The organism is Marilutibacter aestuarii, from assembly GCF_006546775.1.
Taxonomy (GTDB): domain Bacteria; phylum Pseudomonadota; class Gammaproteobacteria; order Xanthomonadales; family Xanthomonadaceae; genus Marilutibacter; species Marilutibacter aestuarii.
This window is the reverse complement of record NZ_VICE01000038.1, coordinates 1-41,908: the sequence shown is the minus strand read 5'-3', so window position 1 is coordinate 41,908 and position 41,908 is coordinate 1. Positions and strand designations below refer to the sequence as shown.

Here is a 41,908-nt window from a genome sequence, read left to right as displayed (position 1 = left end):
GTCGATCGACTTCTGGTTCACCAGCTCCGTCAGCATCGCCTGGGTGAAGCGCAGCGAGGCATCGTCGCGCTTGAGCCAGTCCTCGACCTTGGCACGCGCGGGCTTCTTGCCGCCCGTCGACAGGATCTGCCCGACCAGGGCACGCTGCTGGATGCCCAGCTCGTCCCGCAGGGCGCCGCGGGCCAAGGCCTGCCAGCGACCGTCGACCTCCAGGGCGTCGATCTGCTCGTACAGCCAGGGCATGTGCAATGCCGCACCGAGGCTGAAGTAGGCACTGGCCACCTCGGCCGGGGGCATGCGCCGCGCGTGCGCGATCTCGACGATGTCGCAGGCGAACTCCAGCAGCGGCAGGGCGGCCAGCTGTTCGGCCAGCGGGCCCGGGAAACCCTTGCGTCGCCATTCGGCCTGGCGCTGCTCGAAGCCCTCGCGACGGACCTCCGACATCGACTCCGGGAGGGCCTTGCGCACGGCCTCCAGGCCATCGCCGTAGCGGGCCATCGCCTCGGTGATCTCGGGGATGGCGCCCGGTCGCGACAGCAGCCAGCGCGACATGCTGCGCATGAGGTGCCAGATCACCTGCAGGGCGTCGATCTGCACCGATTCGGCGACCTTGCCGTCGGCGGCATCGATCTGTGCCCAGAGGCCGCGCGCGTCGATCGCCTCGCGGGCGATGGTATAGGCCTTGGCGACCTCGGCGGCGCTGCGCCCGGTGTCCTCCTGCATGCGCAGGGTGAAAGTCGCGCCCATGCGGTTGACCATCGAGTTGGTCACCGCGGTGGCGATGATCTCGCGCTTCAGCCGGTGCTGCTGCATGCCCTTGGCGTACTTCTCCTGCAGCGGTTGCGGGAAGTAGCGCACGAGTTCCTTGGACAGGTATGGGTCCTCGGGGATGTCGGACTCGAGCAGCTGCTGGTAGATCACCAGCTTGGCGTAGGACAACAGCACCGACAGCTCGGGGCGTGTGAGCCCCTGGCCGCGCGACTTGCGCTCGGAGATCTCGGCATCGCTGGGCAGGTACTCGATCTGGCGGTCCAGCAGGCCCTGCGACTCCAGGGTGCGGATGAAGTGCTGCTTGGAACCCAGGCGCGGCACGCTCATCCGCTCCATCAGGCTGATGGCTTGGTTCTGGCGGTAGTTGTCGACCAGCACCAGGGCCTCGACCTCGTCGGTCATCGCCGCCAGCAGCTTGTTGCGCGCGGGCACGGTGAGCTTGCCAGCCTGGACCTGGCCGTTGAGCAGGATCTTGATGTTGACCTCGTGGTCGGAGGTATCCACGCCGGCCGAGTTGTCGATGAAGTCGGTGTTGAGCAGCACGCCATGCAGGGCCGCCTCGATGCGGCCCAGCTGGGTCAGGCCCAGGTTGCCGCCCTCGCCCACCACCTTGCAGCGCAACTCGCGGCCGTTGACCCGCAGCGCGTTGTTGGCGCGGTCGCCGACGTCGGCATGGGTCTCGCTGGCGGCCTTGACGTAGGTGCCGATGCCGCCGTTCCAAAGCAGGTCGACCGGCGCGCGCAGGATGGCGCTCATCAGGTCGTTGGGGCTCATCGCCTCGACCGACTCGTCGATGCCCAGGGCTTGGCGGGCCTCGCGGGAGACGGCGATCGACTTCGCCGTGCGCGGGAACACGCCGCCGCCCTTGCTGATCAGCGAGGCGTCGTAGTCGGCCCAGCTCGAGCGCGGCAGCTTGAACATCCGCTTGCGTTCCTTGAACGTCGCCGCGGCGTCCGGGTCGGGATCGATGAAGATGTGGCGGTGGTCGAACGCGGCGACCAGGCGGATGTGCCTGCTCAGCAGCATGCCGTTGCCGAAGACGTCGCCGGACATGTCGCCGATGCCGACGGCGGTGAAGTCTTCCTTCTGGCTGTCCCTGCCCAGGGCGCGGAAGTGGCGCTTGACCGACTCCCAGGCACCCTTGGCGGTGATCCCCATGCCCTTGTGGTCGTAGCCGACCGAGCCGCCCGAGGCGAAGGCGTCGTCGAGCCAGTAGCCGTGTTCGCGGGCGATGCCGTTGGCGATGTCGGAGAAAGTCGCCGTGCCCTTGTCGGCCGCGACCACCAGGTAGGGGTCGTCCTGGTCGTGCCTGACCACGTCGAGCGGCGGCACGACCTTCCCCTCGACTAGGTTGTCGGTGATGTCGAGCAGGCCGTTGATGAACATCCGGTAGCAGGCCACGCCCTCGGCCCAGACCGCGTCGCGGTCGCCGCCCTCGGGCGGGCGCTTGCTGATGAAGCCGCCCTTGGAGCCGACCGGCACGATCACGGTGTTCTTGACCATCTGCGCCTTCACCAGGCCCAGCACCTCGGTACGGAAGTCCTCGCGGCGATCCGACCAGCGCAGGCCGCCGCGTGCCACCGGGCCGAAGCGCAGGTGGATGCCCTCCACGCGCGGGCCGCAGACGAAGATCTCGCGGTAGGGCCGCGGCTTGGGCAGGTCCGGCACCTCGGCCGAATCGAACTTGTAGCTGACGTAGCCCTTTTCGGCGCCGCCGGCACCGGACTGGTAGTAGCTGGTGCGCAGGGTCGCGTCGATCACGCCCATGTAGCTGCGCAGGATGCGGTCCTCGTCGAGGCTGGACACGCGGTCCAGCAGCGCGAGCAGCGCCTTGCGGGTGGCCTCCACCTGGCGCTCGCGCTTGCCCTCGCGCGCCTCGACCACCGGCTCCAGCGCAGCCACCGTGGAGGCGTCGCCCTGGGCAAGGGCCTCGATCTGCGCCTTGAAGCGGGCCATGCCGGCCTTGATCTCGGCACGGCTCTCGTTGCCGGTGTTGGGATCGAAGCGAGCCTCGAACAGTTCCACCATCAGGCGCGCGAGCAGCGGATAGCGGGCGAACGTCTGCTCGACGTAGGCCTGCGAGAACGGCACGCCGACCTGCAGCAGGTACTTGCAGTAGGCCCGCAGCATCGCGACCTGCCGCCACGACAGCCCGGCGGCGAGGATGAGGCGGTTGAAGCCGTCGTTCTCGGCGTTGCCGCGCCAGATCTGCCCGAACGCTTCCTCGAAGGCTTCACCCAGCTGGCCAACGTCGATGTCACCGCCGGTGGTCTCGACCTCGAAGTCCTGGATGTACAGCGGGGTCTCGTCGGGGACGATGCGGAACGGGTGCTCGGCAATGACGCGCAGGCCCATGTTCTCCATCATCGGCAGCGCGTCGGAGAGCGGGATGTCGTCGAGCTGGCGATAGAACTTGAAGCGCAACCCGCCCTGCCCCGGATGCGCGCGGCACAGGCTGAGGCTCAGGTCGTCCGGGCCGCGCAGACCGGCCAGGTGCTCGACGTCGTTGACCGCCGCCTCGACGCCCGAGTGCTCGATATAGCCGGCCGGCAGGGCACGGCCGTAGCTGTTGCCCAGCTGCAGGCCCTTGTTTTCGCCATGCCGGCGGACGAGCGCGTCGCGCAGGTCGTCCTGCCAGTTGCGCACGATGCGCGCGAGCTCGGCCTCGATCGCGGCATGGTCGATCTGGATCGCCTCGCCGGACTTGGGGCGCACGATCATGTGCAACTGCGCCAGCGGCGATTCGCTGAGCATCACGTTGGTGTCGATGTGCTCGCCGTGCAGCATGCGCTTGAGCATGGCCTCGATGCGATGCCGGACCTCGGTGTTGAAGCGGTCGCGCGGGATGTAGGCCAGGCCGGAAAAATAGCGCCCGTAGCGGTCGCGGCGCAGGAACAGCTTGCTGCGCACCCGCTCCTGAAGGCCCAGGATGGCCATCGCGGTGTGCAGCAGCTCTGGGCCGCTGGACTGGAACAGCTCGTCGCGCGGCAGGGTCTCGAGGATGTGCCGCAGGGCCTTGCCGTTGTGGCTGTCCGGCGCAAGCCCGGAGTGCGCCATGACGTACTCGTGGCGCTCGCGCACCAGGGGAATGTCCCAGGGGCGGCTGGTGTAGGCGCTGGAGGTATACAGGCCAAGGAAACGCTGCTCCTTGACAGGCTTGCCGTCGCCGTCGAAACCCAGCACGCCGATGTAGTCCATGTAACCGGGCCGATGGACCGTGGCACGGGCATTGGTCTTGGTGAGGATCAGCGCATCGACCGCGCCCGACTGCGGCATGTAGTGCGCGGCGAGCGAGGTCAGCAGGCGCGGCTTGCCGACATCGGCCTCGCGCAGCAGGCCCAGGCCGCTCTCCTTGACCGCGCGCAGGACCTCGACGCCCTTCTGCTTGACCACTTCGTACTCGCGGTAACCCAGCAGGGTGAAGTGGTTGTTCGCCGCCCAGTGGAGGAAGGCCTGCGCCTCCTGGCGGCCGGCCTCGTCGATCGGCGCGACGCGATCGGTGAAGCTGTCGGCGATCTCCACCATCCTGTCGCGCATCTTTCGCCAGTCATCGACGATCGCACGCACGTCGGCGAGCACGGAGGCGATCGCCTGTTCGACCATCGGGATCGCATCGGCGGCCTGCCGGTCGATCTCCAGGTGCATCAGCGATTCGCCGGTGCCCTCGCCCACTGCCAGGAGCTTGCCGCTGCGGTCGCGCTTGAACTCCACCACCGGGTGGCCCAGCACATGCACGCCGATGCCGAGCTCGGCCAGGCGCATGGTCACCGAGTCGACCAGGAACGGCATGTCGTCGTTGGCGATCTGCAGCACCGTGTGCGGCGACTCCCAGCCCTGCTTGGCCAGGGTCGGGTTGAACAGGCGGATCGACGCGTGGCGCGGCTTGCGCGAGCGGGCGAACTCGAAGAAGTCGCAGGCCAGTGCGGCCCAGCCATCGGCCGAATGCATCGGCAATTCGTCGTCCTCCATGCGCTGGTAGAACGCGCGCGCGAAGGCTTCGGCCTCATCGTGGCGCGCCTTCGGCAGGCGCTTGCGCATCTGCGCGATGATCGGCGCCAGCGACACGCTGTCGACCAGCTCGCCGCCTGCGGCGACGCGCGTGCCGCCTTTCGCGGTGGAGGGCTTCGCACGCTTGCTGGCCGGGGCCTTGGGGGAGGATTTCTTCTTCGCTTTGTCGGCGGTGCTCATGGAAACAGTGTGTCCATTGCAGTGAGGCCCGCGCTTTCGCGCAGGCCGTCGGGTTTCAGGAGTGGGGGGCGCGGCTATTGCACGCCAACAGACGTGAACACGAACTGATGCCGGCGGCGCCGACATCAATACGCACGCGCACGGTCTCGCCGCGACGCCCGTTACCGGCGGTCGACGCGGCGATGCCCGTGCACGCGTTCATGGCGTCAGCGCAGGCCGGTCTCGTTGCGGGCGATGACCAGGCGCTGGATCTCGCTGGTGCCCTCGTAGATCTCGGTGATCTTGGCGTCGCGGAAGTACCGCTCCAGCGGCATCTCCTTGGAGTAGCCCATGCCGCCATGGATCTGCACGGCCTGGTGGGTGATCCACATCGCCGCCTCCGATGCGGTGAGCTTGGCGATCGCGGCTTCGTTGCTGAAGCGGCCGCCGTTCTTCTCGGTCTCGCCCTTGGTCCAGGCCGCGCGCAGGGTGAGCATCAGCGCCGCGTCCAGCTTGCATTTCATGTCGGCGATCTTGGCCTGGGTCATCTGGAAGGCGCCGATCGGCTGGCCGAAGGCCTTGCGCTCGCGGACGTACTCCAGGGTGGCCTCGTAGGCGGCACGGGCGATGCCGATGGCCTGGCTGGCGATGCCGATGCGGCCGGCGTCGAGCACGCCCATGGCGATCTTGAAGCCGTGGCCCTCGTCGCCCAGCACGTCCTCGGCGCGGGCGACGTAATCGGTGAACTCGATCTCGCAGGTCGCCGAGGCGCGGATGCCCAGCTTGGGCTCGGTCTTGCCGCGATGGAAGCCCTCGCGCTGGGTGTCGACCATGAACGCGGTGATGCCGCGGGCCCCCTTGTCGGGTTCGGTCATCGCGAACAGCACGATGTAGCGCGCCACCGGGCCGGAGGTGATCCAGCTCTTCTTGCCGTTGATCACGAAGCTGCCGTCGGCCTGCTTCACCGCCTTGCAGCGCATGGCGGTGGCGTCGGAACCGGACTGCGGCTCGGTCAGCGCGAACGCGCCGATCTCCTTGCCCTCGGCGATCGCGCGCACGTAGGTCTGCTTCTGCTCCTCGGTACCGAACTTGAGGATGCCGTTGCAGAACAGCGAGTTGTTCACCGACACGATCGTCGAGTGGGCGGCATCGCCGGCCGCGATCTCGATCATCGCCAGCACGTAGCTGATCGGATCCATGCCCGCGCCGCCGTACTCGGCCGGCACCTCGATGCCCATCAGGCCGTTCTCGCCGAGGGTGCGGATGTTCTCCAGGGGGAACTCGCCCGTCTGGTCGTGGTGCTCCGCGCTCGGGGCGATCTTTTCCTGGGCGATGCGCTTGGCAACGTCCTGGATCATCAACTGCTCTTCGGTAAAGCTGAAATCCACGTCTGCACCTCGACTCTTGTCTTCTAGACAGGCAATCGGTGAATTGTAGCGATCCCGGCCCGATAACCCCAGTGCGCGGGCGATGCGGGCTTGACCCCATCGCCGGGCCGAATCACACTTATCGCTATATCGCGATGATATGATGAATAAACAGGCGCCGCTTCCGTCGATGCGGCGCCCCGCCCCCGATCAGGAGCCCCCGATGGACCTCGAAGGCTGGTCATCCCGACTGAAAGTGTTCGCCGACGCGACCCGGGTGCGCCTGTTGGCCCTGCTCGAGCACGAGGAGCTCACCGTCGCCGAACTTTCGGCGATCACCCGCCTGGCCCAGCCACGGGTCTCGACGCACCTGGCCAGGCTCAAGGAAGCCAACCTGGTGCGCGACCGCCGCTCCGGCGTCTCGGCCTACTACCGCTTCGAGGACTCGGCCCTCGACCCGGCCCAGCGCGCGCTCTGGCAGACGCTGCGCTCGGGCAGCGACGACCCCCTGCTGCGCCAGGACGCCGAGCGCGTTCCCGGCGTGCTCGCCATGCGCGCTGCCGACCAGAACTGGGCCGACTCGGTCGCCGGCGACATGGAGCGCCATTACTCCCCGGGCCGTACCTGGGAGGCCATGGCGCGGTCCGCCCTGCCCCTGCTCGAGCCCGGCGACGTGCTCGACATCGCCTCCGGCGACGGCGTGCTGGCCGAACTCATGGCCCCGCACGCCAACCGCTACGTCTGCCTGGACGCCAGCAGCAAGGTCGTCAACGCCGCCACCGAGCGCCTGCGCCGCCTGGGCAACGTCGAGGTACAGGAAGGCGACATGCACGACATCCCCTTCGCCGAGGCCAGCTTCGACCTCGTGGTGCTGATGCATGCCCTGACCTATGCCGAACACCCGGGCCAGGCCGTGGCCGAGGCGGCGCGCGTGCTGCGACCGGGCGGCCGCCTGCTGCTCACCAGCCTGGCCCGGCACGGGCACCAGAGCACGGTCGAGGCCTTCGGCCACGTCAACCTGGGATTCACCGAGAAGGAGCTTTCGCGATTCGCCGACAGGGCCGGCCTGGACATCGTGAGCTGCGACACCGTGACCCGCGAGCGCCGGCCACCCCACTTCGAAGTCATTGCGCTGCTCGCACGCAAGCCCGCCGCCCGCGCCCGCGAGCCCCGGCCCCCCCAGAAGAAGAGCTGATCGTGGATACCCTTCCCTGGCTGAACCCCACGCGCGCGGAGTCGCTCGAGCGCTGCCTGCGCGAACGCATCCTCGTCATCGACGGCGCGATGGGCACGATGATCCAGCAGCATGGCCTGGAGGAAGCCGACTACCGCGGCGAACGCTTCGCGGACGGCTTCGACCTCGAGCACGTCCCGGAAGCCGGACACGCCCACGGCCCCGGCTGCGGGTGCGCCCACGACCAGCGCGGCAACAACGACCTGCTCAGCCTCACCCGACCGGACATCATCCGCGACATCCACGCGCAGTACCTGGCCGCGGGCGCCGATCTCGTCGAAACCAACACCTTCAACTCGACCACGATCTCGCTGGCTGACTACGGCCTCGAGCACCTGGCCCGCGAACTGAACGAGACCGGCGCGCGCCTGGCGCGGGAAGCCTGCGATGCCGCGGAGGCCGAAACCCCCGATCGCCCCCGTTTCGTGATCGGCGTGCTCGGCCCGACCAGCCGGACAGCTTCGCTGAGCCCGGACGTCAACCGCCCCGGGTTCCGGGCGATCAGCTTCGACGAACTGCGCGTCGCCTACCGCGAAGCCACCGACGGCCTCGTCGACGGCGGCGCGGACGCGATCATGGTCGAGACCGTCTTCGACACCCTCAACGCCAAGGCGGCCCTGTTCGCGATCGAGGAAGCCTTCGAGGCGCGCGGGTCACGACTGCCGGTGATGGTCTCGGGCACGATCACCGATGCCTCCGGCCGCACCCTGTCGGGCCAGACCGCCGAGGCCTTCTGGTACTCCTTGCGCCACGCGCAGCCACTCTCGATCGGCCTCAACTGCGCGCTCGGGGCCAGGGACCTGCGCGTGCACGTGGACGTGCTCGCGCAGATCGCCGATGCCTATGTCAGCACCCATCCCAACGCCGGCCTGCCCAATGCCTTCGGCGGCTACGACGAGACCCCGGAGGACATGGCCCTGGTGCTTGGCGACTTCGCCCGCGCCGGGCTGCTGAACCTGGTCGGCGGCTGCTGCGGCACGACGCCGGCGCACATCGCCGCCATCGCCCACGCGGTCGGCGGCCACGCGCCGCGGGTGCACCCGCGCCTGGAGCAGGCCGCGTGAGCACCCTGCCCCGTTACACCCGCCTCAGTGGCCTGGAGCCGCTGCAGATCACCCCGTCGACCAACTTCGTCAACGTGGGCGAGCGCACGAACGTCACCGGCAGCGCGAAGTTCCGCAAGCTGATCAAGGAAGACCGTTACGACGAGGCGGTGGAGATCGCCCGGCAACAGGTGGACAGTGGCGCCCAGGTCCTCGACGTCAACATGGACGAGGGCCTGCTCGACTCCGAGAAGGCGATGGTCGACTACCTCAACCTGATCGCCGCCGAGCCCGACATCGCGCGGATCCCGGTGATGGTGGACAGCTCCAAGTGGAGCGTCATCGAGGCCGGGCTCAAGTGCCTGCAGGGCAAGGGGATCGTCAATTCCATTTCGATGAAGGAAGGCGAAGCGGAGTTCCTGCGCCAGGCGCGGCTGGTGCGGCGCTATGGCGCCGCGGTGGTGGTGATGGCCTTCGACGAGGTCGGCCAGGCCGACACCATCGACCGCAAGGTCGAGATCTGCTCGCGTGCGCACGCGTTGCTGACGGGCCGGGTCGGCTTCCCGCCCGAAGACATCATCTTCGACCCCAACGTATTCGCCATCGCGACGGGCATCGAAGAGCACGACAATTACGCGGTCGACTTCATCGAGGCGACCCGTGAGCTGAAGCGCCGGTTCCCGCTCAGCCACGTCTCCGGCGGCGTGTCGAACGTGTCGTTCTCGTTCCGCGGCAACGAGGTCGTGCGCCAGGCGATCCACGTGGTGTTCCTCTACCACGCGATCCGCGCGGGCATGGACATGGGCATCGTCAATGCCGGCGCCCTGCCCCTGTACGACGAACTGGACCCGGAGCTGCGCGAGCGGGTCGAGGACGTCGTGCTCAACCGGCGCCCCGACGGCACCGAGCGCCTGCTGGAGATCGCCGAACGGTTCAAGGGCCGCAAGGGCGAGAAGAAGGTCGAGGACAAGGCCTGGCGCGAGAAGCCCGTCCGCGACCGGCTGTCGCACTCGCTCGTGCATGGCATCGACCAGTACATCGAGGTCGACACCGAGGAAGCGCGCGCACAGGCCGTGCGCCCGCTGGACGTGATCGAGGGCCCGCTGATGGACGGCATGAACGTCGTCGGCGACCTGTTCGGCGCGGGCAAGATGTTCCTGCCCCAGGTGGTCAAGTCCGCGCGGGTGATGAAGAAGGCAGTGGCCTACCTGCTGCCCTACATCGAGGCCGAGAAGCTGCGCACCGGCGACGTCGGCAGGAACAACGGCAAGATCGTGCTCGCCACCGTCAAGGGCGACGTGCACGACATCGGCAAGAACATCGTCGGGGTGGTCCTGGCCTGCAACAACTTCGAGGTCATCGACCTGGGGGTGATGGTGCCGGCCCAGACCATCCTCGACCGGGCGCGCGAGGAGAAGGCCGACCTGATCGGGCTCTCGGGCCTGATCACGCCCTCGCTGGAGGAGATGAGCCACGTCGCCCGCGAAATGTCGCGGCAAGGCTTCCAGACCCCGCTGCTGATCGGCGGCGCCACCACCTCGCGCGCGCACACGGCGTTGAAGATCCACCCGCATTACGACTCCCCGACGGTGTGGGTGAAGGACGCGTCGCGCGCGGTGGGCGTGGCGCAGTCGCTGATCAGCCCCGAACTTCGCGCACCCTTCGTCGCCGCCAACGACGCGGACTACGCCGAGATCCGCGAGCGCCACCGCAACCGTGGCAGCGGCAAGCGCCTGGTGTCGCTGGAAAAGGCGCGTGCGCAGGCCTTCGACGGTGGCTGGGACGACTACGTCCCGCCCGCGCCGGCCAGGCCGGGCCTGCACGTGCTGGACGACTTCCCGCTCGAGGACCTGCTTGAATACATCGACTGGTCGCCGTTCTTCAACGCCTGGGAACTGGCCGGGCGCTATCCCGCGATCCTGACCGACGAGGTGGTCGGCGCGCAGGCCAGTGAGCTCTATCGTGACGCCCGCGCGATGCTGGACAGGATCGTCGCGGAAAAGTGGCTGACCGCGCGCGGCGTGTTCGGCCTGTGGCCGGCGAACGCCGAGGGCGACGACGTCCGGGTGGACGTCGACGGCACGCGCTTCGACCTGCATTTCCTGCGCCAGCAGGTCGACAAGCCGGTCGAGCGCCCGGATTTCTGCCTGGCCGATTTCATCGCCCCCGCCACCAGCGGCAAGCAGGACTGGATCGGCGGCTTCGCGGTCACCGCGGGCATCGGCATCGAGCCGCACGTGGCCCGCTTCGAGGCCGACCACGACGACTACAACGCGATCATGCTCAAGGCCCTCGCCGACCGCCTGGCCGAGGCCTTCGCCGAATGCCTGCACGCCCGCGTGCGCCGCGAATACTGGGGCTATGCGAGCGGCGAGACGCTGGACAACGAGGCGCTCATCGACGAAGCCTACGTCGGCATCCGACCCGCCCCCGGTTACCCCGCCTGTCCGGAACACAGCGAGAAGCAGACGCTGTTCACGATGCTCGGCGCGCAGGCGCGGATCGGCATCACGCTCACCGAGAGCTTCGCGATGTATCCCACCGCCGCCGTATCGGGCTACTACTTCAGCCATCCGGGCAGCCAGTACTTCGTCGTCGGTCGCGTCGGCAAGGAGCAGGTGGAGGACTACGCGCGGCGCAAGGGGGCGACACTCGCGCAGGCCGAGCGCTGGCTGGCCTCCAACCTCGACTACGACCCCGAATGACGCCCTTGCCCGGCCCCTCCGGCAGCCCACCCGTGGTCGGCATCGTCGGCCGGCGGGGCGCCTACGGCCGCTGGCTGCAGCGCTTCTTCGAAGAGCGCATGGGCCTGCAGGTGATCGGCCGGGACCCGGCCGGCGACGAGGACCTCCCGGTCGACGAGCTGGTCGCACGGGCGGACGTACTGGTGTTCAGCGCGCCCATCCGCGTTACCCCGGCCTTGATCGGCGAGTACGTCGAAGCCGGGAATGGCCGGGAAGCCGGGCACCTGTGGATGGACCTCACTTCCATCAAGCAACGCCCGGTGGAGGCGCTGCTCGCCTCGCAGGCCGAGGTGGTGGGCCTGCACCCGATGGCGGCACCGCCACCGACCCCGACGTTGCAGGGCCGGGCGATGGCGGTCTGCCCCGCCCGCCTGGACCGCTGGCGCCCGTGGCTCGATAGCTTCCTGTCCGCGACCCGGGCCGAGCGCATCGACGTGTCCCCCGAGCACCATGACCGCGCGATGGCCCTGGTCCAGGGGCTGACGCACGCCAGCCACATGGCGCAGGCCAGCGTCCTGCGCCGGCAGGCCCCCGCGCTCGGCGGCCTGGACGCCCTGCGACCGCTGCGCACGGTCGGCCATGCGCTCGACCTCAGCGTCAGCGCCCGCATGCTCGCCGGCAATCCGGGCATCTACACCGACATCCAGTTCGACAACCCGCACGTGCTGCCGGCCATCGAGCAACTGGCCGAGGCGGTCGGTTTCCTGCGCGCCCAGTTGCGCAGCGGCGACGCGGAGGCGCGCCAGGCGGTGCGCTCGCAGTTGCTGGAGGAGTCGGCGACGTTCTTCGGCGCGCCCGTGCTGGCCGCCGGCAGCCAGGACTTCGAACGCCTGGGCTACCTGCTCGCCGACCTGGAGTCACCCGACTTCCTGAGCGTGTTCCTGCCCGAGGACGCGCCGGGGTCGCTGCGGCGCCTGCTGCACGTGTTCGAAGAGCACGCGGTGAACATCGAGTCGATCCATTCCTCGCGCTCACCCGAGGGCGAGCTCCATTTCCGTATCGGCCTGGACCGCGGCTGCCTCGCCGGCCTGCCGGCGGACACGCTCGCACGACTGGCCACCGCGCTTGAAGCCGGGGGCATCGGTCGCGTCACCGCGGGCGACCGGCGCGACTGAACGCGCGCGCGGGCTACCACACCAGGTCGTCGGGCACCTGGTATTGCGGATCCGCGTAAGGGTCGTCCTCCGCCGGCGCATCGGGGTCGACCTTCAGCGCGATGGCGGGGGCGAAGATCGCCTCGGCCTGCGCGAGCAGTTCGGCGGTGACGAGCAGGTAGCGTCCTTCCTGCTGGATGACGCCCAGCTCGCCGGCATTGAGGGCCTTCAACTGGTCGGCGCTGACGTAGATGCGCTTGATCTTGCCGCCATAGGGAAAATGGCGAGCGATGTCGGCGTCGTCGCGATTGAGCGACTTGCCCTTGACCAGCTCGGCCACGCGGGCGCGCGCCTCGCGACGCTGGCGCGCTTCCTCCTGGCGGGCCTTCTCGGCGGCGATGCGTTCGTCCTTCTCGCGCTGGGCCCGGATCGCATAGGCCTTGGCGAGGTCGATGTCTTCCTGCGAACGCGGCTTGCGCCCGCCGGAGGACGCACCCTTGCGCGGGTCCTTGCCGGGTGCCTTCCCGGGCGCCTTGCCCGGGGCAGTCCGGCCGCGTGCGCCACGCGTGTCGTCCTTGCGCGCCGGCTTGGGCTTCTCGGCTGCCGGGGCCTTGAAACCCAGGCCAAGCAGCTGGTTGCGAAGTGTGTCGCTCATCGTCGTCGCGGATCAGTAATGGGGCGGAGGCGGTTCCTGGCCGGGGTCGGCCGAGAGACCGCCCGTCGACAGGGTCGCGCGCAATTGCTTCAGCTCGTCCAGCGCCCGGTGCAGCAGCAGCGCATTGCGAGCCTCCTCGTCCCGGGCCGCGGCCAGGGCGTCGCTCAGTTCATTGAGGGCGTGTTCCTGGAACGCGATCCGCGTCTCCAGGTCGACCATGCGCCTCGCAAGCTCGTCGTTCAAGGTCATCGGGTCAACGCGCCACCGAGCGCCCGCGCCCGATGCCGTAATAGGCGATGCCGGCCGCCTCGACTTCATCGGGGTGGTACAGGTTGCGACCGTCGAAGATCACCGCGTCGGCCACGGCCTGCCGGATGCGGGGGAAGTCCGGGCTGCGGAAGGGCTTCCATTCGGTGACCACCACCAGCGCGTCGGACCCGACAAGGGCGCCGTTGGCCGATTCGCACAGGACCAGGTCGTCGCGCTCGCCGAAGATCCGCTGGGCTTCGTGGCTGGCCTCCGGATCGTAGGCGCGCACCTGTGCGCCGGCATCCCACAACTGTTGCAGCAGGCGCCGGCTGGACGCTTCGCGCATGTCGTCGGTGTTGGGCTTGAACGCCAGGCCCCACACGGCGAAGGTCTTCCCCTTCAGCTTGCCACCGTAGTGACGCTCGATCAGCTCGAAGAGATGCTTCTTCTGGTGTTCGTTGACCGACTCCACCGCGTTGAGCAGGCGCGGATCCATGCCATGCGACTGGGCCGTGCGCGCGAGCGCCTGCACGTCCTTCGGGAAGCACGAGCCGCCGTAGCCGGCGCCGGGGTAGATGAAGTGCCAGCCAATGCGGGGATCGGAGCCGATGCCCTGGCGGACCATCTCCACGTCGGCGCCGACGCGCTCGGCGATGTTGGCGATCTCGTTCATGAAACTGATCTTGGTCGCCAGCATCGCGTTGGCGGCGTACTTGGTCAGCTCTGCCGAGCGGACGTCCATCACCACGATCCGCTCGTGGTTGCGGTTGAACGGCGCATACAGGCGCTTGAGCTTTTCCACAGCGGACATGTCGGTCGCGCCGATGACGATGCGGTCCGGACGCATGCAGTCGTTGACCGCGTCGCCTTCCTTCAGGAACTCCGGGTTGGAGGCCACCGCGAAGTCGATGTCGACGCCGCGCGACGCCAGCTCACCGGCAATCGTCGCCTGCACCTTGTCGGCGGTCCCCACGGGTACGGTGGACTTGTCGACAATGACCGCGGGGCGCGACAGGTGGCGGCCGATGGTCCTCGCCACTTCCAGTACGTAGCGCAGGTCGGCGCTGCCGTCTTCGTCCGGGGGCGTACCGACGGCGACGAAGAGGATGTCGCCATGCGCGATCGCGACTTCGGCATCTGTCGTGAAACGCAGTCGGCCCGCAGCGTGGTTGGCCTTGACCATCGGCTCCAAACCCGGCTCGAAGATCGGCACGACGCCGCGGTTCAGGCCTTCGACCTTGACCTCGTCGACGTCGACGCAGACCACGTCATGGCCCACGTCGGCCAGGCAGGTACCGGTGACCAGGCCGACGTAACCAGTTCCGAATATCGTCACGCGCATAGGGCGGGCATTGCTCCAGGTGGCAGGGGTGGTTCCGGTCGTAGCCGGGCCGCGTTCAGCCCGCGGGCGTGCCGGCGTCCTTGACGATCTCGACCAGCTCGACCTCGAAGACGAGGGTCGCGTTCGGGCCGATCGGGCCACCCGGGGTGCCCATCTCGCCGTAACCCAGCTCGCCCGGGATCCAGAAGCGGTACTTGCTGCCGACGGTCATCAACTGCAGGCCTTCGCTCCAACCCGGGACGACGCGGTTGAGGGGGAACTCGACCGGCTCGCCGGCCTGGGTCGAATCGTCGAAGACGGTGCCGTCGAGCAGCTTGCCGGTGTAGTGCACGCGCACGGTGTCCTCGGCCTTGGGCTTTTCGCCCTTGCCTTCGGTGATGACCTGGTACTGGAGTCCGGACTGGGTGGCCTTGACCCCTTCCTTGCTGGCGTTGGCCTCCAGGAAGGCCTTGCCTTCCTCGGCATTGGCCTTGGCCTTCGCCGCCTGGTCGGCCTCCATCTTCTCCTGCATGCGCTGGCCGAAGGCCTGCGCGACCTCCTGGGCCTGTTCATCGGTCATCAGCGGCTCGTCGCCGGCCAGGGTCGTGCGAATGGCGTCGAACAGCGCGTCCTGGTCGATCTCGCCCTTGACCGGCTCCAGCGACTTGGCCATCTGCAGGCCGATCATGTAGCCGGCCTGGGCCTTCTCGCCCTCCAGGCCCGGGATGGCCAGACCGCCCTCGCCTGCCTTCGCCGCCGCGGCATCGGGGGTCGCGTCCGCCTTGGCGGTGGTGGCGTCGCCCTCCGTCGCCGGCTTGTCGCAGGCGGCCAGGCCGATCGCCAGGGCGGTCGTGACAAGGGCGGTACGGGTGGTGCGGAGGAACGTCGACATGGATGGAACTCCAGGAAAGGAATGGGGGATGCGCCCCCATCATGCGGGGGCGCGGATCGCCGGGAGATGAACCGCCAGGAAGACGGCCCAGCCCCACGGCTTCAGAGGATGGCCTGCAACTCGACTTCGAAGACCAGCATGGTGTCCGGGCCGATGCCGCCCTGCGGCATCCCGCGGGCGCCGTAGGCCAGGGTGCTCGGCACCCAGAACTTGTATTTGCTGCCCACCGGCATCAGGGCCACGCCTTCGGTCCAGCCGGCGATCACCTGGTTGAGCGCGAACTCGGCCGGCACGCCGCGATCGTAGGAACTGTCGAAGACGGTGCCGTCGAGCAGGGTGCCCTTGTAGTTCACGCGCACCGAGTCGGTCGACCGCGGGCGCGGGCCCGAGCCCTGGCGCAGCACCATGTACTGCAGGCCCGAACCGGTGGTGATGACGCCCTTCTGGCCCTTGTTGGCGGCGAGGAACGCCTCGCCCTCGGCCTTGGCGGCCGCGGCACGCTCGGCGGCCTTGGTCTTCATGCGCGCGGAGAAGGTCTCGCGGACGCTGGTCAGGGTCGCTTCGTCCAGCCTCGACGGTGCGCCGCTGGCCTTGTCGCGCACCGACTGCAGGAAGACGGGCAGCTCGATCTCGTCGTGGATCGGCTTGAGCATGCGCCCGACATCATTGCCGACGAGGTAGCCCACCTTTTCCTTGTCGACCTCGGGGATCTCGACGCCCTCCGGCGCCTGTCCGGCGCGGGAGGCCGAGCGCAGCATCAGCGCCTGGCCCACGGTGGAGGCCTCCGCGCTGGTGATCAGCGGCTCGCCGCCGTCGAACGCGTTCTGGAGGGCGCGCTGGAACGCCGCCAGGTCGAGGTCTTCTCCGATCGGCGCGATCGAGCCGCCGACGTCCTGGCCGATCATGTAGCTGACCTTGTCGCGATCGGAAGAAATAGCCGCGCCGTCCTGTGCATGCGCGAGCGGGGTCGCCGCGATGCCCGCCACGGCCACGGCGGCCACCATCAGCGCGGCTGCGCCTCGAATCAAAGCCTTCATTGCAGAGCTGCTCCTCGATAGGGGTACTGTCATCCGGCCGGCCGCAGGATCGCTGCCGGGTCGGCGCGCGCGGCCAGACGTCGCACGAAGCGACCATTGTCGCGATGCCGCGCCCTTCCGGCAAATATCGACCGCGCCGGGCGAAGAAAGTGCAACCGCGGTCCGCTCCCCACGGCAAGCCCGGAGGACCCGGCACAGCCTCGCCGCCACATCGGGGGCGGCGCGCGTGGCGATTGGACCTCGCTCCACGGAAGCTGAACGGGCGGCTCCGCACCCCTGCCGTTAGTTGGGCAAAAAAAACTTGCACGCCTGTGTTGTGGTGTTATAGTTACATACAACACCTATCAACCAATCGAGCAGGATGCCGCCATGAACCGCAAGCTCCACAACAGCCTCACCGCCCTCGCCCTGTCCGGCGGCGCCGTTGTCCTGGCGTTGGGCTTCGTTTCGCTCCCGGCCACGCAGGCCCCCTCCGCCCTCGCTGAACAGGCGGAGGCCGGCGCGTCCCTGGAACTGGTTGCCACCGGAGTCGGAATCGCCGGGGAAGTCGCCGCGTCGGCGAACGCGCTCCGCACCCCATCCACCGCCAGGGACCCGGCGTCACCAGGTGCATCGCAGGTCCGGCGCAAGGGTCGCCAGCCGCTCGTGATGCCCTACTTCTCTTTCGCACCGCGGGGTTGAACATGACCGCTATCCAATGGAGCGACGGCGCTCCGATCTATCGCCAGCTGAAGGAGCGCGTCATCGCCATGATGCTCGACGGCGAGCTCAAGCCGGGCGACGCCCTGCCCTCGGTCCGCCAGGTGGCGGCCGACTATCAGCTCAATCCGATCACCGTCTCGCGCGCCTACCAGGAACTGGCGGACGAGGCCCTCATTGAAAAGCGCAGGGGACTAGGCATGTACGTCACCGAAGAAGCTGCAAGGAAACTGCTCGTCAACGAGCGCGAGCGCTTCCTCACCGAAGAATGGCCGCTGGTACTGGAACGCATCAGCCGCCTGGGCCTGAGCCCGCAGGAGCTGTTGCTTGCAGGTGAAGGCAAGGGAGGTGCCTCGTGACCGCCGCCCACATCGTCAGCGCCCGGGGCCTGCGCAAGGCCTACAAGAACAAGCTGGCCCTGGACGACACCCGCTTCGAGATCCCCGCCGGGCGCATCGTCGGCCTGATCGGCCCCAACGGCGCGGGCAAGACCACGGCCCTGAAGGCCATGCTCGGCCTGATTCCCTTCGAGGGGCAACTGGAGGTGCTGGGCCTGGACCCGCGCACCCACCGCGACGACCTGATGCGCGACGTGTGCTTCATCGCCGACGTCGCGGTGCTGCCGCGCTGGATGAAGGTCAAGGAAGCGATCGAGTTCGTCTCCGGCGTGCATCCGCGCTTCGACCGCGAACGCTGCCAGCGCTTCCTCCAGGGCACCCAGCTCAAGCCCAACATGCGCGTGCGCGAGATGTCCAAGGGCATGATCGTGCAGCTGCACCTGGCCCTGGTGATGGCGATCGACGCGCGCCTGCTGGTGCTCGACGAACCGACACTGGGCCTGGACATCCTGTATCGCAAGCAGTTCTACCAGCGCCTGCTGGAAGACTACTTCGACGAAGAGAAGACGATCATCGTCACCACCCACCAGGTCGAGGAGATCGAGCACATCCTCACCGACGTGATGTTCATCCGCGACGGCAAGATCGCGCTGGAAAGCGAAATGGACACCCTCGGGAACCGTTTCGTCGAAGTGCTGGTCAACGCCGACCGCGCCGAGGAAGCCCGTGGCCTGGCGCCGATCGACGAGCGCGCCCTGCCCTTCGGCAAGACCGTCATGCTGTACGACGGCGTCGCCGCCGACCGCCTGGCGTCGCTGGGCGAGACACGCACGCCCGGCCTGGCCGACCTGTTCGTCGCCACCATGAAGGGGACCTACGCATGAACGCCATTGCCGAACACGACGGCGCCACCACGGCCCGCAAGCCGGTCGCGCCACCCCACCCGACACACAAGTTCAAGCTCCTGCTCAAGCGCGAGTACTGGGAGCACCGCGGCGGCTTCCTGTGGGCGCCGGTCATCGCCGGCGGCATCTCGCTGCTGCTCACGCTGATGGGCATCATCATGGCGCTGGTCGCCGGCTATCGCGCCGCCGCCGCGGGCAAGCTGGAATTCGACGGCGTCAGCGTCAACGGCTTCGACCTGGCCATGCTGACCAGCAAGCTGAGCGCGGAGGACCTGGAGAAGCTCAGCAACGGCATCGACATCTCGCTGTTGTTCAGCGGCATGTGGCCCTACCTGGTGCTGGCCTTCGTGGTGTTCTTCTACTGCCTGGGCGCGCTGTACGACGAACGCAAGGACCGCAGCGTGCTGTTCTGGAAGTCCCTGCCGCTGTCGGACGCCGAGACGGTGCTGTCCAAGGTCGCCAGCGCAGTGCTCGTGGCGCCGCTGATCGCCGGTATCGTCGGATTGGCGACGATGTTCGGGTTCCTGCTGATGATCAGCGTCGTGGTGCTGATGCATGGCGGCAACCCGTTCACCCTGCTGTGGGGTCCGGCGCACATGTTCACGCTGATCTCGAGCCACTTCACCTGGATCCCGGTGTACCTGCTCTGGGCACTGCCGACGGTCGGCTGGCTGATGCTCTGCTCGGTCTGGGCCCGCAGCAAGCCCTTCCTGTGGGCGATCATGGTGCCGGTCTTCGCGGGCATCTTCATCACCTGGTTCGACGTCATGAAGCTGTTCGACATGTCGAGCGAATGGTTCTGGAGCAACGTCGTCGGCCGCCTGCTGCTGGGCACGATGCCGGGCGCCCACATGTTCTACCGTGCCGGTGCCGGCGAGTTTGACACCGACGGCGGCATGCAGGCCCTGCTGCACGAGGCCTCTCTGGCCGGACTGGTCGACACGCTGAAGATGCCCGACCTGTGGATCGGCGCGGTCGTCGGCGCCGCCATGATCTTCGCCGCCATCCGCCTGCGCCGCTGGCGCGACGAAGGCTGAACCCTCCGTCCGCCGGGGCATGCCCCGGCGGACCGCGACCCAGGAGCTTCGAGATGACATCCCATACCCACCCCGCCGCCCGCAAGGCCCTGCCCGCCCTGGTCCTGCTGCTGGGCACCCTGCCCTGGCTCAGCGCCTGCGGAGGCCCCGATACCCAGGCCGGCAAGGCCACGAGTGCCACGGCGCAGGCCGGCACCGCGCTGGAAGGCAAGTCCCGCGAGATCGGCGCCAAGGTGCGCGAGAAGATGGCAACCGAGGACATCGGCATCGACAGCGACCAGGCCGGCGTGCCCGACGCCAAGATCACCCCCGAGGGCGACTTCCTGGTCGACGGAAAGCAGGTCGCCGTCAACGCCGAGCAGCGCGCCCTGCTGCTCAAGTACCGCCAGCACATCACCGAAGTCGCCGCCTCCGGGGCCGAGATCGGCGTGGAAAGCGCGTCGGTGGCGACCCAGGCCGTCGGCGCGGCGATCGCAAGCATCTTCAGCGGCGAGAGCAGCGAAGACCTGGGCAACCGCATCGAGGCCGACGTCGAGGAGAAGATCCGCGGCTCGGTGGCCGGGCTGTGCGCGCAGTTGCCGGCCCTGATGGAAACCCAGCAGGCGCTGGTCGCGGTCCTGCCGGCGTTCGAACCCTACGCCGACATGGACGATTCCGACTTCGACGACTGCATGGACGAGACCTCGGTGGCCGGGGCCGACCCCGCGGCGCCCGCCAACGAGGCCGCTGAAGCCGAAGCGGCGGCGCGCCAATAGCAGCGGGCACCTTGCGCCGGCGGCTGCGCGATGCGCATGCCGCCGGCGTTTTCGTTTGCGTTGGGGGCTCAGCCGGCCATGCGTGCCTGTTCGACCTCGTCACAGGGACGTCCCTTGATGTCGGCGCATTGCAGGCGATCGGTCTCGACCAGGGCCGGGGCCTTCTCGGCGAGGTAGTCGATGAACACGCGCACCGCCGGCAACAGGCCGCGACGGGACGCGAACACCGCGTGGAAGATGCCCTGCGAGAGTCGCCAGTCGGGGAGCACGACCTCCAGTTCCCCTGCGCGCACCGCCTCGGCGCAGATCGTCTCGGGCAGCATGGTGACGCCCACGCCCTGCTTGGCGAGCGCCATCAGCATCGGGAAATCGAAACCGGCCACGCGCGGCTTGAGGTCGACGCGCCTGACCTCGCCGTCGGGACCATGGAGTTCCCAGCGCTGGCGTGACTCGTCCTCGTGCATGCTCAGGGTGACGTGCTCGGCCAGCGATTCGGGGACCTCCGGCCGCCCCATCTTGCGCAGGTAGGACGGGCTGGCGACCAGGAGTTCCTGGATCTGCCCGAAGCTGCGCATGATGAGGCTGCCGTCGTCGTCCAGGCGCGCGCGCACCCTCAGGGCGACGTCGATGCCCTCGTTGATGATGTCCACCCGGCGATTGCTGACATGCAGCTGCACGCGGACCTTCGGGTACAGGGCGAGGAAGTCAGGCAACAGCTTGGGCATCTGCTGCTGGGCCATGCTCACCGGCACGCTGACGCGGATCAGCCCGCGCGGCTCGGCGCTGAGGCGGTCCACGGCCTCGCGCGCGGCCTGCGCCTCGGCCAGCATCGCCTGGGCGTGGCGATAGACGCTGGTGCCGACGTCGGTCACCGCGAAGCGGCGCGTGGAGCGCTGCAGCAGGCGCACGCCCATGTCGGCCTCCAGCTGGCTGATGCGCCGGCTCAGGCGCGACTTGGGGATGCCCAGGGCGCGCTCGGCGGCCGCGAACCCCGAGTGCTCCACGACCATCGCGAAGTAGTAGAGGTCATTGAGGTCGTGCATGGCGATATTTCCATATCCAGAACGATCCGTGACATTTAGCTATATTTATCCCGAATTCGCAACACCCTAGAGTGGCCTCACGCCGGCATGCCGCCGACACCCCACGAGAGGCCCGCCATGAAACTGCTCCATATCGACTCCAGCGCCCTGGGCGCCCAGTCCGTCACCCGCGAACTGTCCGCCGCGGTCACCGCCCGCTGGCGCGATGCCTTCCCCGCCCTGCAGGTCGAATACCGCGACCTCGACGCGCAGCCGCTGCCGCACCTGACCGGGGCCTCGCTGTCGGGCGCGGACGCCGCCGGCAACGCCGAGGCCGACCAGGCGATGGACCAGTTCCTGGCTGCCGACGTCATCGTGATCGGCGCGCCGATGTACAACTTCAGCGTGCCATCCACGCTCAAGGCGTGGATCGATCGGATCGCGGTCGCGGGCAAGACCTTCCGCTATACCGAGAAGGGTTCCGAGGGCCTGGCCGGCGGCAAGAAGGTGATCGTCGCCAGCGGTCGCGGCGGCATCCACACCGATGCCCCGAGCGACTTCCAGGAGGCCTACCTGCGCCAGGTGCTGGGCTTCCTCGGGATCGACGACGTCGAGTTCGTTCGCGCCGAGGGCGTGGCCTATTCGCCGCAGCATCGCAGCGAGGCCCTCGCGAAGGCCCACCGTTCGATCAGCCAGCCCGTCCTCTTGCGCAAGGCCGCCTGAGCCTCGCCAGCGGCGATGCCCGGCCCACGGCCGCGTCGCCGCCACGCCGCGAAGCGACCCGCCACGGATGCGTCCGCGCTATGCTCCCCCAAAACGGGGCTTGGACATGGACGCATCCCGGGAAATCACCCGCCTTCTGCAACGCCACCACCAGGGCGATCGCGATGCGTTCGACCGCATGGTGCCGCTGGTCTACGAGCGCATGCGCGGCATCGCCCGCGGCCAGATCGCGCGGGCCGGCCGACGCGGCCAGACCCTGGACACCACCGCCCTGGTGCAGGAGGCCTACCTGCAACTGGTCGAGGTCGACGGCGTCGACTGGCAGGACCGCGGCCACTTCTTCGCCATCTGCGCGCGTGCGATGCGCCGCATCCTGGTCGACGATGCGCGCCGCCGCCACGCCGCCAAGCGCGGCGGCGATGCGGTGCCGGTCACGCTGGATGCCGACGTGCTGGCGGCGGAGAGCGGATCGGAGCAGGTACTGGCGATCAACGACGCCCTCACCGGGCTGGAGGCCTTCAACGAACGCCTGGCGCGGGTGGTGGAATGCCGTTATTTCGCTGGCATGACCGAAGAAGAGACCGCCCGGGCACTGGACACGTCGCTGCGCACGGTCCAGCGCGACTGGATGCGCGCACGGGCCTGGCTGCTCAAGGCGCTGGCCTAGGAGCGAGGGATACGTGGCCGGACCGGATCCCCGCGTTCGCATCGACGCGCTGTTCGAGCAGGCGCTCGACCTGCCCGAGTCGGCGCGTCCCGCGTTCCTGGACGCGGTGGCCGCCGGCGAGCCTGCCTTGCGCGAGGAACTGGAGCTGCTGCTCGCGCTCGCGTGCAGCGAGTCGCCACTGCTCGATGCTGGCGCGCCGTGGGTGCAAGCTCCATCCGACCGCGCGACCCCGGGCACGGGTGGCGATGGCCCCACCGACGATTGGCACGCGGTCGAGGAAGAGGACGCCAGCGGACGCGAGATCGGCGCCTGGCGGCTGCTGCGGCGCCTGGGCATCGGCGGGATGGGCACGGTCTACCTGGCCGAGCGCAGCGGCGAGGGATTCCGACAGCTGGGCGCGCTCAAACGCCTGCGGCTGGATGCCGGCTCGGGCGAGTTCCTGCGCCGCTTCGCGCAGGAACGCCAGATCCTGGCATCGCTGAACCATCCCGGCATCGCCCGCCTGCTTGACGGCGGCCGCGATCCCGAAGGCGGCCCATACCTGGTCATGGAGTACGTCGAGGGCGAGGCGCTGGACCGTCATTGCGATGGCGCCCGTCTCGACCTCGAGCGACGGCTGGCGCTGTTCGCGAGCGTCTGCGATGCCGTGGCCCATGCCCACCGGCACCTCATCGTCCACCGCGACATCAAGCCCTCGAACATCGTCGTCACCGCGGACGGCGAGGTGAAGCTGCTCGATTTCGGCATCGCCAAGGTGCTGGGGGCAAGCGATGCCGCGGGTGCGCCACGGACGCGGACGATGGCCCGGGTCTTCACCCCCGAATACGCGGCGCCGGAGCAGGTCACCGGGCAGCCGGCGACCACCACGACCGACGTCTACCAGCTGGGCCTGCTGCTCTACGAACTCCTCTGCGGTCGCCGCGCCCAGGCACCTCGCCTGGATTCGGCCCTGGCCCTGGAACGCAGCATCTGCCACGAAGCGCCGCTGCGTCCCAGCCTCGCGCTGGGCAGCGATGCCTCCATCGCCGATGCCCGTCGCACGACCCCTGCGGCCCTCCGCCGCCGGCTTCGGGGCGACCTCGACACCATCGTGCTCAAGGCGCTGCGCAAGTCGCCGGACCGACGCTACGAATCGGTGGACGCCCTCGTCCAGGACCTCGTGCGCTGGCGCGAGCGCCGGCCGATCCATGCGCGTCCCGAGCGCCTGCTCTATCGCACCGGCAAGTTCCTCCGGCGCCACCCCGTCGGCGTGGCCGCGTCGCTATCGCTGCTGGCAATGCTGGTCGCCTACGCCATCACGGTGACCCACCAGGCAAGCCTGATCGCACGCGAGCGCGACCGCGCGCAAAGCGAAGCCACCAAGGCCCGGCAGGTCCAGTCGCTGGTCCTGCAGTTGTTCGAAGGTGCCGACCCCGAGCGCTCCGGCGGTGCGCAATTGAGCGCGCGCGAACTCCTCGACCGCGGCTGGGCGGGGATCGAAAGCGAACTGGGCGCGCACCCCGAAGTGCGCGCCGAACTGCTCGACACCGTCGGCGAGGCCTACCGCCAGCTCGGGCTCTACGATCGTGCCGGGCCGCTGTTCGACGACGGCCTGGCGACCACCCGCCCCCTCGCCGACGAACGTCCGCTGCTGCTCGCCCGCGCACTGCGTAGCCGGGGCCGGCTGTTGAGCGACGAGGGCCACTACGACGAGGCCGACGCCGCGCTGCGCGATGCGCTGGCCCGCTTCGGCAGCGCTGGAGGCGAAGCCGGCGCCGAAGTCGCGACCACGCTCTCCGACCTGGGCCAGGTGCGCTTCCGCGCCAGCGACCTGGAGGCCGCCGAGCGCCACCACCGCGACGCGCTGGCCATCCGCAGGTCACTTTTCGGCGAGGAGCACGTCGACGTCGCCAGCAGCCTGGACCATCTGGGCACGGTGCTTCGCCACCAGGGCGACTACGCTGGCGCAGAGCCGCTGCTCAGCCAGGCCCTGGCGCTGCGTCGCCGCCTGCTGCCGGCGACGCACCCGCACCTTGCGCGCAGCCTGTCGAACCTCGCGGTGACCCGGGTCAACCTGGGCGAGTACGACTCGGCCGAAGCGCTCTACCGGGAGGCCCGGCTGTCGATGGCGCGCTCGCGTGGCGAGCGGCACCCCTCGGTGGCGATGGTCATGAACAACCTGGCCATGCTGATGCAGGCGCAACGCCGCTTCGACGAAGCCGAAGACCTGCTGCGCGAGTCGCTGGCGATCCGTCGCGAGGCCCTGGGCGAGCGCCACCCCGAGGTGGCGATGAACCTCAACGACCTCGGCCTGGCACTGGCCGAGAGCGGCGATCCCGATGCGGCCGCCGACTACTACCGGCAGGCGCTGGCCGCCTATCCGGACGACCACCCCTGGCGCGCGGCCACCGTGTTCAACCTGGGAATGCTGGAAGAGAAGCGCGGCCGGTTCGCCGCCGCCGAAGCGCTCTACCGCGAAGCCCTCGCCGCGCAACGGGCGGACTACGGCGACGAGCACGAGCGCGTCGGCATCGACCTCAACCGCATCGGCATCGTGCTGCATCGCCAGGGTCGACTGGACGAAGCGGAAACGCACATGCGGCAGGCGCTGGAGATCTTCCGCAAGCGCCTGCCCGACGACCAGCCCCGCCTGGCCCTGGTCCTGGTGCCGCTGGGCGAGCTGCTGCTGGACCAGGGCAAGGCGGCCGAAGCCGTGCCCCTGCTCGAAGAAGCGTGGCAGGTGCGCCAGGCGGCCTTCGGCGACGCGGACACGCGGACCCTCGAGGCCGAGGCGGCGCTCCGGCGCGCGCAAGCGCTCGCGCGCGGCTGACGGTCGGCAGGCCCCGCACGACCCGGGCCGTGCTCAGCGGCACTCGCCCTTGACGGTGACCTTCACGCGCCGCAGGTTGTTGGCTTCGTCGGTCTCGGCGATCGCCGCACCATCGTCGACCGCGACGTACAGCAGGGTCGTGCCCGGCGCCAGCAGCAGGTGCCCGTCGGAATTGACCAGCGCGCCCGCCATCAGTCCGGTCACCGGATCGGTGGCCGACACGGGGCCGGCGACGGCATCGCGATGGATCCGGTTGGTGAAGGCCCCTGCGCCGGCCGCGCCGTCGTTGCGGGTGGTGTACTTGTAACGGAATACGCAGCGGCCGCGCTTGAACTGCACGGCGTCGCCTGCCGGCACCGTCGCGATGGTGCCCCAGGGAATCGAGCTGTTGCCGAGCTGGAACGCATCCACCAGCAGCAGGTCGACTGCGCCCACCGGGGCGAACTGCGCTTGCCGCCCCTGGCCGGGCCCGCCCGGATCGCCGTCCTGCTGGGGCCCCGGCTTCGGCGCGGCGATCGTACCCTGCGCCGGCATCGCATCCACGGGCTCGGGGGACTCGGGGGGCGGGAGCACGCGCTCCTGCGCTGCCAGCGGGATCAGCGCCGCGCCCGACAGCATCAGTGTCAGCACGCCGGCGTGCGCCAGGCGCGTTCTGTTCGGGGTCGATCTGGACATCGTGTCCTCTCCTGTCTTGGGGCATGCGCGGTGCCTTCCACCACGCTTCATGGGTCCTATCGGACAACACGGGAAAAACCCGCCACCGGTGCCATGGCAAGACCCGGGCCCACCCGCTGGCACACGCGGGCGGGGCGCGGCGCACGACGGGGTGGCGGGATTCCGGCGCGGATGCCGACTACCCGGTCGAGCGCATCGAAACCCCTCGGTGCGAACACCCACCCACACCGGAGACCCGACATGCACCTTACCCCTTCCCGCCACCCCGCCGCGGGCCTGTGCCTGGCCGGCTGCGCCCTGCTGCTGGCCGGCCAGGCCCTGGCCCTGGAGACATCCAAGGGCGTCTACCGCATCCCCTACGCCGACGGCACCGAGGTGCGCGTCTCCAACGACCACCTCAAGCATTCGCCGCCCGGTCGCATCGACATGGGCGGCCGTGGTGGCGGTACCTACCGGATCGTGGCCGCGGCCGACGGCATCGTCCGGCGCGTGGTCGATGGCTTCGACAAGCGCATCGACGGCTGCGGCGACCTCCCCGCCAGCGAGAGGAAGAACAACTACGTCTGGATCGAGCACCCCAACGGCGAGTGGACCAAGTACTCGCACATGGCGAAGGGCTCGTCGACGGGCAAGGCCGGGCTGGAGGTGGGGCAGTCGGTCAAGGCCGGCACCTACCTGGGCGACGAGTCCGACGTCGGTTGCGCCAGCGGCGACCACCTGCACTTCGAGGTCGGCGTGCCGCGCGCGGCCGACGGCATCACGACCGTGGGCGGGTTCCTCACCGACAACGCCGGCAGCAAGCGCAACCGCATCCCCCGCATCTGCGGGATCGATGGCGGCATCTTCGCCAGTGGCCAGTCGTACGAAGCGCGCAAGGTCCCGGGCGCCATCCAGGCCGGAGCGAAGGAAGTCGCGCGCCACGGCGTGCCCGCGCGCGACTACCAGTGCCTGTTCGACCAGGCCGTCGCGTCGGGCTACGCACTGGAGTGGATCGACGGCTTCGACGTCGGCGGCAAGGTCTACTACAACGCGGTGTTCCGGCCGCGAAGCGGCGCATGGAAGGCCTTCCACGGGCTGTCGGCCGCGCAGTACCAGCAGCGTTTCGACCAGTACACCGGCCAGGGCTATCGGCCGGTGCAGGTGGAAAGCCATGCGGGCAGTGGCGGCGTGCGTTACGCGGGGATCTTCCGCAAGCAGGCGGGCCCGGCGTACTCGGCCTACCACGGGCTCGACGCGTCGACGCACCAGGCACGGATGGATGCGCTGTCCCGGGCCGGTTACCGGCCGCGCAACGTCTCGGTGGTCTCGGTGGGCGGCCAGCGCCGCTACACCGCGCTCTACGAGAAGGCCGACATCGGCAGCTGGCAGGCCAAATCGCAGCTGACGGCGAACCAGTACCAGCAGGCCTTCGAGGCGAACGCGGGCGCGGGCCGCCAGCTGGTCTACCTCAATGCCTACGTCCACGGCGGACAGCCGCACTTCTCCGCGATCTGGAGCTCGAAGGCGTCCGGTCCGTACAAGGCGCGCCACGGCCTGGACAGCGCGCAATACCAGAGCGAGTGGCAGGCCACGACCCGCGCCGGCTACGCCACCCGCGACGTCACCGGCTATGCGAGCGGCAACCACGCCCGCTACGCCGCGATATGGCGCAAGTAGCGCCATGCCTGCCCGGGCCACCGGCATCGCGCCTCGACCCGGGCCCACCGGAGGACCCCACGATGAACACCACGCCCATTCCCTTCGCCCAGCCGGCACCGTCGCCATGCCCCGTTCGCCGGATCTGCGCGGCACTCGCCCTCGTGGCACTGCTTGTCGCGCAACTGGGCGCCTTCCAGGTCTCGGCGCAGACCCGCGCCGCGCCGACGCGCCAGGTCCTCGCCCTGCCCTCCGACAGCAAGGGCGCGACCTGCACCAGCACCGACGGCAAGGCCACCTGCTCGTGCAGCGCGCCTGGGGGCAAGTGCCAGGCCAAGGCCACCAGTTGTTCGTGCTACGGCGTCCCCCCTCCGCCGGCACAACCGGCCGGACAGCGGGGCCCGGGCGGACTGTCCGCCACCGGCGCGGCGCTGAAGGCGACCTGTACGTCCGGCAACGGCCTGAAGGTCTGCGCCTGCGGCGACAAGGGCTGCAATGCCGCCGAAGTCAGCTGTGGCTGCCTCGATCACTGATCCATCCACATCCAGCAAGGAGAGAACGATGAACCCCCAAGTCCCCACCCTCGCAATCCGGCAGCGGCGACCGCTGCGCGGGCTGGCGCGAACGATCGCGGTCGCCGGCCTGTTCGCGCTCGGCCTGCACGCCGCCGTTGCCGCACCCTGGGCCGCACGCCACGGCCTGACCGGTGCCCAGTACCAGCAGGCCTTCCAGACCTACAGCGGCCAGGGCTACCGGCTGGTGTCGGTCGCGGGCTATGAGCAGGGCGGCAGCGCCCGCTACGCCGGGCTGTGGAAAAAGCAGGCCGGCCCGGCCTGGGCCGCGCGCCACGGCCTCGACCCACAGCAGTACCAGGCGGCCTTCAACGAGTACGGCGGCAAGGGCTATCGCCTGACCTACGTCAACGGCTACGCAGTCGCTGGCAAGCCCTACTACGCGGCCATCTGGGAGAAGCGCGGCGGCCCTGCGTGGAAGGCCCGCCACGGACTGACCGCCGAGCAGTACCAGGCCGCCGTGACCGACATGGCACGGCAAGGCTATGCGCCCACGCACCTGAGTGCGTTCAGCCTCGGCGGCTCGCCGCGCTTCGCCGCGATCTTCGAGAAAGACAGCCCGTCATGGGTCGCGCGCCACGGCCTGACCAGCAGCGCCTACCAGCAGGCCTTCAACGAGTTCACCGGCAAGGGCTACCGATTGAAGGTCGTCAGCGGCTACCGCCAGGGCAACGGGGACCGCTACGCCGCGATCTGGGTCAAGACCGGGGGACCGCTCGCCGCCGCGCGCCACGGCATCCCGGCCGCGCACTACCAGCACGTCTTCGACAACCATCGCTACCAGAGCTGGGAACCGCGGTACATCGAGGCCTTCAACGGCGGCAGCGGGGTGCGCTTCAACGGACTGTGGGAGAACACCGCCTTCAAGGCGCAGGACCTGAAGCTGATCGACGACAAGGTACGCGCCTACATGCAGGCCAACGGCATCCCGGGCATGTCGATCGCGATCAGCAAGGACAAACGCCTGGTCTACGCGGCCGGCTTCGGCAAGGCCGACGACAGCACGCCGGTCGGGCCCGCCCACCGCTTCCGCATCGCCAGCGTGTCCAAGCCGATCACCGTGGTCGCGGTCACGCGCCTGGCCAACGACACCTCGCTGGACATGAGCTCGCGCGTATTCGGACCCCGCAGCGTGCTGGGCGGCCAGTTCGCCACCCCGTCCAACAACCCGGACATCGAGGACATCACGGTCGACCACCTGGTCCGGCATCGCGCCGGCTTCCGGCGCATCGACAAGGACGGCAACGGCAGCGACCCGATGTTCGCCTACACCGGCACCACCCACGCGGGCCTGATCAACTGGGCGCTGGAGAACTATCCGCTGGGCTACGCCCCCGGCACCAACCCCGGGCTGCCCAGCGACCAGACGTACTCCAACTTCGGTTACTGCCTGCTCGGCCGCGTGATCGAGGCGCGCAGCGGCAAGTCCTACGAGGCCTACGTGCGCGACACGATCCTCAAGCCGGCCGGCGCGTCGGGCATGGTCATCGGCGGCGACAAGGAGGCCGACCGCAAGACCAACGAGGTGAAGTACTACGGCAGCGGGGCCTACTCGAGCGTCAAGCCCGGGCGCTTCGACTCGCATGGCGGCTGGATCGCCACCCCCGCCGACCTGCTGCGCTTCATGCGCCACGAGACCGTGCTCAACACCTCGTACGCGCACTATGGCTCGATGAGCGGCACCAACGCCGTCTACCGGCGCCGCAGCGATGGCTTCGGCTACGCGGCGACCGCCAACTCGAGCGCCGGCGACGTCGCGGACATCGATACGATGCTCAAGGAGATCGTCGAAGGCGTGTCGGCCTGGCCGACCGGCGACCTGTTCTGACGGCTGCAGGCGGCGGGTCGGCCCCGGGCGCCGGCCCGCTGCCGCCGATGCCGATCAGGCGATCCGTTCGACGCCACCCATGTAGGGTCGCAGGACCTCGGGCACGGTGATCGAACCGTCCGCGTTCTGGTAGTTCTCCATCACCGCGATCAGGCAGCGCCCGACCGCCACCCCCGACCCGTTGAGGGTGTGGACCGGTTCGGGCTTGCCCGACTCCGGGTTGCGCCAGCGTGCCTGCATCCGCCGCGCCTGGAACGCGTCGCAGTTGGAGACCGAGGAGATCTCGCGATAGGTGTCCTGCGAAGGCAGCCAGACCTCCAGGTCGAAGGTCTTGCTGGCCGAGAAGCCCATGTCGCCACTGCACAGCAGCATCCGGCGATAGGGCAGGCCGAGCTTCTCGAGCACGGTCTCGGCGGCGCGGGTCATGAACTCGTGCTCGGCCTCGCTCTCGTCTGGCCGGGCGATGCTGACCAGCTCGACCTTCTCGAACTGGTGCTGGCGGATCATGCCGCGCGTGTCGCGACCGTGGCTGCCGGCCTCGGAGCGGAAGCACAGCGAATGCGCGGTCATGCGCATGGGCAGGCGCCCGGCCTCGACGATCTCGTCGCGGACGATGTTGGTCAGGGATATCTCGGAGGTGGAGATCAGGTAGCGCTTCTGCTCGCCCAGTTCGGTCGCGAACATATCCTCCTCGAACTTGGGCAGCTGGCCGGTCCCGAACAGGCTCTCGGCATTGACGATCGTCGGGACGTTGGTCTCCTCGAAGCCGTGCTCGCCGGTATGCAGGTCGAGCATGAACTGTGCCAGCGCACGGTGCAGGCGGGCCAGTTGCCCACGCAGGACGGTGAAGCGCGCACCCGAGAGCTTGGCCGCGGTATCGCCGTCGAGCCAGCCGTTGCGCGCACCGAGCTCGACGTGGTCCTTGACCTCGAAATCGAAGGTCCGCGGCGTGCCCCAGCGGTGCTGCTCCACGTTGCCCGACTCGTCGCTGCCCAACGGCACGCTCGCATCGGGCAGGTTCGGGATGCCCAGGGTGATCGCGTCGAGTTGCGACTTGATCGCGTCCAGCCGTGCCTCGCAGGCCTTGAGCTCCTCGCCGAAACCGGCCACTTCCGCCAGCAGCGGCGCGACGTCCTCGCCCTTCGCCTTGGCCTGGCCAATCGCCTTGGAGCGGGTATTGCGCAGGTTCTGCAGCTCCTGCGTGCGCACCTGCACCTGCTTGCGCTCGGCCTCCAGCGAGGCCAGCGCGTCGGCGTCGAGCGCATGGCCGCGCGTTTCGCGCAGGCGGGCGGCAAGGTCGGCGGGCTGCTGGCGCAACAGGCTGGGATCGAGCATGGGATCGGGTCGCTTGTGGAACGGGCCGCTGATTATCGCCGGTCTGGGCGCGCGTGTCGCCACGCGTTCGTGCCGGGTTCACCGCCGCACGTGCAAGAATGCCGGCAAGCCCCGATCCACGCACCGGTCCATGCCTGCCTCGCACGCCCGATCTTCCCGCCATCCGCATGTCCGCCAATCCAGTGCGGATGGACAAAGCGGCTTCGACCTCAGCGCATGGCGCCCCATGCCCCGGACGTGGATGTGGCTGCTGGGCGGATTCGCCGCCGGCCTGCTCCTGTTCCTGCTGGTGCTCCTTGCCGGCCGACGCGAAGAGCGCGTGGCCGATTCGCCCGACGCCGCACCGCCAACCGCCGATGGCACCGCTTACACGCCCCTGCCCTCGCCCCTCCCGGCCGATGCCGACGGCGCCAGTGGCATGGGCGATGCCCCGGATGCCGTCGCCGGAGACGATTCCCGTCCCCATCTGGTCGAGCCTCCGCCGCCACCGCCGGCACCGGCCGAGCCGGAAATGCCGCTACCCGACCCGGTCGCCGTCGAAGTGCCGGTCTCGCCCAGCGGCGAACCAACCCCGATCCCCGGCCAGACCCCACCCCCGCGTTATCCGGCAACCTCCCTGCGTCGCGGGGAGACCGGGACGGTGCTGGTGCGCGCGACGATCGGCGTCGATGGACGACCGCGCGACCTCGACGTCGCGCAAAGCAGCGGCTACCGGCGCCTCGACCGGGCGGCGATGGACGCGGTGCGCCGCTGGCGTTTCCAGCCCGCGCAATCGAATGGCCAGCCGGTGGAGGCCTCGGTGAACGTCCCGATCGAGTTCACGCGCTAGTCGCGCAGGTCGCGGGCGCCGGTGCGGGCCCGGCCCGCGAACCTCGAGGACGGAGAGACCTGTGTTGGCCCCGGGGTTCGTCCCCATGCGCTGCCCCCGCACGCGTCGAATCGGGTACTTCGCGTTCTTCAGGCCCCTTCCACGCCCATGCCGAGGCCGCGCGCGAGCTGGACGAAGCCCGGGAACGAGGTCGCGACATTGGCGACGTCCCCGATCTCCACCCGGTCGCCCGCCCGTTGCGCGGCCACGGCGAAGCTCATCGCGATGCGGTGGTCGCCATGGCTGTCGACGCTGCCGCCGCCGATCGGCCCGCCATCGATCACCGCGCCATCGGGGGTCTCCTGGATCGCCACGCCCAGCGCGCGCAGGCCGGCCGCCATCGTCGCGATGCGATCGGATTCCTTGACCCTCAGCTCGCCCGCACCGCTGACGCGCGTGCGTCCCTTCGCGGCCGCCGCGGCCACGAACAGCGCCGGGAATTCGTCGATCATGTCCGGCACGAGCGCCGCGGGCACGTCGATCCCGTGCAGGGGCGCGTGGCGCACGACGAGGTCGGCCACCGGCTCGCCCCCATCTTCGCGCGGCGCTTCCTCGACGATGTCGGCGCCCATCAGCCGCAGCGCGGCGAGCAGGCCGGTGCGTCGCGGATTCATGCCCACGGCGCGCAAGCGGACTTCGGAGCCCGGCACGATGCTGGCGGCGACCAGGAAGAAGGCCGCCGAGGAAAAGTCGGCCGGGACCTCGACGCGGGTCGCGCGCAGCACGTGTCCACCCGCCAGGCGGGCGAATCCGGGCGAGAACTCGATCGGCCAGCCGAAGGCAGCCAGCATGCGCTCGGTGTAGTCGCGGGTCGGGTGCGGCTCGCGCACGACCGTGTCGCCGCGGGCATGCAGGCCGGCGAGCAGAACCGCCGACTTGACTTGCGCACTTGCAACAGGCGTCGAATAATCAATGCCTTGCAAAGATTTTTTACCGTGGATTCTCAAGGGTGGTAGCCCGCCCGCCTCCGCATCGATGGACGCACCCATTGCAGTCAGGGGCTCGATGATCCGACGCATGGGGCGGCGCGAGAGCGAGGCATCCCCGACCAGGACGCTGTCGAAGCCCTGCCCCGCCAACACGCCCGCGAGCAGGCGCATGCCGGTACCGGCATTGCCGCAATCGAGCGCCGCGACGGGCGCGCGCAGTCCGTGCAGGCCGACGCCATGGACGATGCGCTCGCTGGGCGATGGCGTCTCGATGCCGACGCCCAGGGCCTCGAACACCCGTGCCGTGGCGCGCGTGTCCTCGCCTTCCAGGAAACCCGTCACCCGGGTCGTGCCTTCGGCAAGCGCGCCCAGCATGATCGCGCGGTGCGACACCGATTTGTCACCCGGCACCTTCAGCTCGCCCTGCAGGGCACTGCCGGGACCCGCGGTCCAGGACGCAACGCCAGCGCTCATGCCATCACCTCGTCCAGCGCCGCGAGCAGGCGCCGGTTCTCGTCGGGATTGCCGACGCTGATGCGCAGGCAGTCCGGCAGCCCATAGCCGCCCATCGGTCGCAGCACGACGCCGCGTTCGGCCAGCGCCGCCTCGATCGGTCCGGCATCGCGCCCGAAGCCGACCAGGATGAAATTGGTCTGCGAAGGGAACACCTCCAGCCCGCGCGCCTGCAGCGCCGCGGCCAGGGATGCGCGCTGTTCGGCATTGCGTTCGCAGGCCCAGCGCAGGTGCGCCGTGTCGCCGAGGGCGGCCTCGCAGGCGGCCAGGGCCAGCCCGTTGACGTTGAAGCTCTCGCGCAGGCGCTCCATGACGGCGACCAGCCCGGGCGCGGCGAGCAGATAGCCCACGCGCAGGCCGGCGAGCCCGTAGGCCTTGCTGAAGGTGCGGGTGACGACCAGGTTGGGATGCGCATCGAGCCGTTCCAGCGCGCTGCCGTAGTCGGGCGCATCGGCCATCTCGGCATAGGCTTCGTCGACCACCACGATCACCTCGCCCGGCACGCGCGCGAGGAACCCGGCGAGCGCCTGCCGACCGAACCACGTCCCGGTGGGGTTGTTCGGATTGGCGAGGTACACCAGCCGCGTCGCCGGGGTGATCGCCGCCAGCACGGCCTCCAGGTCGTGCCCCAGCGGCATGGCCGCATCGCGGGGCAACGGCTCGGCGATCCGCGTCGTCGCCCCCGCGGCCTGGGTCGCGAGGGCGAACACCGCGAAGCCATGGCGCGGGAACACCACGTCCTGCCCCGGCCCAGCGAACGCCTGGGCCAGCTGCATCAGCAACTCATGGGAGCCATTGCCGAGCATCAGGCGCTCGATGGGCACGCCATGGACGGCAGCCAGCGCCCGCTTGAGGTCGCCTCCCAGCGGATCGGGATAGCGGTGCAACGCATGCAACTGGTCGAGGATCGCCGCGCGGGCGTCCGCCGATGGCCCGTAGGGGTTTTCGTTGGAGCCGAGCTCGACCAGCGCCAGTTCGCCGAACCGGCGCCGGAAGGCCACCAGGTCGTGCCCCGGGTCGTAGGCCTTCAGGCCCCGGATGCCGGGCGTGGCGCGCGAGGCGAACCAGGCCTCGTCACGTGCCGGCCCGGCGTCGCCGGAGGCCGGCGCGTCGTCGATGCGGGCGCTCATGAAATCGCGACGGGGTACGAGCCGAGGATCTTCACGTCCTCCACGAAGTCGGCCATCTCCGCCAGCGACAGCCGCATGTTCTCCTCCTCCACGTGCCCGGCGACGTCGATGAAGAACGCGTACTGCCACAGGCCGGTATGCCCGGGCCGCGACTCGATGCGGTTCATGCTCAGGCCATGCCGCGCGAGTGGCGCGAGGATGTTGAACAGCGCACCGGGCTGGTCCTTGATGAAGACCAGCAGCGACGTGCGGTCGTTGCCCGAGGCGGGGAACAACTCGCGCCCCAGCACGAGGAAGCGGGTGGTGTTGTCGGGCCGGTCCTCGATCGGACCGGCGATGCTCTTGAGTCCATAGACGGTACCCGCGCTGACCCCGGCGATCGCCGCGGCATCGTCGGCGTTGCGTGCGCGGCGCGCGGCCTCGGCGTTGCTGCTGACCGGGATCTTCTCGGCATGCGGCAGGTACTGGCGCAGCCAGGCCTTGCACTGCGCGAAGGACTGCGGATGGGAATACACGCGCTCGATGCCATCGATCGACCCCACCCGCGAGAGCAGGTGCTGGTGCACGCGCAGTTCAACCTCGCCGCAGATCTTGACCCCCGAGGTCAGGAACATGTCCAGGGTCGACTGGATGGTGCCCTGCGTGGAATTTTCCACCGGCACCACGCCAAAGTCCGCCGCGCCGGATTCGACTTCCTGGAAGACCTCCTCGATCGTGCCCAGCGGCAGCGCGTGGATCGAATGGCCGAAGTGCTTGTAGACCGCCTGCTGCGAATGGGTGCCCTCCGGACCGAGGAACCCGATCTTCAGCGGCTCCTGCTGGGCGAGGCATGCAGACATGATCTCGCGGAACACCCGCACCAGCACGTCGTCGTTGAGCGGGCCGTCGTTGCGGTCGACCACCCGGCGCAGCACTTGGGCTTCGCGCTCGGGCCGGTAGTAGTCGACGGCCGCCGCGAGCTTGCCCTTGGCCTGGCCGACCTGGCCGGCGAACTGCGCGCGTTCGGCGATCAGCGCCTGGATGCTGCGGTCGATGCCGTCGATGCGCACGCGCAATTCGCCCAGGTCGGGCTTGCCGGCGGCCGGCTTCCGCGCGGCCTTCGCGCGAACGGGCTTTGACGGCGCAGTGCGCGCCGGCACCGCGCCCTTTCCGGCGGCCTTCTCAGCGGCCTTCGTCTTGCCTGACGCGGTCTTGCCGGCCTTCTTCGCCTTCGCCGCGCTCGTTGCTTTCCTGGTCATGGGTGTTCCACTGCGTGCCTGGGCCCGGCGCGGTCTTCCCGGGTGGGAACCGCGTCACGGGCCGGTCCGCCCGGCCGCGTGGCCGGGCCCCTGCGGTGCGTGCCGCTCAGCCCTTGCGTTGCTGGAAATCGCGCATGAAGCTCGCCAGCGCCTCGACCCCCGCCTCCGGCATGGCGTTGTAGATCGACGCGCGCATGCCGCCGAGGGCGCGGTGGCCCTTGAGCGAGATCAGGCCGGCCTCCCGTGCCTCGGCGAGGAAGGGCTTGTCGAGGGACTCGTCCTTCAGGAAGAAGGGCACGTTCATGCGCGAGCGCGCAGCGGGGTCGACCTCGTTGCGGTAGAAGCCGCCGGAGTTGTCGATCACGTCGTAGAGCAGGCCGGACTTGCGCCGGTTGAGCTCGGCGAAGGCGTCCACGCCGCCCTGGGCCAGCATCCACTTGAAGACCAGGCCCGCCAGGTACCAGTTCCAGGTCGGCGGGGTGTTGAGCATCGACTCCTTTGCCACGTGGGAGGCGTAGGTGAAGATGTCCGCGCGGGGCTGGCCCGCGCGCTCGAGCAGGTCGCGGCGGATGATCACCACGCTGACGCCGACGGGGCCCAGGTTCTTCTGTGCGCCGGCATAGATCACGCCGAAGCGGGACACGTCCAGCGGCTCGGAGACGATACTGGAGCTGAAGTCCGCGACCAGCGGCACGTCGCCCACGTCGGGGATGTCCCGGAACTCCACGCCATGGATGGTTTCGTTGGCGGTCACGTGCACGTAGGCCGCGTCGTCGGACAGCTGCCACGTCTCGCGCGCGGGGATGTCGCGATAGCCACCGGCCTCGCTGCTGGCGGCGATGTTCACGTCGACATAGGGCTTGGCCTGCTTGATCGCGGTCTTGCCCCAGTGGCCCGTCAACACGTAGTCGGCCTTCTGGCCCGGGGTCGCGATGTTCAGCGGGATCAGTGCCTGCTGGCCGGTCGCGCCGCCCTGCAGGAACAGCACGGCGTAGTCATCGGGGATCGACATCAGCCGCCGCAGGTCGGCCTCGGCCTCCTGGGCCACCTGGAGGAACTCCGGCCCTCGATGGCTGAGTTCGACGATCGACGCGCCCGCACCGTGCCATTCGAGCATTTCCGCCTGGGCCTGCTGCAACACGGATTCGGGCAGGGTGGCCGGGCCGGCACTGAAGTTGTACGCACGCGTCATCGGGGACTCCAAGGCTGTTGCGATCTTCGACGTCGATCTTCGATCAGGGGATGGAAGGCCCGCACTGCGGGGGGCGGGCCACGGGTGGCCTAGTATGCCGCAGCGCAGCACCGCCGACGTGGTCCGTTGCCGGCGTAACCTTTTGTGGCTTCGCAGCGTATATGCCATGGTGATGCCAAGCGATGGAGCCGGTCATGACTTTGCGTAATGCCTTGAGAATCCCTGCCTCCGAGGTCACCGACGAGGCGGTCTACCTGCAGCGGCGCAAGTTCGTCGCGGCCCTTGCGGTCGCGCCGGCCCTGGGCCTGCCGGGCTGCGCGGACGCGGTGCCCCCGCCACCGGAGGGCGCGACGGTGACCGAGGCCGAGGCGCGGGCCGGATTCAAGACCGACGAGCCGCTGACCCGCTACGAGGACGTGACCTCGTACAACAACTTCTACGAGTTCGGCACCAACAAGGACGACCCCTCCAAGGCGGCCCGCACGCTGCGCACCTCGCCCTGGTCGGTGGCGGTGGGGGGCGAATGCGACAAGCCCGGCACCCTGTCGCTGGACGATCTGCTCAAGGGCCTCACGCCCGAGGAGCGCATCTACCGGCTGCGCTGCGTCGAGGGCTGGTCGATGGTGATCCCGTGGCTGGGCGTGCCCCTGGCCGACGTCCTCAAGCGCTTCGCGCCGAACTCGCGTGCCCGCTATGTCGCCTTCACCACCCTCGCCGACCGCGAACAGATGCCCGGGCTTCGCTATCGCTCGATCGACTGGCCCTACCGCGAGGGCCTGCGCATCGACGAGGCCATGAACCCGCTCACGCTGCTGGCGACCGGCCTGTACGGCAAGGCGCTGCCGCAGCAGAACGGCGCGCCGCTGCGGCTGGTCGTGCCCTGGAAGTACGGGTTCAAGAGCATCAAGTCGATCGTGGCGATCACCTTCACCCGCAATCCGCCGCACTGCAGCTGGAACCAGCTGCAGCCCAGCGAGTACGGCTTCTTCTCCAACGTCAACCCGGACGTGGACCACCCCCGGTGGAGCCAGAAGACCGAGCGCCGGATCGCCGGCTCCGGCAGCAAGCTGTTCGCCGAGCGCATCCCCACCCGCCTGTTCAACGGCTATGCCGACCAGGTGGGCGAAATGTACGCCGGCATGAACCTCAAGCGCTGGTTCTGAGCCGATGACGGCCACCGACGCGGCCCCGCCGGCCGCCCCCCGCCGTCGCGTGGCGCCGCGGACGCCCCGTGGCGTGATCATTGCCAAGGTGCTCGTCCACCTGCTGGCCCTGGCGCCGGCGGCGATCCTCGCCTGGCAGATCCGGCTGGAGTGGGCCACCGGCAGCGGCGGCCTGGGCGCCGACCCGGTCGCGGAGATCGAACACCGCCTGGGCCTGTGGGCCCTGCGCTTGCTGCTGATCACCCTGGCGGTGACGCCGCTGCGGCAGCTGACCGGCAAGCCGGTGCTGCTGCGCTTCAGGCGCATGCTGGGTCTGTACGCGTTCGCGTACGCGACCCTGCACCTGCTCGCCTACCTCGTGCTCGACCTGCGCGGCTACTGGACGCAGATCTTCGAAGAGATAGTGAAGCGGCCCTACATCACCGTCGGCTTCCTCGCCTGGCTGTTGCTGGTGCCGCTGGCGGCGACGTCCACCCAGGCCGCGATCCGCTGGCTGGGACGCAACTGGGGGCGCCTGCACAAGCTCATCTACGCGATCGCCGTGCTGGCCGTCCTGCATTTCTGGTGGCTGGTGAAGTCCGACGTCCGCGAGCCGGCGCTCTACGCGGGCATCCTCGCCCTGCTGCTGGGCTGGCGCGCGTGGAAGCGCGTGCTCAGCGCACGCCGTAGAGCAACAGCAGGCTGAGGGCGCCCGCCAGCATCAGGGCGGCCAGCAGCAGCCAGGGAACGCGTCGCGCCGGATGGCGCTGTGGGGCCGTCACGTCCCTCGCCTCGGCCGTGCTGGACTCCAGCGCGCCAAAGGGCTCGGACAGGGCCGCGAGCGGCGGCGTCGTGGGTGCTTCCAGCACGAAGCGGTGCTGGCTGCCGAAGATCAGCTGCGCGCCCGGGAGCAGGAGGGCATGGCGTACCGGCCAGCCATTGACCCAGCTGCCCTGCTCGGAACCGAGGTCGCGCAGGACCGCGCCGTCGGGATGGGGCTCGAGGCGGGCGTGGCGCTCGGCGAAAGCGGGCTCGTCGATGTGCAGATCGCACGAACGCAGCCCACCCACCAGCCGGGGCTTGTCCAGCGGCAATGCCCGGCCGTGGTGGGGGCCGCCCACGCCACGCAGGACCATCGCCGCCCCCGACCGCGCCGGCTCGGCGTCATCGCCCGCAGGCGCTGCCGGTGGCTGCGGGCCGCAGAGCGTCAGTCGATGGCCATCGACGTGGATCGCGTCGCCCAGGCGCAGCATCGCCATGTGGCGGACCGGCCGACCATTGATGTGGACGCCGCGGACGTCGTCGCGCACCTGCATCCACAAACCGCGGCGGTCGACGCTGAACTGCACCAGCGACCTGCCCGGATCGTCGACCAGCACTAGGCGGCCGGCCTCGTCGCGGCCCACGCCACGGACACCCGGGGACAACACCAGGTCACCGTGTTCGCGATTGGAGAATTGCAGTCTGATGGAATTCACGCGAGCGCAATCTAGCACGCCGCCTGCCGTCGCGGTCAGCCGGCCGGGCCCACCCGGGGCGAGCGGCTGGTGGCGACCCGCGACAGCCCCCACAATACGGCCTCACGCAGGAGAGCCCCATGCCCAGTATCGACATCCGCCATGCCCACTCGCTCAGCCCCGACCAGGCCCGCCAGGCCGTGGAGGAAGTCGCCGGGAAGCTCTCCGAGCGCTTCGGCGTGGCCTGCGAATGGTGCGGCGACCGCGTGGACTTCAACACCTCGGGGGTCCAGGGCAGGATCGCGCTCGAACCCGGGCAGGTACACGTGACCGCACAGCTGGGCCTGCTGATGTCGGCGTTCAAGGGACCGATCGAGACCGAGATCCGGCGCGTGCTCGCCGAACGATTCGTGTAAGCCCGTTGCGGCGGCGCGTACCCCGGGGGCACGCGCACACGTGGCATACACCCCTTCCATGGTGTCCTCACGGGTGAGGCGCACGTTCTTTCCCTTGCGCCTCCACGTCCCCCACCAGGAGCATGCGCATGGCCAAGCAGAAGAAACCCGGCAAGAAGGGCCGCGATACCCAAGACGCCATTGACCCGCAGGCCCAGGCCGAAGCCATGGCCCGGGGCATGAGCGAATCGGCCCAGCAGATCTGGCTTGCCGGGGTCGGGGCGTTCGCCCGGGCGCAGTCGGAAGGCAACAAGCTGTTCGAGAGCCTGGTGCGCGAAGGCATGGGCTTCGAGAAGACCGCGCGCGAGGCGGCAGGCCACCAGGCCGAGGCGATGCGCGAGGCCGTGGAGTCGCGCGTGGGCCAGGCGCGGGATCGCGCCAACGAAACCTGGAAGCGACTGGAGACCGCGTTCGAGACCCGGGTCGCCGAAACCCTCGGTCGACTTGGCGTGCCGACGCGTGCCGACATCGCGGAACTGAACGCGAAGCTCGACGCGCTGGCGGCGCGTTCACCGGCGCCCACCCGCCGCGCACCGGCGCGCAAGGCGCCCGTGGCCAAGCGCGCACAGCCCGCCACGCCCCGCAAGACGGTCGGGAAATCCGCCAAGTCGCCGCGCGCCAGCGCCGCCAGGCGCCCCCGTACCTCCTGATCCCCCGGGAATCGCAGGCGCGCACCCCGCGGTCGCGCCTGCGATGACGGGCGTTGGGCCCCGTACACATACCTGATCAGGTCGTTCAGCTCCCGTGAACCGGCGCACTGACTTCATTTGCGCCAGCGCGTATAGTCGCCGCGCTCACACGCACCGCAAGACGTTCCCGGCAGGCTAGAGGACAGGATGCTCACGGCTCCATCGCTAATGATCATACTGGGCGTGACGCTCGCGCTCGGTGCCGCATTGTCCCTGTATTGCTGGCATATCCGACGGAAGCAGCACGAAACCCGGCAGGGCCTGGTCACGCTGGCGGGCATGCGTTGGCGCGAGTTCTCCAACTTCGTCGTCGAGGCGCTGCACGCACAGGGATTCGAGACCGACACGCAGCAGACGAGTCCGCAGAGCGGGCAGAAGTCCGACGTGCGCCTGGTCCGCGACGGCCGGACCTGGCTGCTGTCCTGCAAGCAGGGCGTGAAACACCGGGTCGACCCCGGCCAGGTGGACAGCCTGGCCGGCTCGGTCAACTTCCATGGCGCGGGCGGCGGCATCATCGCCACGCTGGGCCAGGTGCAGGCCGACGCGCGGCGAAACAGCCACGGCCTTGAACTGCTCGACGGCAAGGCGGTCTGGGCCCTGGTCGAACCGCTCCTGCCCAACGGCCTGCACGAGTCCGTGGCCCAACATGCGCGTCGCCGCACGCTGATGGAGATCGGGCTGGGGTGGCTGATTGCCCTCCTGGTCGGCGTCGCCGCAGCCG

Annotated in this window: 36 protein-coding genes; 21 read left to right on the top strand and 15 right to left on the bottom strand. The window is 69.4% G+C overall.

The window, feature by feature from the left end; translation table 11 throughout:
• A partial coding sequence (locus FKV25_RS03955; RefSeq protein WP_141517497.1) for an NAD-glutamate dehydrogenase occupies window positions 1-4,959 on the bottom strand: 4,959 nt, incomplete at its 3' end.
• A 206-nt stretch (window positions 4,960-5,165) separates the two neighbouring features.
• A complete protein-coding gene (locus FKV25_RS03950; RefSeq protein WP_342777159.1) occupies window positions 5,166-6,362 on the bottom strand; it encodes an acyl-CoA dehydrogenase family protein in 1,197 nt (398 codons plus the stop codon).
• 166 nt (window positions 6,363-6,528) lie between these two features.
• Here FKV25_RS03950 and FKV25_RS03945 point away from each other — a divergent pair, with 166 nt between their 5' ends.
• From FKV25_RS03945 to FKV25_RS03930, 4 genes are read left to right on the top strand one after another with little or no spacing between them, the layout of a single operon-like run.
• Window positions 6,529-7,500 carry an ArsR/SmtB family transcription factor gene (locus FKV25_RS03945; protein WP_141517495.1) on the top strand — a complete coding sequence of 324 codons (972 nt, stop codon included), beginning with the start codon at window positions 6,529-6,531 and terminating at the stop codon, window positions 7,498-7,500.
• Between the two features lie 2 nt (window positions 7,501-7,502).
• On the top strand, window positions 7,503-8,603 hold the full coding sequence (locus tag FKV25_RS03940) for a homocysteine S-methyltransferase family protein (protein ID WP_141517494.1): 1,101 nt from the start codon (window positions 7,503-7,505) through the stop codon (window positions 8,601-8,603).
• Window positions 8,600-11,287: a methionine synthase gene (metH, locus tag FKV25_RS03935; protein WP_141517493.1), complete on the top strand. Its 2,688-nt coding sequence runs from the start codon at window positions 8,600-8,602 to the stop codon at window positions 11,285-11,287. Before FKV25_RS03940 ends, metH begins: the two co-directional genes overlap by 4 nt.
• Window positions 11,284-12,441, top strand: coding sequence for a prephenate dehydrogenase (locus FKV25_RS03930; RefSeq protein ID WP_141517492.1), 1,158 nt, complete (start codon window positions 11,284-11,286; stop codon window positions 12,439-12,441). Before metH ends, FKV25_RS03930 begins: the two co-directional genes overlap by 4 nt.
• Before the next feature lie 13 nt (window positions 12,442-12,454).
• Here the strand turns inward: FKV25_RS03930 and FKV25_RS03925 are convergent, their stop codons facing one another.
• From FKV25_RS03925 to FKV25_RS03905, 5 genes are all read right to left on the bottom strand, one after another.
• The gene (locus tag FKV25_RS03925; protein WP_141517491.1) at window positions 12,455-13,075 is read right to left on the bottom strand and encodes a DUF2058 domain-containing protein; all 621 of its coding nucleotides are present in this window, start codon (window positions 13,073-13,075) and stop codon (window positions 12,455-12,457) included.
• 12 nt (window positions 13,076-13,087) lie between these two features.
• A complete protein-coding gene (locus FKV25_RS03920; protein ID WP_141517490.1) occupies window positions 13,088-13,324 on the bottom strand; it encodes a SlyX family protein in 237 nt (78 codons plus the stop codon).
• A 4-nt stretch (window positions 13,325-13,328) separates the two neighbouring features.
• Window positions 13,329-14,666 (bottom strand): UDP-glucose dehydrogenase family protein, encoded by a 1,338-nt coding sequence (locus FKV25_RS03915; RefSeq protein ID WP_141517489.1) that lies wholly within the window; start codon window positions 14,664-14,666, stop codon window positions 13,329-13,331.
• A gap of 55 nt (window positions 14,667-14,721) precedes the next feature.
• Window positions 14,722-15,537 carry a BamJ family beta-barrel-assembly machinery protein gene (bamJ, locus tag FKV25_RS03910; protein ID WP_141517488.1) on the bottom strand — a complete coding sequence of 272 codons (816 nt, stop codon included), beginning with the start codon at window positions 15,535-15,537 and terminating at the stop codon, window positions 14,722-14,724.
• Window positions 15,538-15,638: 101 nt separating this feature from the next.
• Window positions 15,639-16,574 carry an FKBP-type peptidyl-prolyl cis-trans isomerase N-terminal domain-containing protein gene (locus FKV25_RS03905; protein WP_141517487.1) on the bottom strand — a complete coding sequence of 312 codons (936 nt, stop codon included), beginning with the start codon at window positions 16,572-16,574 and terminating at the stop codon, window positions 15,639-15,641.
• A 369-nt stretch (window positions 16,575-16,943) separates the two neighbouring features.
• On the opposite strand from FKV25_RS03905, the gene FKV25_RS03900 reads away from it, so the two are divergent.
• From FKV25_RS03900 to FKV25_RS03880, 5 genes are read left to right on the top strand one after another with little or no spacing between them, the layout of a single operon-like run.
• Window positions 16,944-17,255 carry a hypothetical protein gene (locus FKV25_RS03900; protein WP_141517486.1) on the top strand — a complete coding sequence of 104 codons (312 nt, stop codon included), beginning with the start codon at window positions 16,944-16,946 and terminating at the stop codon, window positions 17,253-17,255.
• Between the two features lie 2 nt (window positions 17,256-17,257).
• The gene (locus FKV25_RS03895; RefSeq protein WP_141517485.1) at window positions 17,258-17,632 is read left to right on the top strand and encodes a GntR family transcriptional regulator; all 375 of its coding nucleotides are present in this window, start codon (window positions 17,258-17,260) and stop codon (window positions 17,630-17,632) included.
• Complete coding sequence (locus FKV25_RS03890; protein WP_246071892.1) at window positions 17,629-18,495, top strand: ABC transporter ATP-binding protein; 867 nt, start codon at window positions 17,629-17,631, stop codon at window positions 18,493-18,495. Before FKV25_RS03895 ends, FKV25_RS03890 begins: the two co-directional genes overlap by 4 nt.
• Window positions 18,492-19,553: a hypothetical protein gene (locus FKV25_RS03885; RefSeq protein WP_246071890.1), complete on the top strand. Its 1,062-nt coding sequence runs from the start codon at window positions 18,492-18,494 to the stop codon at window positions 19,551-19,553. The genes FKV25_RS03890 and FKV25_RS03885 overlap by 4 nt, the downstream gene beginning before the upstream one ends.
• 53 nt (window positions 19,554-19,606) lie before the next feature.
• Window positions 19,607-20,308, top strand: coding sequence for a DUF2884 family protein (locus FKV25_RS03880; RefSeq protein ID WP_141517484.1), 702 nt, complete (start codon window positions 19,607-19,609; stop codon window positions 20,306-20,308).
• 68 nt (window positions 20,309-20,376) lie between these two features.
• Here FKV25_RS03880 and FKV25_RS03875 read toward each other — a convergent pair whose 3' ends face one another.
• Window positions 20,377-21,351 (bottom strand): LysR substrate-binding domain-containing protein, encoded by a 975-nt coding sequence (locus tag FKV25_RS03875; protein ID WP_141517483.1) that lies wholly within the window; start codon window positions 21,349-21,351, stop codon window positions 20,377-20,379.
• Between the two features lie 117 nt (window positions 21,352-21,468).
• Between FKV25_RS03875 and FKV25_RS03870 the strand changes: the two genes are divergently transcribed.
• The 3 genes from FKV25_RS03870 to FKV25_RS03860 all read left to right on the top strand — a co-directional run bounded on the left by FKV25_RS03870 (window position 21,469) and on the right by FKV25_RS03860 (window position 25,529).
• Window positions 21,469-22,053 (top strand): FMN-dependent NADH-azoreductase, encoded by a 585-nt coding sequence (locus tag FKV25_RS03870; protein WP_141517482.1) that lies wholly within the window; start codon window positions 21,469-21,471, stop codon window positions 22,051-22,053.
• Between the two features lie 106 nt (window positions 22,054-22,159).
• The gene (locus FKV25_RS03865; RefSeq protein WP_170218510.1) at window positions 22,160-22,720 is read left to right on the top strand and encodes an ECF-type sigma factor; all 561 of its coding nucleotides are present in this window, start codon (window positions 22,160-22,162) and stop codon (window positions 22,718-22,720) included.
• A gap of 13 nt (window positions 22,721-22,733) precedes the next feature.
• A complete protein-coding gene (locus FKV25_RS03860; protein ID WP_141517480.1) occupies window positions 22,734-25,529 on the top strand; it encodes a serine/threonine-protein kinase in 2,796 nt (931 codons plus the stop codon).
• Between the two features lie 33 nt (window positions 25,530-25,562).
• Here FKV25_RS03860 and FKV25_RS16150 read toward each other — a convergent pair whose 3' ends face one another.
• Window positions 25,563-26,204: a CARDB domain-containing protein gene (locus FKV25_RS16150; RefSeq protein WP_170218509.1), complete on the bottom strand. Its 642-nt coding sequence runs from the start codon at window positions 26,202-26,204 to the stop codon at window positions 25,563-25,565.
• 240 nt (window positions 26,205-26,444) lie between these two features.
• Here FKV25_RS16150 and FKV25_RS03855 point away from each other — a divergent pair, with 240 nt between their 5' ends.
• The 3 genes from FKV25_RS03855 (at window position 26,445) to FKV25_RS03845 (ending at window position 30,239) form a co-directional block, all read left to right on the top strand.
• Window positions 26,445-27,860, top strand: a complete 1,416-nt coding sequence (locus tag FKV25_RS03855) for a peptidoglycan DD-metalloendopeptidase family protein (protein WP_170218507.1) — start codon at window positions 26,445-26,447, stop codon at window positions 27,858-27,860.
• Between the two features lie 62 nt (window positions 27,861-27,922).
• Entirely contained in the window at window positions 27,923-28,372 is a 450-nt protein-coding gene (locus tag FKV25_RS03850; protein ID WP_141517478.1) for a hypothetical protein, read from the top strand.
• Between the two features lie 28 nt (window positions 28,373-28,400).
• On the top strand, window positions 28,401-30,239 hold the full coding sequence (locus FKV25_RS03845; RefSeq protein ID WP_170218505.1) for a serine hydrolase: 1,839 nt from the start codon (window positions 28,401-28,403) through the stop codon (window positions 30,237-30,239).
• A 54-nt stretch (window positions 30,240-30,293) separates the two neighbouring features.
• Here FKV25_RS03845 and serS read toward each other — a convergent pair whose 3' ends face one another.
• Window positions 30,294-31,574 (bottom strand): serine--tRNA ligase, encoded by a 1,281-nt coding sequence (serS, locus tag FKV25_RS03840; RefSeq protein WP_141517476.1) that lies wholly within the window; start codon window positions 31,572-31,574, stop codon window positions 30,294-30,296.
• Between the two features lie 226 nt (window positions 31,575-31,800).
• On the opposite strand from serS, the gene FKV25_RS03835 reads away from it, so the two are divergent.
• Entirely contained in the window at window positions 31,801-32,403 is a 603-nt protein-coding gene (locus FKV25_RS03835) for an energy transducer TonB (protein WP_141517475.1), read from the top strand.
• 128 nt (window positions 32,404-32,531) lie between these two features.
• On the opposite strand, the gene aroA is transcribed toward FKV25_RS03835, so the two are convergent.
• The 4 genes from aroA to serC all read right to left on the bottom strand — a co-directional run bounded on the left by aroA (window position 32,532) and on the right by serC (window position 37,444).
• Window positions 32,532-33,845 (bottom strand): 3-phosphoshikimate 1-carboxyvinyltransferase, encoded by a 1,314-nt coding sequence (gene aroA / locus FKV25_RS03830; RefSeq protein WP_141517474.1) that lies wholly within the window; start codon window positions 33,843-33,845, stop codon window positions 32,532-32,534.
• Window positions 33,842-35,014 (bottom strand): histidinol-phosphate transaminase, encoded by a 1,173-nt coding sequence (hisC, locus tag FKV25_RS03825; protein WP_141517473.1) that lies wholly within the window; start codon window positions 35,012-35,014, stop codon window positions 33,842-33,844. The genes aroA and hisC overlap by 4 nt, the downstream gene beginning before the upstream one ends.
• Window positions 35,011-36,252: a prephenate dehydratase gene (pheA, locus tag FKV25_RS03820; RefSeq protein ID WP_141517472.1), complete on the bottom strand. Its 1,242-nt coding sequence runs from the start codon at window positions 36,250-36,252 to the stop codon at window positions 35,011-35,013. The genes hisC and pheA overlap by 4 nt, the downstream gene beginning before the upstream one ends.
• 106 nt (window positions 36,253-36,358) lie before the next feature.
• A complete protein-coding gene (gene serC, locus FKV25_RS03815; RefSeq protein WP_141517471.1) occupies window positions 36,359-37,444 on the bottom strand; it encodes a 3-phosphoserine/phosphohydroxythreonine transaminase in 1,086 nt (361 codons plus the stop codon).
• Window positions 37,445-37,638: 194 nt separating this feature from the next.
• Between serC and msrP the strand changes: the two genes are divergently transcribed.
• The gene (msrP, locus tag FKV25_RS03810; RefSeq protein ID WP_141517470.1) at window positions 37,639-38,607 is read left to right on the top strand and encodes a protein-methionine-sulfoxide reductase catalytic subunit MsrP; all 969 of its coding nucleotides are present in this window, start codon (window positions 37,639-37,641) and stop codon (window positions 38,605-38,607) included.
• A gap of 73 nt (window positions 38,608-38,680) precedes the next feature.
• Window positions 38,681-39,292, top strand: coding sequence for a protein-methionine-sulfoxide reductase heme-binding subunit MsrQ (gene msrQ / locus FKV25_RS03805; RefSeq protein ID WP_246071888.1), 612 nt, complete (start codon window positions 38,681-38,683; stop codon window positions 39,290-39,292).
• On the opposite strand, the gene FKV25_RS03800 is transcribed toward msrQ, so the two are convergent.
• Window positions 39,261-40,064 carry an FHA domain-containing protein gene (locus FKV25_RS03800; RefSeq protein ID WP_246071887.1) on the bottom strand — a complete coding sequence of 268 codons (804 nt, stop codon included), beginning with the start codon at window positions 40,062-40,064 and terminating at the stop codon, window positions 39,261-39,263. The genes msrQ and FKV25_RS03800 overlap by 32 nt on opposite strands.
• A gap of 119 nt (window positions 40,065-40,183) precedes the next feature.
• Here FKV25_RS03800 and FKV25_RS03795 point away from each other — a divergent pair, with 119 nt between their 5' ends.
• From FKV25_RS03795 to FKV25_RS03785, 3 genes are all read left to right on the top strand, one after another.
• On the top strand, window positions 40,184-40,459 hold the full coding sequence (locus tag FKV25_RS03795) for a polyhydroxyalkanoic acid system family protein (protein ID WP_141517467.1): 276 nt from the start codon (window positions 40,184-40,186) through the stop codon (window positions 40,457-40,459).
• 128 nt (window positions 40,460-40,587) lie between these two features.
• Entirely contained in the window at window positions 40,588-41,148 is a 561-nt protein-coding gene (locus FKV25_RS03790; protein ID WP_170218504.1) for a phasin family protein, read from the top strand.
• 207 nt (window positions 41,149-41,355) lie between these two features.
• A partial coding sequence (locus FKV25_RS03785) for a restriction endonuclease (protein WP_170218503.1) occupies window positions 41,356-41,908 on the top strand: 553 nt, incomplete at its 3' end.

Excerpts from the sequence above, each read along its gene's own strand:
- FKV25_RS03945 (WP_141517495.1), top strand. The coding sequence starts at position 6,529 with ATGGACCTCGAAGGCTGGTCATCCCGACTGAAAGTGTTCGCCGACGCG.
- FKV25_RS03930 (WP_141517492.1), top strand. The coding sequence starts at position 11,284 with ATGACGCCCTTGCCCGGCCCCTCCGGCAGCCCACCCGTGGTCGGCATC.
- FKV25_RS03925 (WP_141517491.1), bottom strand. The coding sequence starts at position 13,075 with ATGAGCGACACACTTCGCAACCAGCTGCTTGGCCTGGGTTTCAAGGCC.
- FKV25_RS03920 (WP_141517490.1), bottom strand. The coding sequence starts at position 13,324 with ATGACCTTGAACGACGAGCTTGCGAGGCGCATGGTCGACCTGGAGACG.
- FKV25_RS03915 (WP_141517489.1), bottom strand. The coding sequence starts at position 14,666 with ATGCGCGTGACGATATTCGGAACTGGTTACGTCGGCCTGGTCACCGGT.
- bamJ (WP_141517488.1), bottom strand. The coding sequence starts at position 15,537 with ATGTCGACGTTCCTCCGCACCACCCGTACCGCCCTTGTCACGACCGCC.
- FKV25_RS03905 (WP_141517487.1), bottom strand. The coding sequence starts at position 16,574 with ATGAAGGCTTTGATTCGAGGCGCAGCCGCGCTGATGGTGGCCGCCGTG.
- FKV25_RS03900 (WP_141517486.1), top strand. The coding sequence starts at position 16,944 with ATGAACCGCAAGCTCCACAACAGCCTCACCGCCCTCGCCCTGTCCGGC.
- FKV25_RS03895 (WP_141517485.1), top strand. The coding sequence starts at position 17,258 with ATGACCGCTATCCAATGGAGCGACGGCGCTCCGATCTATCGCCAGCTG.
- FKV25_RS03885 (WP_246071890.1), top strand. The coding sequence starts at position 18,492 with ATGAACGCCATTGCCGAACACGACGGCGCCACCACGGCCCGCAAGCCG.
- FKV25_RS03880 (WP_141517484.1), top strand. The coding sequence starts at position 19,607 with ATGACATCCCATACCCACCCCGCCGCCCGCAAGGCCCTGCCCGCCCTG.
- FKV25_RS03875 (WP_141517483.1), bottom strand. The coding sequence starts at position 21,351 with ATGCACGACCTCAATGACCTCTACTACTTCGCGATGGTCGTGGAGCAC.
- FKV25_RS03870 (WP_141517482.1), top strand. The coding sequence starts at position 21,469 with ATGAAACTGCTCCATATCGACTCCAGCGCCCTGGGCGCCCAGTCCGTC.
- FKV25_RS03865 (WP_170218510.1), top strand. The coding sequence starts at position 22,160 with ATGGACGCATCCCGGGAAATCACCCGCCTTCTGCAACGCCACCACCAG.
- FKV25_RS16150 (WP_170218509.1), bottom strand. The coding sequence starts at position 26,204 with ATGTCCAGATCGACCCCGAACAGAACGCGCCTGGCGCACGCCGGCGTG.
- FKV25_RS03855 (WP_170218507.1), top strand. The coding sequence starts at position 26,445 with ATGCACCTTACCCCTTCCCGCCACCCCGCCGCGGGCCTGTGCCTGGCC.
- FKV25_RS03850 (WP_141517478.1), top strand. The coding sequence starts at position 27,923 with ATGAACACCACGCCCATTCCCTTCGCCCAGCCGGCACCGTCGCCATGC.
- FKV25_RS03845 (WP_170218505.1), top strand. The coding sequence starts at position 28,401 with ATGAACCCCCAAGTCCCCACCCTCGCAATCCGGCAGCGGCGACCGCTG.
- serS (WP_141517476.1), bottom strand. The coding sequence starts at position 31,574 with ATGCTCGATCCCAGCCTGTTGCGCCAGCAGCCCGCCGACCTTGCCGCC.
- FKV25_RS03835 (WP_141517475.1), top strand. The coding sequence starts at position 31,801 with ATGCCCCGGACGTGGATGTGGCTGCTGGGCGGATTCGCCGCCGGCCTG.
- aroA (WP_141517474.1), bottom strand. The coding sequence starts at position 33,845 with ATGAGCGCTGGCGTTGCGTCCTGGACCGCGGGTCCCGGCAGTGCCCTG.
- hisC (WP_141517473.1), bottom strand. The coding sequence starts at position 35,014 with ATGAGCGCCCGCATCGACGACGCGCCGGCCTCCGGCGACGCCGGGCCG.
- pheA (WP_141517472.1), bottom strand. The coding sequence starts at position 36,252 with ATGACCAGGAAAGCAACGAGCGCGGCGAAGGCGAAGAAGGCCGGCAAG.
- serC (WP_141517471.1), bottom strand. The coding sequence starts at position 37,444 with ATGACGCGTGCGTACAACTTCAGTGCCGGCCCGGCCACCCTGCCCGAA.
- msrP (WP_141517470.1), top strand. The coding sequence starts at position 37,639 with ATGACTTTGCGTAATGCCTTGAGAATCCCTGCCTCCGAGGTCACCGAC.
- FKV25_RS03795 (WP_141517467.1), top strand. The coding sequence starts at position 40,184 with ATGCCCAGTATCGACATCCGCCATGCCCACTCGCTCAGCCCCGACCAG.
- FKV25_RS03790 (WP_170218504.1), top strand. The coding sequence starts at position 40,588 with ATGGCCAAGCAGAAGAAACCCGGCAAGAAGGGCCGCGATACCCAAGAC.